The sequence below is a fragment of the Falsiroseomonas stagni DSM 19981 genome (assembly GCF_900114315.1).
Taxonomy (GTDB): domain Bacteria; phylum Pseudomonadota; class Alphaproteobacteria; order Acetobacterales; family Acetobacteraceae; genus Falsiroseomonas; species Falsiroseomonas stagni.
On the sequence record NZ_FOSQ01000002.1, the window covers coordinates 675,589 to 732,566 of the forward strand.

Annotated in this window: 50 protein-coding genes (2 of these 50 only partly in view); 33 read left to right on the forward strand and 17 right to left on the reverse strand. The window is 70.0% G+C overall.

Annotated features, from left to right (window positions below; all coding sequences use genetic code 11):
* The 4 genes in view from tagH to BM041_RS09785 are tightly spaced (at most 7 nt apart) and all read right to left on the reverse strand, a layout consistent with a single transcriptional unit that may run on beyond the window.
* Positions 1-1,206: the 5' portion of a type VI secretion system-associated FHA domain protein TagH gene (gene tagH, locus BM041_RS09770; RefSeq protein ID WP_092958800.1), read on the reverse strand. 174 nt of this gene lie to the left of the window's left edge; the window shows 1,206 of its 1,380 coding nt (coding positions 1-1,206); the start codon lies at positions 1,204-1,206; the stop codon falls past the left edge of the window.
* A gap of 7 nt (positions 1,207-1,213) precedes the next feature.
* Positions 1,214-1,516, reverse strand: coding sequence for a PAAR domain-containing protein (locus tag BM041_RS09775; protein WP_092958802.1), 303 nt, complete (start codon positions 1,514-1,516; stop codon positions 1,214-1,216).
* Between the two features lies 1 nt (position 1,517).
* Entirely contained in the window at positions 1,518-2,108 is a 591-nt protein-coding gene (locus BM041_RS09780) for a DUF6931 family protein (RefSeq protein WP_092958804.1), read from the reverse strand.
* A gap of 2 nt (positions 2,109-2,110) precedes the next feature.
* Entirely contained in the window at positions 2,111-4,066 is a 1,956-nt protein-coding gene (locus BM041_RS09785) for a type VI secretion system Vgr family protein (RefSeq protein ID WP_092958806.1), read from the reverse strand.
* 206 nt (positions 4,067-4,272) lie between these two features.
* Between BM041_RS09785 and BM041_RS09790 the strand changes: the two genes are divergently transcribed.
* Positions 4,273-5,346, forward strand: coding sequence for a hypothetical protein (locus BM041_RS09790; RefSeq protein WP_092958808.1), 1,074 nt, complete (start codon positions 4,273-4,275; stop codon positions 5,344-5,346).
* A gap of 2 nt (positions 5,347-5,348) precedes the next feature.
* On the forward strand, positions 5,349-8,303 hold the full coding sequence (locus tag BM041_RS09795) for a caspase family protein (RefSeq protein WP_092958810.1): 2,955 nt from the start codon (positions 5,349-5,351) through the stop codon (positions 8,301-8,303).
* A gap of 78 nt (positions 8,304-8,381) precedes the next feature.
* On the opposite strand, the gene BM041_RS09800 is transcribed toward BM041_RS09795, so the two are convergent.
* Together BM041_RS09800 and tssH are read right to left on the reverse strand one after the other, a co-directional pair.
* The gene (locus BM041_RS09800) at positions 8,382-8,861 is read right to left on the reverse strand and encodes an Hcp family type VI secretion system effector (RefSeq protein WP_092958812.1); all 480 of its coding nucleotides are present in this window, start codon (positions 8,859-8,861) and stop codon (positions 8,382-8,384) included.
* A 65-nt stretch (positions 8,862-8,926) separates the two neighbouring features.
* Entirely contained in the window at positions 8,927-11,584 is a 2,658-nt protein-coding gene (gene tssH / locus BM041_RS09805; RefSeq protein WP_092958814.1) for a type VI secretion system ATPase TssH, read from the reverse strand.
* Between the two features lie 173 nt (positions 11,585-11,757).
* Between tssH and tssA the strand changes: the two genes are divergently transcribed.
* The 11 genes from tssA (at position 11,758) to BM041_RS09860 (ending at position 24,194) form a co-directional block, all read left to right on the forward strand.
* Positions 11,758-12,879, forward strand: coding sequence for a type VI secretion system protein TssA (tssA, locus tag BM041_RS09810; RefSeq protein ID WP_092958816.1), 1,122 nt, complete (start codon positions 11,758-11,760; stop codon positions 12,877-12,879).
* A gap of 212 nt (positions 12,880-13,091) precedes the next feature.
* A complete protein-coding gene (tssB, locus tag BM041_RS09815; RefSeq protein WP_092958817.1) occupies positions 13,092-13,598 on the forward strand; it encodes a type VI secretion system contractile sheath small subunit in 507 nt (168 codons plus the stop codon).
* 3 nt (positions 13,599-13,601) lie between these two features.
* The gene (gene tssC / locus BM041_RS09820) at positions 13,602-15,095 is read left to right on the forward strand and encodes a type VI secretion system contractile sheath large subunit (RefSeq protein ID WP_092958819.1); all 1,494 of its coding nucleotides are present in this window, start codon (positions 13,602-13,604) and stop codon (positions 15,093-15,095) included.
* 22 nt (positions 15,096-15,117) lie between these two features.
* Entirely contained in the window at positions 15,118-16,650 is a 1,533-nt protein-coding gene (gene tssC, locus BM041_RS09825) for a type VI secretion system contractile sheath large subunit (RefSeq protein ID WP_092958821.1), read from the forward strand.
* Between the two features lie 29 nt (positions 16,651-16,679).
* A complete protein-coding gene (locus BM041_RS09830) occupies positions 16,680-17,459 on the forward strand; it encodes a type VI secretion system accessory protein TagJ (RefSeq protein WP_092958823.1) in 780 nt (259 codons plus the stop codon).
* 35 nt (positions 17,460-17,494) lie between these two features.
* Positions 17,495-17,965 (forward strand): type VI secretion system baseplate subunit TssE, encoded by a 471-nt coding sequence (gene tssE, locus BM041_RS09835; protein WP_245761997.1) that lies wholly within the window; start codon positions 17,495-17,497, stop codon positions 17,963-17,965.
* A gap of 3 nt (positions 17,966-17,968) precedes the next feature.
* Entirely contained in the window at positions 17,969-19,798 is a 1,830-nt protein-coding gene (gene tssF, locus BM041_RS09840; RefSeq protein ID WP_092958827.1) for a type VI secretion system baseplate subunit TssF, read from the forward strand.
* A complete protein-coding gene (gene tssG / locus BM041_RS09845) occupies positions 19,795-20,775 on the forward strand; it encodes a type VI secretion system baseplate subunit TssG (RefSeq protein WP_175533846.1) in 981 nt (326 codons plus the stop codon). Before tssF ends, tssG begins: the two co-directional genes overlap by 4 nt.
* Positions 20,772-22,313 (forward strand): class I SAM-dependent methyltransferase, encoded by a 1,542-nt coding sequence (locus BM041_RS09850; protein ID WP_092958831.1) that lies wholly within the window; start codon positions 20,772-20,774, stop codon positions 22,311-22,313. The genes tssG and BM041_RS09850 overlap by 4 nt, the downstream gene beginning before the upstream one ends.
* A gap of 83 nt (positions 22,314-22,396) precedes the next feature.
* Positions 22,397-23,080 carry an OmpA family protein gene (locus BM041_RS09855; RefSeq protein WP_281244525.1) on the forward strand — a complete coding sequence of 228 codons (684 nt, stop codon included), beginning with the start codon at positions 22,397-22,399 and terminating at the stop codon, positions 23,078-23,080.
* Positions 23,081-23,240: 160 nt separating this feature from the next.
* On the forward strand, positions 23,241-24,194 hold the full coding sequence (locus tag BM041_RS09860) for a hypothetical protein (RefSeq protein WP_139226014.1): 954 nt from the start codon (positions 23,241-23,243) through the stop codon (positions 24,192-24,194).
* 216 nt (positions 24,195-24,410) lie between these two features.
* Here the strand turns inward: BM041_RS09860 and BM041_RS09865 are convergent, their stop codons facing one another.
* Positions 24,411-26,729, reverse strand: coding sequence for a serine/threonine-protein kinase (locus BM041_RS09865; protein ID WP_092958837.1), 2,319 nt, complete (start codon positions 26,727-26,729; stop codon positions 24,411-24,413).
* Positions 26,730-26,907: 178 nt separating this feature from the next.
* Between BM041_RS09865 and BM041_RS09870 the strand changes: the two genes are divergently transcribed.
* Positions 26,908-28,053 carry a Gfo/Idh/MocA family protein gene (locus BM041_RS09870; RefSeq protein WP_092958839.1) on the forward strand — a complete coding sequence of 382 codons (1,146 nt, stop codon included), beginning with the start codon at positions 26,908-26,910 and terminating at the stop codon, positions 28,051-28,053.
* A gap of 16 nt (positions 28,054-28,069) precedes the next feature.
* On the opposite strand, the gene BM041_RS09875 is transcribed toward BM041_RS09870, so the two are convergent.
* Genes BM041_RS09875 through BM041_RS09885 form a run of 3 tightly spaced genes read right to left on the reverse strand, consistent with a single transcriptional unit; the run spans position 28,070 to position 30,044 of the window.
* Entirely contained in the window at positions 28,070-28,936 is an 867-nt protein-coding gene (locus tag BM041_RS09875) for an HpcH/HpaI aldolase/citrate lyase family protein (protein WP_092958841.1), read from the reverse strand.
* 14 nt (positions 28,937-28,950) lie between these two features.
* Positions 28,951-29,340, reverse strand: a complete 390-nt coding sequence (locus tag BM041_RS09880) for a RidA family protein (protein WP_092958843.1) — start codon at positions 29,338-29,340, stop codon at positions 28,951-28,953.
* Positions 29,340-30,044, reverse strand: a complete 705-nt coding sequence (locus BM041_RS09885; protein ID WP_092958845.1) for a hypothetical protein — start codon at positions 30,042-30,044, stop codon at positions 29,340-29,342. Before BM041_RS09885 ends, BM041_RS09880 begins: the two co-directional genes overlap by 1 nt.
* Positions 30,045-30,144: 100 nt before the next feature.
* Here BM041_RS09885 and BM041_RS09890 point away from each other — a divergent pair, with 100 nt between their 5' ends.
* Positions 30,145-30,915: an HpcH/HpaI aldolase family protein gene (locus tag BM041_RS09890; RefSeq protein ID WP_092958847.1), complete on the forward strand. Its 771-nt coding sequence runs from the start codon at positions 30,145-30,147 to the stop codon at positions 30,913-30,915.
* Here the strand turns inward: BM041_RS09890 and BM041_RS09895 are convergent.
* A complete protein-coding gene (locus BM041_RS09895) occupies positions 30,912-31,868 on the reverse strand; it encodes a tripartite tricarboxylate transporter substrate binding protein (RefSeq protein ID WP_092958849.1) in 957 nt (318 codons plus the stop codon). The genes BM041_RS09890 and BM041_RS09895 overlap by 4 nt on opposite strands.
* A 219-nt stretch (positions 31,869-32,087) precedes the next feature.
* Here BM041_RS09895 and BM041_RS09900 point away from each other — a divergent pair, with 219 nt between their 5' ends.
* From BM041_RS09900 to BM041_RS09955, 12 genes are all read left to right on the forward strand, one after another.
* Positions 32,088-32,948 (forward strand): NHL repeat-containing protein, encoded by an 861-nt coding sequence (locus BM041_RS09900; protein ID WP_092959041.1) that lies wholly within the window; start codon positions 32,088-32,090, stop codon positions 32,946-32,948.
* A 4-nt stretch (positions 32,949-32,952) separates the two neighbouring features.
* The gene (gene hydA, locus BM041_RS09905) at positions 32,953-34,413 is read left to right on the forward strand and encodes a dihydropyrimidinase (RefSeq protein WP_092958851.1); all 1,461 of its coding nucleotides are present in this window, start codon (positions 32,953-32,955) and stop codon (positions 34,411-34,413) included.
* Between the two features lie 78 nt (positions 34,414-34,491).
* Complete coding sequence (locus BM041_RS09910; protein WP_092958852.1) at positions 34,492-35,055, forward strand: GbsR/MarR family transcriptional regulator; 564 nt, start codon at positions 34,492-34,494, stop codon at positions 35,053-35,055.
* Positions 35,056-35,059: 4 nt separating this feature from the next.
* Positions 35,060-36,415, forward strand: coding sequence for a cytochrome ubiquinol oxidase subunit I (locus BM041_RS09915; protein ID WP_092958854.1), 1,356 nt, complete (start codon positions 35,060-35,062; stop codon positions 36,413-36,415).
* On the forward strand, positions 36,412-37,425 hold the full coding sequence (locus BM041_RS09920; protein WP_092958855.1) for a cytochrome d ubiquinol oxidase subunit II: 1,014 nt from the start codon (positions 36,412-36,414) through the stop codon (positions 37,423-37,425). Before BM041_RS09915 ends, BM041_RS09920 begins: the two co-directional genes overlap by 4 nt.
* 62 nt (positions 37,426-37,487) lie before the next feature.
* The gene (locus tag BM041_RS09925; protein ID WP_092958857.1) at positions 37,488-38,639 is read left to right on the forward strand and encodes a Gfo/Idh/MocA family protein; all 1,152 of its coding nucleotides are present in this window, start codon (positions 37,488-37,490) and stop codon (positions 38,637-38,639) included.
* 54 nt (positions 38,640-38,693) lie between these two features.
* Positions 38,694-39,572, forward strand: coding sequence for an amidohydrolase family protein (locus BM041_RS09930; protein ID WP_092958859.1), 879 nt, complete (start codon positions 38,694-38,696; stop codon positions 39,570-39,572).
* Positions 39,569-40,354: an ABC transporter permease gene (locus BM041_RS09935; RefSeq protein WP_092958861.1), complete on the forward strand. Its 786-nt coding sequence runs from the start codon at positions 39,569-39,571 to the stop codon at positions 40,352-40,354. Before BM041_RS09930 ends, BM041_RS09935 begins: the two co-directional genes overlap by 4 nt.
* Positions 40,355-40,371: 17 nt before the next feature.
* Positions 40,372-41,412: an ABC transporter substrate-binding protein gene (locus tag BM041_RS09940; protein WP_175533847.1), complete on the forward strand. Its 1,041-nt coding sequence runs from the start codon at positions 40,372-40,374 to the stop codon at positions 41,410-41,412.
* 2 nt (positions 41,413-41,414) lie between these two features.
* Positions 41,415-42,251: an ABC transporter ATP-binding protein gene (locus tag BM041_RS09945; protein ID WP_092958865.1), complete on the forward strand. Its 837-nt coding sequence runs from the start codon at positions 41,415-41,417 to the stop codon at positions 42,249-42,251.
* Positions 42,248-42,916: a cysteine hydrolase gene (locus BM041_RS09950; protein ID WP_092958867.1), complete on the forward strand. Its 669-nt coding sequence runs from the start codon at positions 42,248-42,250 to the stop codon at positions 42,914-42,916. The genes BM041_RS09945 and BM041_RS09950 overlap by 4 nt, the downstream gene beginning before the upstream one ends.
* Positions 42,916-44,160: an amidohydrolase family protein gene (locus tag BM041_RS09955; RefSeq protein ID WP_092958869.1), complete on the forward strand. Its 1,245-nt coding sequence runs from the start codon at positions 42,916-42,918 to the stop codon at positions 44,158-44,160. Before BM041_RS09950 ends, BM041_RS09955 begins: the two co-directional genes overlap by 1 nt.
* On the opposite strand, the gene BM041_RS09960 is transcribed toward BM041_RS09955, so the two are convergent.
* Positions 44,161-45,141 (reverse strand): Bug family tripartite tricarboxylate transporter substrate binding protein, encoded by a 981-nt coding sequence (locus BM041_RS09960; protein ID WP_092958871.1) that lies wholly within the window; start codon positions 45,139-45,141, stop codon positions 44,161-44,163.
* A gap of 136 nt (positions 45,142-45,277) precedes the next feature.
* Here BM041_RS09960 and BM041_RS09965 point away from each other — a divergent pair, with 136 nt between their 5' ends.
* Entirely contained in the window at positions 45,278-46,603 is a 1,326-nt protein-coding gene (locus tag BM041_RS09965; RefSeq protein ID WP_245761998.1) for an LLM class flavin-dependent oxidoreductase, read from the forward strand.
* Here the strand turns inward: BM041_RS09965 and BM041_RS09970 are convergent.
* The 3 genes from BM041_RS09970 to BM041_RS09980 are packed head-to-tail and all read right to left on the reverse strand — an operon-like array spanning position 46,596 to position 49,944.
* On the reverse strand, positions 46,596-47,336 hold the full coding sequence (locus tag BM041_RS09970) for a sulfite exporter TauE/SafE family protein (protein ID WP_092959043.1): 741 nt from the start codon (positions 47,334-47,336) through the stop codon (positions 46,596-46,598). The two genes, BM041_RS09965 and BM041_RS09970, sit on opposite strands and share 8 nt — an antisense overlap.
* A complete protein-coding gene (locus BM041_RS09975; RefSeq protein WP_092958875.1) occupies positions 47,336-48,631 on the reverse strand; it encodes an amidase in 1,296 nt (431 codons plus the stop codon). The genes BM041_RS09970 and BM041_RS09975 overlap by 1 nt, the downstream gene beginning before the upstream one ends.
* Before the next feature lie 11 nt (positions 48,632-48,642).
* On the reverse strand, positions 48,643-49,944 hold the full coding sequence (locus BM041_RS09980) for an amidase (protein ID WP_092958877.1): 1,302 nt from the start codon (positions 49,942-49,944) through the stop codon (positions 48,643-48,645).
* 257 nt (positions 49,945-50,201) lie between these two features.
* Here BM041_RS09980 and BM041_RS09985 point away from each other — a divergent pair, with 257 nt between their 5' ends.
* The 5 genes from BM041_RS09985 to BM041_RS10005 are packed head-to-tail and all read left to right on the forward strand — an operon-like array spanning position 50,202 to position 55,682.
* Positions 50,202-51,812, forward strand: coding sequence for an ABC transporter substrate-binding protein (locus tag BM041_RS09985; RefSeq protein ID WP_092958879.1), 1,611 nt, complete (start codon positions 50,202-50,204; stop codon positions 51,810-51,812).
* 9 nt (positions 51,813-51,821) lie between these two features.
* Positions 51,822-52,775 (forward strand): ABC transporter permease, encoded by a 954-nt coding sequence (locus tag BM041_RS09990; protein WP_092958881.1) that lies wholly within the window; start codon positions 51,822-51,824, stop codon positions 52,773-52,775.
* The gene (locus BM041_RS09995; protein WP_092958883.1) at positions 52,772-53,647 is read left to right on the forward strand and encodes an ABC transporter permease; all 876 of its coding nucleotides are present in this window, start codon (positions 52,772-52,774) and stop codon (positions 53,645-53,647) included. The genes BM041_RS09990 and BM041_RS09995 overlap by 4 nt, the downstream gene beginning before the upstream one ends.
* Entirely contained in the window at positions 53,644-54,669 is a 1,026-nt protein-coding gene (locus tag BM041_RS10000; protein ID WP_092958885.1) for an ABC transporter ATP-binding protein, read from the forward strand. Before BM041_RS09995 ends, BM041_RS10000 begins: the two co-directional genes overlap by 4 nt.
* Positions 54,666-55,682 (forward strand): ABC transporter ATP-binding protein, encoded by a 1,017-nt coding sequence (locus BM041_RS10005; RefSeq protein WP_092958887.1) that lies wholly within the window; start codon positions 54,666-54,668, stop codon positions 55,680-55,682. Before BM041_RS10000 ends, BM041_RS10005 begins: the two co-directional genes overlap by 4 nt.
* Here the strand turns inward: BM041_RS10005 and BM041_RS10010 are convergent.
* Together BM041_RS10010 and dps are read right to left on the reverse strand one after the other, a co-directional pair.
* Positions 55,623-56,381: a DUF3750 domain-containing protein gene (locus BM041_RS10010; RefSeq protein WP_092958889.1), complete on the reverse strand. Its 759-nt coding sequence runs from the start codon at positions 56,379-56,381 to the stop codon at positions 55,623-55,625. The two genes, BM041_RS10005 and BM041_RS10010, sit on opposite strands and share 60 nt — an antisense overlap.
* A 184-nt stretch (positions 56,382-56,565) precedes the next feature.
* Positions 56,566-56,978, reverse strand: the 3' portion of a protein-coding gene (dps, locus tag BM041_RS10015) for a DNA starvation/stationary phase protection protein Dps (RefSeq protein WP_092958891.1). 94 nt of this gene lie beyond the right edge of the window; 413 of the gene's 507 nt are visible here — the last part of the coding sequence; its start codon lies beyond the right edge, outside the window; it ends in the stop codon at positions 56,566-56,568.

Consider the following 56,978-nt stretch of genomic DNA (forward strand, 5'->3'; position numbering starts at 1 on the left):
TTCCAGCGACGCGGGCGCCAGGCGTTCCAGCAGCGCACGCGCCGCGGCCTGCGTCGCCGCCAGGCCGGCCACCTGGTGCGCCGTCAGGTCATCCACCGTCTCCTGCACCGCGCGCAGCGCGGGGGAGCGGGGGTCGAGCAGCGCGGCGAGGGCCTGTTCCTCGGTCGCCGCGAATTTCAGCGGGTTGTTGTCGGTGGCGCGCAGCATCGTCTGCTCGATGCGGAATTCGCGCTTCACATCGGCCCTGGCGATCAGCAGGGCGCGCAGCCCCGCGACGGCGGCGCGCAGCATGGCGCCCGCGGCGCGCAGCGCGGCATCGGGATCCTGCAGCGCGCGTGCGGCCATGGCGGGGGGCAGTCCGGCGCCATCGAACAGCGCCGCCAGCGCGGCAGCGGAATCGCCTGGCATGGCCACGGGCGTGGCCGGGATGGGCGCCACCACCGGCGCAGGCGGGACGGGCACCGGCGCGGCGATGGGCGGCGGCGGCGGCGGCGGCGGGACCATCGGCGCTTCCGCGAAGGGATTCGCGACAGGCGGCACGGGCTTCGTCGCGACTGGCGTCAGGCCAAGGTCCCAGTCATCCGGGATCAGCGCCTTCCCGACCGGGCGCGACGGCGGGACCATGAAGGCCTCCGCCGTGGAGGGCGCGTGGTCCGGCATCGGCGCGGCGTTGTCGGCGAAGGGGTCGAAATCATCCGGCAGCAGCCCGGCCCGCGCCGGCGGCGCCATGCCGGGCAGCGGGGTCGGATCAAAGCGCGGCGTGGGCGATGCGAAGGGGTTCTGTGCATCCGCCGCATAGGAATCCCGCGGCGCCGCGGCATAGGAGTCGCGCGCCTGCGGCGCGAAGGGATCCGCCGCGCCGCCCCAGCCACCCGCGGCGGCCGGTGCATCCACGATCCGCACCTCGATCTCGTAGCTGCCGAGCCTGAGGCGGTCTCCCTCCATCAGCGGCTTGACCTGGTCCCGCCCCACCGGCGCTTGAGCGTGGTTGACGAAGGTGCCGTTGGTGGAGGTGTCGCGGATCTGCCAGCCGCCGCCGAAGAACTCCAGCACGCAATGCTTCTTGGACAGCACGCGGTCCGGGTCCGCCAGCACCCAGTCGCATTCCACGCCACGGCCGAGGCTCATCGACCCGCCGCTGGCGCGGCGCTGTTCGGGCACCACCGCGTCGGGGCAGCGCAGCACGGAAAGCGTGATCTCCGCCATGGTCGCCTCAGCCGCCGATCAGCACGGTGGGGAACCCCATCACGATGGCCCCGCCATGCGCGCAATTATCGCCGATGCGCGCGGCCGGCATCTTGCACACCAACACCGTGGCGCTGCCCTTGATGATGACATCGGGCGGGCCGACGCACATGCACATGTCGCTGATTCGCGCCTGCGGCATCTTGCCGGTGATGACGGTGGGCGCGCCGGTCAGGATCGGGCCACCGATATGCGGGATCGGCACGGGCGCGGGCGTCACCATCGGGCAGACATGCATGTCGGTGATGCGGGCGGCAGGCGGTCCGGGCATCTCAATTCTCCTCCGGCGCGATGCGCCCGGCACCGCCGGCCGCGATGTCGCGCGCCGCGGCCAGGAAGCGCGCCAGGCGGTCCTGCGCGCGTTCGGGCCGCAGCCGCACCGCGGCCAGCACCACGCCGCCGCTGACGGCGACGCCCGTAAGGTGATCCGGCGGCGGCACCACGGGCTGGCCCGCAGGGGCCATGCTGCCACCGGACCAGAAGGCGCCGACGGCCGCCCAGGCCTCCGGCGACCGGAAGGCGGTGCGCTGGGCAGCTTCCATGGCGGCGCGGCGCAGATTTTCCTCAGTCGGCTTGCGCACCCAGGCTTCCGCGGCGAGCAGCGCATCGGCGTCCACGGGCAGCAAAGCGGGGTCGGGCACGCCGCGGGCGCACATGCAGCCCCACCACACGGCTTCGCGCTTCGGCAGCGCATGGGCAGCCAGGCGCGCCGCCTCGTTCCGCAGCCCCGCGGATTCCAGCCTGATGATGCCCTCGGCCGCCGTCGCCAGGCCGGCGAGCATCGCGAGCGCCGGCGGTTCAAGCTCCAGCCGCGGCAGCAGCGGCGGAAGCGGAGAGGCCAGCTTGGGAAGGGTCTCGGCCATGGTCAGTTGATCATCACGATGCCGCCCTCAAGCTGCACCAGGGCATCCGCCTTTTCCTGGAGCATGAGGGTCTTGAGCTTGTGGAGGAGCTGGGCCTCCGTCTGGATCATCATTCCCTTGATGGTGACGCCGGTCTGGTCCACCACGATGGTGGATTGGCCGACCTTCAGCGTGATGCTCTGCATCGCCTCGATGGTGACGGCGCCGAGATCGCATTTGATGGACAGATTGCCCATCTTCAGCGTGGTGGATCGATTGCCCGTGTCGATCGAGAGCGTGTCGTTGCCCATCTTGATCGTGTCGCTGCGGTTGCCCTTTTCCAGCGTCAGCGTGTCGTCGCTGTTCTTGATGGTGACGGTACGGGCATTCTGGACCGTCTCCGTCTGGTCATGGCCGACGGTACGCGCCTCATCATTCTCGACCTCGACCGTCAGGTCCTTCTGCGCATGGAGCAGAACCTCCTCGGAGCCCTTCTTGTCCTCGAAGCGCAGCATGTTGGCATCCGCCGCGCTGTCCGACTTGTAGCTGCGCGTGACGTAGCCCGTCTGGGTCTTGTTGGCCGGCAGCTTGAAGGGCGGCGGCGAATCCTTGCCGTAGACGGAGCCGACGACGACGGGCCGGTCCGGATCACCATCCAGGAAGGCCACCAGCACCTCATCCCCCACGCGCGGCAGGGTCCAGGCGCCGCCCCAGCTGCCCGCGACGGATTGCATGACGCGCACCCAGCAGGAGGAGGTGTCGTCATCCTTCCCCCAGCGGTCCCAGCGGAACTTCACCTTGATGCGGCCGAACTCGTCCACATGGATCTTCTCGCCCGCCGGGCCCGTCACCTTGGCGGAGTGCATGCCCGGCATGGCGGGGCGCGGATGCCGCGGCGGCGGGGCCCAGGGACGCCCGGCGAAGACGAGGGAGAGCGCCGAGCGGTAGCTTTCCTCCCCACCGGCACCGGCGACGAGGCCGGAGGTATCCACCGCCTCGTGCCGCACGCCGGTGATGACGTATTGGCGGCTGCGGACGCTGCCCTCCTCCAGCCGCACGGCGATGGCGACGCGGCTGCCGGCGGCGTTGCGGGGGTCGATCGAGGTCGCGCCGTATTCCTCGCTCCGCGCCTCCTGGTCCGTCATCGACACCTCGGCGGGGTTGAGGCCGGGGCGCGTGCTCATGCCGCCGGGCCAGAAGAAATTCTCCCCCGCCGCCGGCATGGTGGGTTCCTCGAAATAGGTGCGGGTGGGGCGGGACTTGGTCAGCACCTCCGACGGCTTGCTGCGTTCCTGATCCATGTCGTCGAGCCGCGTCATGACGCCGCGGACGCGGTTCATCCGCCGCCAGCCGCCATAGGCGTCAAGGCTGCCGTCGCCGTGATGGGCGATGATGTCGCCACGCTCATCCTGCGGGAAGGCGGTTGCGGCGCCCGCGACGCACAGCTCGTGCCGGCCCTCGGCCTGCTTGAAGTAGTAGGTGAGGCCGTGCTCCTCCAGCACTCGGGAGACGAAGGCGAGGTCGGTTTCGTTGAACTGGGTGCAGTAGGGGATCGGCTCCACCTCTACCATGTTCCAGGTCGGCGCCGGCAGGCCGTGGTCCTTCAATACGGCCGTCACGATGTCCCGCGCCGACTGGTCCTGCCAGATGCGGCAGTTGCGCCGCAGGCCGAGGCGCCAGAGATGCGGCACCGCCACAAGCCGATAGGTCATCCGCCCCGCCGCACCGGGCGCCAGCTTGCGGAACTCCGCTACCGCGCCATGGAAATGGCGCACCCGGGGGCTGGGCCCCTGCTGGGTGACGGTGATGGTGACGTCCTGGTTCAGCAGCTTCTCCGGCGGCATCACCGCGCCAGCGGCAAGTACCTCGGCCTCGATCGCGTAGGGCAGCCCCAGCTCCTCGGTCACGCTGAGCTTGATCACGGTCAGCGCACCGTCCCCGAGGGGTGTCTTGATGGTCAGTAGTCGGGGAGGCTGCATGCCGGCCTGGCCCTCCGTTGCGTTCCCCGTGGCGCCGAGGACCGGATCGCGTCGCGAACAAGGATAGACACGCCGCCGCGGTTACGAAAGCAAGGGCTGCTTCATGTCGTGTGTTGCGCCGTGCTGCGCCGGGCGCATTCCGGGATGGCAGGGCGACGGGAGGGCTGTTAGCCTCCACGAAACAGTCGGCTACCGAAGGCAGCGCCATGTCCTCCAACCCCGCTTCGCTTTCCCTCCCGCTGATTTCGAAGGCGGACACGCCGCGGCGCGGGCGGTTGCAGCGCGGCATCGCCATGATCACCGCCGCGGCGATGCTGACCGCCTGCGTCAGCACGCGGGAAGGCCGGATCGGCGCCGATGACGGGACGGATGCCTGCCGCGCGCAGGTCGTCGCCCTTGACAGCACCGGCAATTTCTTCGGCGAGGAGATGATCCGTGGCGCCGCGATCGGCGCGGTGGGTGGCGCGGCACTCGGGGCGCTGCTGGCCGCCGCATCCGGCGGACGCGGGCGCAACATCGCGGCCGGCGCCGCCATTGGCGCCGTCGGCGGCGCGGTGGTCGGCGGCACAGCCGGCTACTTCTCCGCCCGCCAGCAGCAGGCGCAGGACCAGGCCTCGCTGAGCATGGCGGTGGCCAACGACCTGGCGGCGGAGAATGCGCAGCTCGACCGCACCTGGATCGCCTACACCCAGCTGATGGATTGCCGGTTCGGCACCGCGCAGCGCATCCGCCAGGCCTTCCGCGCCGGCCAGTTGCAGCGCCCTCAGGCGGAAGCGCAGCTGGCCGATGTGCGGGCGCGCACGCAGCGGGACCTGGCCCTGGCCCGCAGCATCAACGACAAGATCGGCGAGCGCGGCCAGCAATTCGACGTGGCGATCGAGAACATCGCCCCCGGCACGAAGGACCAGGTGATGTCCGGCGCCCGCGTATCCCGCGCCGTGCCGGTGCAGGCCCGTAGCACCGTCGCGCTGAAGCTTCGCCCGGACCCGAATGCGCCGGACGTGACGCAGATCTCGGCGCGGGAAGCGGTGACGCTCCGCCCTTCCTACAACGGCTTCACCATGGTGGAGACGGCGTCCGGCGTGCGCGGCTATGCGCCGGCCAGCGCCTTCCCGGAAGCGCGCAACCTCGGTGCCGCGCCGCCGCCGCCTTCCGCCAGCACGGGCGGCGATTTCCGCTCGCTCGCCGCCAGCAACATCGCGCGGCGCGACAATTTCTCCCAGAGCCTCGACAACACCGAACGCCTCGCGCAGGGCGCCGGCTTCGAACTGGCGAGCTGACCATGCGCGGTCTGGCGGCCGCGGCCCTTCTCCTGCTGGCCGGCATCGGCGGCGCCTTCGCCCAGGCGCCGCCGGAACCGCCGCAGCAGCCCTTCCTTCGCGTCGAGGCCGCGGCCCATACCGCGCCCGTCGCGCGACTGGCGACGGATGCGGAAGGCCGCATCCTCGCCAGCGTCTCGGACGACAAGACGCTGCGGCTGTGGGACCTGCCCGATGGCACGCTGCGCGCCGTGCTGCGCCCGCCGATCGGGACGGAGGCGGAGGGCGAGCTCTATGCCGTCGCCCTCTCGCCCGATGGGCGCCGCGCCTTCGCCGCGGGCTGGACCGGTGCCGCCTGGGACCGCAGCTTCGCCATCTACCTGTTCGACACCACCAATGGCCGCCTGGTGGCACGGCTGCCGGGCCTGCCGGCGCCGGTGCAGCACCTCGCCATCTCCGCCGATGGAACACGCGTGGCGGCGGCGCTGGGCGGGCGGGCTGGCATCCGCGTGTGGGATGCCCGGAGCGGCGCGCCGCTGTGGGAGGATACGGGCTTCACCGCCCCCGCCCGCATGGTGGCCTTCGACCCCGCCGGCGAACGCCTCGCGGCAAGCGGTGCCGATGGCCGGCTGCGCGTTTATGACCGTGCCGGCCGGAAGACGGCGGATCGCGCCCCGGTGCAGGGCGCGCGGCCCTTCGGCCTCGCCTGGTCGCCCGATGGCGCCCTGCTGGCACTGGGCTTCGAGGATCGGCTGCGGGTCGAGGTGATGGCGGCGAGCGACCTGCGCAGCGTCTTCGTGCCCGACGTCGCCGGCCTGGCCGGGGAGGGCCTGCCCGCCGTGACCTGGGCGCATGATGGCCGCGGCGGCGTGCAGCTTCATGCGGCGGGCTATGCGCGGCGCAGCGCGCCGGGGGCTGGCGCGCGCGGCATCGCGGCGCCGGGCTCCTCCGCCGGCGCCGCGGAGGCGCGGCGCGACTTCGTCATCCGCCGATGGACCGATTTCGGCCTCGGCCCGGCCAGCGACATCGCCGCGGCGCGCGATGCCATCGCGCAACTCATCCCGCTGCCTACCGGGGGCGTGGCCTATGCCGCCGCCGATCCGGGATGGGGGCGCGTCGCGCCCGATGGCACGCTGGCGATCGCGCCCAGGCCGCCTGGCGCCGACTTCCGCAACACCGGCGCAGCGCTGGCGGTTTCCGCCGATGGCACAAGGCTGCGCATCGCGCTGCGGCCGGGCGATGCGCCGGTGACGTTCGATTCTCTCGCAGGCGCGCTGGTGCGGGATGCGGGGGACGGCGCCGGCTTCGCGCCCGCCCGCACCGCAAGCCCCCGCCTGCCCCTGGCGGATTGGCGCAACGCCAACCGGCCGCGACTCGGCCAGATGCCGCTTCGGCTCGGCGATGGCGAATTCTCCCGCAGCGCGGCGCTGCTGGCGGATGATGCGGGCGTGCTGATCGGCACCGACAACAGCCTGCGCCTGTTCGATGCGGGCGGCCGCGCCATCGCGTCCCTCCCCGTTCCCGGCGCCGTGTGGGGGCTGGCCATCGCCGGTGACGTGGCGGTCGGCGCCCTGGGCGACGGCACCTTGCGCTGGTGGCGGATCGGCGCCGGCCGGATCATCGAACAGGCCGCGCTGTTCATCCACGCGCAGTCGCTGCGCTGGGTGCTCTGGACGCCGGAGGGGCTGTTCGACCACGCGCCCAATGGCGGGCAGGAACTGGTCGGCCTGCACCTGAATGGCGGCCGCGCCCAGACGCCGGAATGGGCCAGCTTCCAGCAGGCCTATCGCGCGCTCTATGCCCCCGCCGCCGTGCGTGCGCGGATCGCGGGCGATGGCGCGCCGGCGCACGAACGCCTGGCGCAACTCGGTGAATTGCGCGCCCGCGTCGGGCGCCTGCCGGTGCTGGCGCCACGCAGCGCCTGCGCCGTGACGCCGGAGGGCTGCACGCCCGTGGCCTGGGATGCGCGCAGCCTGCCGGCGGGCGCCACCGCCTTGCGGCTTGGCTTCACCATCACCGATCGCGGCCTCGGCCTAGGTCCGCTCGACGTGCTGGTCAATGATCGCATCGCGGTGCGGGCGGAGGCGACGGCGGGCCAGTTGCAGGCGGAGGTGCCGCTCGATGCCGGCGCCAACCGCGTGACCACCCGGCTCTACGCGGAGGATCGCGCGCTGTTCGCGGAGGGCCCCACGCTTGACGTCCGCCGGGCCGGAGAGCCGGAGCCCGCGGCGGATGCGGGGCGCCTCATCGTCCTCGCGATCGGGGTCAATGAATACGCCAATGCGGCGCTGAACCTGAACTACGCCGTGCCCGATGCGCAGGTGGTGGCCGATACGCTCCGCGCCCGCGCCGGCACGCTGTTCCGCGAGGTGCGCGTGACCGTGCTGCGGGACCGCCAGGCGACGCGCCGCGGCGTGATGGACGCGCTGGAGGAGGTGGCCCGGACGACGCTGCCCACCGATACCTTCGTCCTCTACATCGCCGGCCATGGCGTGCGCACCGAACCGGACCAGCGCTTCCTGTTCCTGCCGCATGACGTCACGGACACCAGCAACTGGTCCACCCTGCGGCGCCAGGGAATCGAGGATTCACAGCTGGTGGCTGCCATCGCCCGCATCCGCGCGCGGGACGGGCTGCTGCTGCTGGACACCTGCCATGCCGGCCAGCTGACCATGGATCAGCTCTCCGCGCTGGGGAACGAGACGGGGCGCTTCCTGCTGGCGGCATCGACATCCGTGCAGGAGGCGCTGGACAGCTACGACGACCGCAACGGCGTCTTCGCCTATGCGGTGCGGGAAGCGCTGCAGGGGCGGGCCGCGACGGATGGCGAAGGCCGCGTCAGCGCACTCGCGCTGGGCGAATGGGTGATGCGCCGCGTGCCGCAGCTGGCGCGGGAGAAGCAGCACAGCCAGGACGCCGTCTTCCGCACCGCAAGCCGCGAATTGCGCAGCTTCCCCATCGCGATGGTTCCCCGCTGAACGCAACAACGCCGCGCCTGATGGCGCGGCGTCGCGGAGGCGGTGGAAGCGCCAGGGTCGCCCCTGGCGCGGCGGCGTTCAGCCAGACTTCGCCATCGACAGGTCGTAGATCACGTGGCCCGTGGTCTCCGACTTGAACTTGTCATCGATCTTCAGATACTCGCTGTCGAACTTGGCGAAGTTCAACGAGATCGACTCGCTCGGGCGGTCGCCACCGGCGCTGATGCTGTAGCCGCTGACCAGCGTGTTCTCCAGGATATACTTCTGATAGGCGATGTGCTTCCCGCTCTCGTCGGTCTGCGTCATGTGGATCTCCACCTTCGACGCCTTGCCGCCGATCGCTTCCTTCAGGATGAGCGGGGAGAAGGCGTCCATCGTCTTGGTGACGACGATCTCGCTGACGCTCGGCGCGGTGGCTTCGCGCTTCGAGCCGCCACCGACGCCGGAGGAGATGCCGCGGCCGACACCCCACTGGAAGCTGTGCACCTCCGCCCAATCCTTGTAGCCCACCGCCGTCGCCTCGCCCTTGAGGGCGCCGTATTTCACAAAAACAGCCATGGTCCGTTCCTTCGCTGCTGCATTGTTGGCCGTCCCCGCCTCGGTCTGCCTCGGCCGCGGGGCGCTTAACCGAGGTCGTACCGGAAGCCGCCAGCGTCATCGACGCCGACCTGCACCCGGGTGATCTCCTGCCCCTCCGCCAGGCGCGCCAGGATGCCCGAGGACAGTTCGGGCAGCAGGGTCCGGCTGAGGATGTTGTCGATGTTGCGCGCGCCGCTTTCGACTTCCTTGCAGCGGGAGACGATGGTCTCCGGCACACTGTCGTCGAACACCAGCGGCACGCCGTAATTCTCCATCACCCGCTTGCCGATGCTGCGGAGCTTGAGGATGCAGATCTTCTTCAGGATCTCATCCGCCAGCGGGTAGTAGATGACGGTGTTGCAGCGGCCGAGGAAGGCCGGCTTGAACACCTTCAGCAGGTCCGGCTGCAGCGCTTCGCGCAGCGGCTCCGGGTCCGGCGCCGTGTCAGGGTCCGCGCAGAGCTTCGCGATGGTGTCGGTGCCGGCGTTGGACGTCATGATGATCACGCAGTTGCGGAAATCGATGTCCCGCCCCTCGCCATCCTTCATCTGGCCCTTGTCGAAGACCTGGTAGAACACGTCCTGCACGCCGGGATGGGCCTTCTCCATCTCATCCAGCAGCACGACGGAATAGGGACGGCGGCGCACGGCCTCCGTCAGCACGCCGCCTTCGCCGTAGCCGACATAGCCGGGGGGCGAGCCCATGAGGAGCGAAACCTTATGCTCCTCCTTGAACTCGCTCATGTTGATGACTGTAAGATTTTGTTCGCCACCGTAGAGAAGGTCCGCAACGGCGAGTGCCGTTTCCGTCTTGCCGACGCCGGAGGTGCCCGCCATCAGGAAGACACCGATCGGCTTGCGCGGATCCGTCAGGCCTGCACGGCTGGTGCGGATCGCCTGCGCGATGGCGTCCAGCGCATGGTCCTGGCCGACGACGCGCTCCATCAGCTTCTGCTTCAGGTTCAGCACCGTCCTGATCTCATCGGAGACCATGCGCCCGACGGGGATGCCCGTCCAGGTGGCGACCACCTCGGCCACGGCCTGGCCATCCACCACGGGATGCACCAGCGGTTCCTCGCCCTGCAGCGCCTTCAGCGCCGCGCCGGCCTCGGCGAGTTCGGCGCGAATCGCGGCGGGGTCTTCCGGCGGTGCGGCGGGGGTCAACTCCAGCGCCGCGCTTTCGGCACGCGCGCGCAAGTCGCGCATGCGGGCGACCAGCGCCTTCTCCTGCTCCCACCGCGCATTCAGGGCATCGAGTTCCGCCTGCGCCTTGTCGCGATCCGCCTCCAGCGCCGCGATCCGCGCCGCATGGTCGGCGCCGGTCGCGAGTTCGCGGCCGATCGCGCCGAGTTCCGTCGCCACCAGCTCGATCCGCCGGATGCGGTCCTCGACCGGCGCAGGTACGGAAGCCTGGCTCATCGCCACGCGGGCGCAGGCGGTGTCGAGCAGGGAGACGCCCTTGTCCGGCAGTTGGCGGGAGGGGATGAAGCGCGCGGAGAGCTTCACCGCATCCTCGATCGCCTCGTCCAGGATACGGACTCCGTGGTGCTTCTCCAGCGTCTTCACCAGGCCGCGGAGCATCGCCATCGCCAGTGGCTCCGATGGCTCCTCCACCTTCACCACCTGGAAGCGGCGGGTGAGCGCGGCGTCCTTCTCGAAGTACTTCTTGTATTCGGCCCAGGTGGTGGCGGCGACGCAGCGCAATTCGCCGCGGGCGAGAGCGGGCTTCAGCAGGTTGGCGGCGTCGTTCTGGCCGGCCTGGCCGCCGGCGCCGATCAGCGTATGCGCCTCATCGATGAACATGACGATCGGCGTCGGCGATGCCTTCACCGTGTCGATCACGCCCTTAAGGCGATTCTCGAACTCGCCCTTCACGCCGGCGCCGGCCTGCAGGAGGCCGAGGTCGAGCGACATCAGCTTCACGTTCTTCAGCGCGGCAGGCACGTCGCCCGAGGCGATCCGCAGCGCCAGGCCTTCCACCACCGCCGTCTTGCCGACTCCGGGCTCCCCGGTGAGGATCGGGTTGTTCTGGCGGCGGCGCGTCAGGATGTCGACCATCTGCCGGATCTCGGCATCGCGGCCGAGGATGGGGTCGATCTTCCCGGCCTTCGCCTGCGCCGTCAGGTCGGTGCAGAACTGCTCCAGCGGGCCGCCACCGCGCGGCGCGTCGCCGGCGGGCGCGGCGCCGCTGGGTGCCGCGGCGGAAGCGGCTTCGGCCTGCGCTCCCTCCTCGCTGCCCGCGGCCAGCTCCGCCAGGTTGCGGCGGATGGCATCGGCTGGCAGTGCCGACAGGGTCGGGCTGCTGTCCTTCAGGGCACGCGCCAGCGCATCATCCGACAGCAGCGCCGCCAGAAGGTGTCCACTGCGGATGCGGGAGGCATTGGCTTCGAGGGAGGCGATCAGCCAGGCTTCGCGCAGCCAGGTGACGATGTCCGGCGACAGGGCGGGCGCGCGTGCATTGCCGGTGCGCAGCCGGTCCAGGGCGCGGGTCAGCTCTGCGCCGACACGGCCGGCATCGACCTCCCGCTTGCGCAGGATGGCGGCAATGTCGCTGCCCGCGGCCTCCACCAGCTTCAGCAGGACGTGCTCGATCTCGACATTGTAGTGGCTGCGGGACAGCGTGAGCCCAGCCGCGGCTTCGAGCTGCCGGCGGCCAACCTCGCTCAGCCGGCCGACAACGGATTTGAGATCGACTGCGACCATGCGATTATCATCCTCAGCCGTGCCGGCGAAATACCTGCTGGTCCGCGTCGCCGGCCGATGGCAGGCTGAACACGGACAGCATCCACAACGGGCAGTTGCGGGTCCAGAGCGAAACCAGGCGCGCGAAACATCGCAACACAAAACTCACGCCGGGGCGAGGCTATAAGGGCGACATGACGGCGTATCCCATCGACATCGATGCATTGCTCGCGCCGCTGGACCACGGCGATGGTGGGGCTGGCGAGGATCTGCGCGCGGATTATTCGCCGTCGTCGCCCTACCAGCGCCTGCGCGACGCGCGGGCGGCGGCGCGTGCGGAGGAACGGGCGCGCGATGCCGACGGCGATGCCGAAGCGCCCGTCGCCGATGGCTGGCGCGACGTCATCCGCATCGGCAGCGATGCCCTGTCCTCTCGCAGCAAGGATCTTGAGGTTGCGTCCTGGCTGGCGGAAGCGCTGGTTCGCCAGCATGGGCTGGATGGCCTGGCTGCCGCCGCGGCGCTGATCCGCGGGCTGTGCGACAGCTACTGGGACTGGGCCTTCCCGCTGCCGGATGACGAGGGGCTGGATGGTAGGTCCGCGCCGATCGGCGGCCTCGCCGGCGCGGGCGTGGACGGCACGGTGATGCAGCCGCTGCGTCGCCTGCCGCTGTTCCGGCGCGCCGATGGATCGCCGCTCGGCCTCTACCAGTGGGACCAGGCGGAAGAGACGGACGGCATCGCGAATGAGGAGCGGCGCCAGGCGCGCCGCGATGCGGGCGTGCCGGAGTTGGCGACGCTGGAAGCGGAGGCGCGGCTCGACCGCGGTTTCCTTGCTGGCACCGCGGCATCCGCCACGGCCGCACTCGATGAGTGGCGCGCGATGGAGGCGGTGACCGAGAACCGATTCGGCGCCGAATCACCCTCCACCCGCAACGTCGCAACGATCCTCGAACGCATCATCGCGGTAACGCGCCGCCTGCTGGGACCGGAAGCCGCCGGCACGTCGCCCGCGGATGAGGTGGCAATGCCCACTCCAGGCTCCGGCAGCGCGCCCGCCACGACGGCAGCGGCCGCGACAGGCGGCGGCAGCGCCGGCCCGATCCGCACGCGGGAGGATGCGCTGCGCGAGTTGGGCCGCATCGCCGATTTCTTCCGCACGACGGAGCCGCATTCCCCGCTGGCCTACACACTCGAGGAGGCGGTGCGGCGCGGGCGGATGTCACTGCCGGAGTTGCTGGCGGAGATCATGCCGGATGAGGAAGCACGCCATGCCGTGCTCTCCCGCCTCGGCATCCGGCCGGACGCGGCGGAATGACGATCCGATGGGCCCCATCGTGAAACACGCGAAACGCGTATCACGCGAACGGCGCCATCGCGGCGCCCGGCATGGTTGACGCCCCCGTCAGCCGCTGGGCTAAGGTGGTTGGACAGAATGCGCCCGACCGCGACAGCGCCTGCGCATCCGGCGCGGCGTGGCGTGGCGTGGCGTGGACCTGGGCAGGAACGGACAAGGGGCGGCAAGAAGCCATGACGAGCGTTCATGACAAGCTGGCGCGGGTGCGCAAGCCGCGCGTCCACATCACCTATGAGGTCGAGACGGAAGGCGCCGCCATCGTGCGGGAACTGCCCTTCGTCGTCGGCGTGATGGGCGACTATGCCGGTGATCCGGCGGAGCCGCTGAAGCCGTTGGCGGAGCGGAAATTCGTCCAGATCGACCGCGACAACTTCAACGACGTGATGGCGCGCATCGCGCCCGGCCTGAACCTGAAGGTGGACAACACCCTGGCCGGCGATGGCAGCCAGATGGCGGTGAACCTCAAGTTCAAGTCGATGGATGATTTCGACCCCGCCAAGGTCGCCGAACAGGTGCCGGCGCTGAAGGCGCTGCTCGAGACGCGCGCGAAGCTCCGCGACCTGATGAGCAAGGTCGATCGCTCCGAGGAGCTGGAAGGCCTGCTGGAGCAGGTGCTGAACGACAAGTCGAAGCTGGATGCGCTGTCGGCCGAACTCGGCCTCGACAAGAAGGAGGGCTGAGCCATGAGCTCGACCCAGTCACAGCCTGGCGCCGCCGGCACGACGACCGAGGAGACGGGCCTCGGCCTGCTCGACCAGGTCATCGGCGCGACCAAGCAGACGGAACGCGACCGCGCGCAGGAACTCATCAAGGCGCTGACCGAGGAAGCGCTGAAGGGCACCGTCACCTTCAGCCGCAACCTGTCCCAGACATTCGACCGCGCGATCGCCGCCATCGATGCCAAGGTCAGCGAACAGCTGAACGCGGTGATGCACCACGCCCGCTTCACGCAGTTGGAGGGCAGTTGGCGCGGGTTGCACTACCTCGTCTCCAACAGCGAGACCGGGACCAGCCTCAAGATCCGGATGCTGCAGGCCAGCAAGAAGGATATCAGCCGCGACCTGCAGCGCGCGGTGGAATTCGACCAGAGCCAGCTGTTCAAGAAGCTCTACGAGAACGAGTTCGGCACGCCGGGTGGCGAGCCCTACGGCGCCATCGTCGGCGACTATGAATGGACCGCCCATCCGGATGATGTGGAGACGCTGCGGCTGATCTCCAACGTCGCCGCCGGCGCCTTCGCGCCCTTCATCTCCGGCGTCGGCGCCGGCATGTTCGGCATGCAGGACTGGCGGGAGTTGTCGAAGCCCCGCGACCTGTCCAAGATCTTCGAGACGCAGGAATACGCGAAGTGGCGTGCGTTCCGGGAGACGGAGGATGCACGCTTCGTGGCGCTGGTCATGCCGCGCGTCATCGCCCGCCTGCCCTACGGCGCCGCCACCAAGCCGGTGGAGGAGTTCGCCTATGAGGAAGCGCCGCGCAACGCCGATGGCAGCGCGCAGGCGATGGGCCACAACGACTATTGCTGGATGAACGCGGCCTATGTGAAGGCCGCGCGCCTCACGGATGCTTTCGCGCAGTACGGCTTCTGCACCGCGATCCGCGGCGCGGAGGGTGGCGGCAAGGTGGCGAACCTGCCGAACCACGTCTTCACCTCCGACGACGGCGACAGCGACGCCAAGTGCCCGACCGAGATCGGCATCACCGACCGGCGGGAGGCGGAGCTCAGCGCCCTCGGCTTCCTGCCGCTCTGCCACTACAAGAATACGGATTTCGCGGTGTTCTTCGGGTCGCAATCCGTGCAGAAGCCGAAGAAGTACGACCGGCCGGAAGCGACGGCGAATGCCGCCATCTCCGCCCGCCTGCCCTACATGATGGCGACCAGCCGTTTCGCGCACTACATGAAGGTGATGGCGCGGGACAAGATCGGGTCCTTCATGGAAGCGTCGGATTGCGAGACCTGGCTGAACCGCTGGATCCAGAACTACGTCAACCCGATGGAAGGCGCGGGCCAGGAATCGCGGGCGAAGTATCCGCTGCGGGAGGCGATGATCGAGGTGAAGGAGGTGCCGGGCAAGCCCGGCGTCTACAACGCCGTCGCGCATCTCCGGCCCTGGCTGCAGATGGAGGAACTCTCCACCTCCATGCGCATGGTCGCGCGGATTCCGCAGAAGTCCTGACCCCGGAACAGGACCGCCGATCATGCCCGCGGAGGCCGCGCCGCCGCCGCTACGAGAGGCGGTCCTCACCGGACGGTTCTTCGGCCGCGCCGATGGCGCGGCCGGGGGCGCGCTGGCCGCGCTGATCGCATCGCCGGATGCGGGGTGCGTGCTGCGCGACTGGTTCGGCGAAGCGCGCCTCGCCCGCTTCGCGCGCGATGACCAGCCGGCGGAGGCGCTGCGCGGGGCCCTCGACCGCGATATCGCGAAGATCGACCAGTTGCTTTCCGCGCAGCTCGATGCCGTGCTGCACGCGCCACGGCTGCGGCGCCTGGAGGGTTCGTGGCGCGGCCTCGCCTGGCTGGTGGAGCGCATGGCGGGTGGCGGCGGACGCATCCGCGTGAAAATGCTGACGGCGCGATGGACGGAAATCTGCCGCGACCTGGAACGCGCGGTCGAATTCGACCAGAGCCAGATGTTCCGCAAGATCTATGAGGAGGAGTTCGGCACCGCCGGCGGCGAGCCGTTCGGGCTGATCGCGGCGGATTACGAGATCCGCCACCTCCCCTCCCCCACCCATCCCACCGATGATGTCGGCGCGCTGACGGCGCTGGCCGGCGTGGCCGCCGCGGCCTTCTCGCCCATCGTCTTCGCAGCCTCCCCGGAACTCGTCGGCCTGGACGGCTTCGCCGAGGCAGGGCCCGCCTTCGATATCGCCAGCGTGCTGCAGGGGTCGGAACATGCGCGCTGGCGCAATGCAGCGGCGCAGGAGGATATGCGCTTCCTCTGCGTCGCGCTGCCGCGCGTGCTGGCACGCCCGCCCTGGGCGGATGACGGCGCGCGGGCCGATCGCTTCCGCTATCGCGGCCATGCCGCGGGGGCGGCGCAGCGGGTCTGGACCACACCCGTCTATGCGCTGGCAGCCGTCGCCATCCGGGCTTTCGAACGCTTCGGCTGGCCTGGCGAAGTGCGGGGCGCGGAGCCGCAGGAGGATGCCATCGGGGGCGTTGTCGATGGCCTCGCCTGGGAACGCTTCGCTTCCGACCCGCCGCATGGGCCACCGCCGCGCCCGCCGCTCGACCTCGCGCTCACGGATGAACAGGAACGGCAGGTCAGCGACGGGCGCCTGGTGCCGCTTTCGGCGCTGGAAGCGCAGGCGGAGGCCAGCTTCGGCGCGCTGCCTTCCCTCCATCGCCCGCCCCGCATGAACACCGCGATCGCGGAGGCGAACCAGCGCCTGTCGACGCAGGTGAACACGCTGCTCTGCGTCAGCCGCTTCGCCCACTGCATCAAGCTGATGGGACGTGACATGGTGGGATCGGGGCGGGAGGCGGAGGATGTGGAACGCCAGTTGCAGAACTGGCTGAACCGCTTCGTCAGCGGCCTCGGCACCGGTGGTGCTGAGGTGACGGCGAAGTATCCGCTGCTGGAGGCGAAGGTCGAGGTGCGGGAGCGCCGCGGCAAGCCCGGCGTCTATGGCTGCACCGTCCACCTGCAGCCGCACCACCAGCTGGACGAGGTCGGCGCGGCCTTCCGCCTCGTCACCGAATTCGCGCCCCGCCGCGTGGCGGCGTAACCGATGACAGCCGCAGGGAAGACAGGACGATGACCACCGCAGGGGATGCCTTCCGCGCCGGGGACCTGGCCGGGGCGCTGGCCGCCGCGACCGCCGCGGTGAAGGCCGCGCCGACCGACGCCGATGCGCGCTGGCTGCTGGCCGAGCTTCTGCTGTTCAGCGGGGAGGCCGAGCGTGCCGACCGCATGCTGGACGCCGCGGCACTGCATGAACCCAATCCCGCCGTCCTCGAATTCCGGCGGCTGCTGCGGGCGGAAGTGGTGCGCGGGCAGGTGCTGCGCGAAGGCCGCGCCCCGAAATACCAGGGCGATGATGCGACGCCGGCGCAGCAGGCGGCGCTGCGCGCCCGCATCGCGCTGCGCGCGGGTGACCTCACCGCGGCGGCGGAAGCAGCGGCGGAGGTCGAGGCGCTGCGCGCCCGCACGCCGGGCAAGGCCGGCGACACGCCCTTCGACGACCTTCGCGATGCGGATGACCTGATGGCCGCGGAGTTCGAGGTCCTGACAACGGCAGGCGAGCACATGCTGGTGCCGGTGGAGCGGGTGCGATCCCTCTCCTTCGACCCGCCGCGGCGCCCGCGTGACCTCTATTGGCGGCGCACGACGATCGAACTCAAGGACGGGACGGAAGGCGTGGTCTTCATGCCCGCGCTCTATGCGGGGCCGGAGGCCGATACCGGGCTCAAGCTCGGCCGTGCCACGGACTGGACGGAGGATGCCGGGCCGGTGCGGGGCCGCGGCCAGCGCGTGCTGCTGGCGGGGGAGGAAGCGCTGCCGATCGCCAGCGCCACATCGCTGGTGTTCGATTGAGTGGATCGCGCCCTGGCGGAGGCCCGCGCAACCCGGTGCAACGGGCGCGGCTGCCGCTGCTTGATCGCCTGCTGGATGCCGATCCGGCCACGCCGGAACCGCCGCCGCCCAGCGCCGCCGTGGCGCTCGACCTGCTGCGCAACGCCGTGCGGCGGGACCTGGAGGCGGTGCTGAATGCGCGCCGCCGCCGTCGCCCGCTGCCCCCGGCGCTGGAGGAATTGCCCGCATCGCCGCTGGGCTACGGGATCCCTGACGCGACCTCCGGCGCCTATGCCGTGCCGGAACGCCGCCAGGCCCTGGCGCGAGAGGTGGAGGCAACGATCCGGCGCTTCGAGCCGCGGCTGATGGCGGTTCAGGTGACGCTGATCGAGGAGGAGGAGAATCTCGGCCGGGCGCTACGCCTGAAGGTGGAAGCGGTGCTGCGCGCCGACCCGGTGCCGGAACCCGTGAGCTTCGAGACGCTGCTGGAGCCTGTGTCGCGCGACGTGACGGTGCGGGAGGGATAGGCCGTGTCGGACGACCTTCTTCCCTTCTACAACAGGGAACTCGCCGCGATCCGCCGCCTGGCGGGGGAGTTCGCGGAGGCGAACCCGAAGGTCGCCGGGCGCCTGCGCATGACGCCGGATGCGGTGGATGACCCGCATGTGGAGCGCCTGCTGGAAGGCGTCGCCTTCCTGGCCGCGCGGGTGCAGCACCGGCTGGATGACGAACTGCCGGAACTGACTGATGCGCTGCTGGAACTGCTCTGCCCGCATCTGCTGGCGCCGGTGCCGTCCCTGACCACCTTGCGGCTGCTGGCCAAGCCCGAAGCGACCGGCGCGTCGCGCGTGCCGCGCGGCACGACGGTGGAGACGGAGCCGGTTCGCGGCGAACGCCTGACCTATCGCACCTGCCATGACGTGACGCTGTGGCCCATCGCGGTGGAGGCCGCGCGGCTGTCGGGCCTGCCGCTGCCGGCGCCGGCCAATCCGCAGGCGGCGGGGGCGGTCGCGGTGCTGCGGCTGACGCTGGCGACCACCATCCCGGACCTGCCGATCGCGGCGACGGGGCTCGACCGGCTGCGGCTGCATCTGCGCGGCCCGGCGCCGCTACCGACTCAGTTGCTGGAACTGCTCTGCACCTCCACCATCGGGATCGCGCTGGCGGATGGGCCGGGCGATCCGCGCCCCACCCTGCTGCCGCGCGAATGCCTGCGCCATGCGGGGTTCGAGCCGGAGGAGGCGGCGCTGCCCTGGCCGCCCCGCGCCTTCACCGGACACCGCCTGCTGACCGAGTATTTCGCCTTCCCCGAGAAGTTCCTCTACCTGGAGCTGGAGGGGCTGGAGGCGCGCAGCCTGGTGCAGCGCAGCGGGCGGATGGAGATCTTCATCTACCTCTCCCGCGCCGTGGCGGAGCTGGAGCGCAGCGTCTCCGCCGAGCACATCGCGCTGGGCTGCACGCCGGCGGTGAACCTGTTCCGCCAGCCCTGCGAGCCGATCGCGCTGGACGGGACGCAGAGCGACTGGCTGGTGGTGCCCGACGCCCGCCGCCCGGCGGCGCTGGAGGTCTATGCGGTGGAGACGGTGCGGCTGAGCCGGCCGGAGGATCCCCGCCCGAAGCGCGTCCCCGCCTTCCACCGCCTGCGGCATGAGGAAGGCGCGGACCAGGTGGCGCCAGGTGTCCACTGGATCGCGGCGCGCCGCCCCGCGCCCGGCGTGCTGGGCGGCAGCGAGACGCGGCTGATGCTGCGCGATCCGCATTTCGACCCCGCCCTGCCGGCCGATGGCGTGCTGGGCGTGGATGCGCTGTGCTGCAACCGGGACCTGCCATCCCTGCTGCCCTTCGGCGGTGGCCAGCCGCGGCTGCGGATCACCGATCCCACCGCGCCGGCGGCGGGCGCCGAATGCCTGTCCCCGCCCACGCCGACGCTGCGGCCGCCATTGCGGGAACGCAGCGGCTGGCGGCTCGTCTCGCATCTCGCGCTCAATCACCTCGGCGTCACGGGCGGCGCGGAAGCGGCGATGGCGCTGCGGGAGATGATGCGCCTGCACGATCTGCGGGATACGGCGGAATCGCGCCTCGCGCTGGATGGGCTGGTGTCGGTCCAGGCGAGGCCCGGCGTGGCGCGGCTGCCGGGGGTGCGGCCGGGCAGCTTCGCGCGCGGGCTCGACATCACGATGACCTTCGAACCCCAGGCCTGGACGGCGGGCGGGCTGTTCCTGCTGGCCGGGGTGCTGGAGCGCTTCCTCGCGCTGCAGGTCTCGGTCAACGCCTTCGTCCGCTCCGGCGTGGTGCTGCGCGGGCGCAGCGGCAGCGTGGCGGCCTGGCCGGCGCGCAGCGGGACGCGGGTGCTGCTGTGACCGAACCCTCGCCCCTCGACCGGCTGAAGCGCGAACCGGCGCGGTTCAGCCTGGACCAGGCGGCGGCCATCGTCGCGCCCGGGCGGGACCCGACGGAGATCGACTTCCGCACCAGCCCCCGGCTCGGCGCGCCGGGGGGCGAGGTTTCGTCGGCGCTGCCGGAGGAGCGGCAGATCACCTCCCCGACCTTCGGGCTGATCGGCGCCGGCGGCGTGCTGCCGCGGCACTACACGGCGCTGGTGGCGGCGGAAGCCCGGCGGCGTTCGACCGCGCTGCACCGCTTCCTCGACCTTCTGGCCAGGCGCTTCACCGGGCTGTTCGTGAAGGCCGGCGCCAAGTACCGGCCCGCGCGCAACCCCGTGCCGGCGGAGACGGTGCTGGCGGCGGCGGCCGGGCTCGGCACGCCGCATCTGGTCGCGCGCCTGGCGACACCGCTGCCGGCGCTGCTCTACCACGCCGGCGCCCTCGCCTCCCGCAGCCGGAGCGCGGAGCGCCTGCGCGGCCTGCTGGCGGAGGAAGCGGGCGTGCCGGTGCGGATCGTCGAATTCGCCGGCGGCTGGGTAAGGCTGCCGGCCACGGAACAGTCGCGGCTGCCGCGCCTCGGCAGGTTGGGCGGCGGCGGGCAGCTTGGCGTGGATGCCGTGGCCGGCGCGCAGATCTGGGACCCGAGCGCACGGTTCCTGGTGGAGTTCGGGCCGCTGAACCTGGCGCAGTTCCAGGCCCTTCTGCCCGGGTCGCCTTTGCATGGGCGTCTGGTGGAGCTGGTGCGGCTGCAACTGGGCCTGGAGCAGGATTTCGCCTTCAACCCGATCCTGGCCGCCGGGGCGGTGCCGCCGCTGGCGCTGGGCGGCGAAGCGGGCGCGCGCCTCGGCTGGACCAGCTGGATGACCAGCCCCCACCCCCGCCGGCGCGATGCGGCGGATGCGATGCTGGGCCCGGCGACGCCCGCGCCCGAGACGGAGAGCATGTCCCGATGAGCACCCCGGCCGCCTGGTCCCGCGGCTATCCCGTGGCGGAACCCTACCCGCCGGCCTGGCATGGTTTCCAATCCCCGGCCCATCTGCGCGCGACGCTCGCGATGATGGGCGTGGCCTGGGAAGTCGGGCCGGAGACGCCGTTGCGCATCGCGGAGATCGGCTGCGGCAGCGGCTACAGCGCCAATGTGCTGGCGGCCGGCTGCCCGGCGGCGGAGGTGATCGGCTTCGACTACAACCCCGCCCATATCGCGGAGGCGCGGTCCTTCGCCGCTGAAGCGGGCCTTGCCAATGTGCGCTTCGAGGAAGCGGACCTGGCGGAGCTGGACGGGCCGGCGCTGGAGGCGCTGCCGGCCTTCGACCTGGTGCTGGTCCACGGCTTCTGGTCCTGGGTGGATGACCGGGTTCGGGATGGCGTGCTGCGCCTGCTGCGCCGCCGCCTCCAGCCCGGGGGCGTGGTGCTGATGACCTACAATGCCATGCCCGGCGCCGCCCCGGGGCTGGCGCTGTGGCGCCTGGTGCGGGGCATGATCGCCGGCGCTCCCCCGGGCAGCGACGCCTTCGCCGCGGCGAAGCAGCAGGTGGAGCGGCTGGTGGCGGCGGAGGCGCGGAACCTGCTGCCCTCCGTGTGGCGGAGCCTGCTGCTGGGCGAGATGGGCGATGCCCGCCCCGGCTACATGCTGCATGAATTCGCCACCGAGCACTGGCGCCCGGCCTTCTTCGCCGACGTGGCCGCGGCGATGGGTAGCGCGCGCTGCGAATACGCCGGCAGCGCCACGCTGTCCGAGAACTTCCCCTCCATGACGCTGTCCGCCGCGCAACAGGCGCTTTGGCGGGAGGCGCCGGACCAGGCGGCGCGGGAACTCGTCACCGATCTCTGCGTGCCGCGCGCCTTCCGGCGGGACGTCTATGTCCGCGGCATCCGGCGCGTGAGTGCCGAGGCGGCGACGGATGCGATCATGCTGGTGCCGACCAGCCTTTCGCAGCGCGAGGTGAAGCTGGTGACCCAAGCCGGCGAGGCCGCGCTGCCCCCGCACATCATCGGCCCGATGCGCGAAGCCCTGCTGCAGGGGCCGCAGAGCATCGCCGCGCTGCGGGCCCTGCCGGGCTGTGGCGGCGCCACGCCGCAGGAGACGCTGACGATGCTGGTCGGCAGCCACGTGGCCATGCCGATGTGGCAGCACCCCGGCGCGGTGGCGGCGGACAGCGTGGCGACGGCGCGGCGGGTGAACGCGGCCTCCATGCGCCGCCTGGCGCCGCATGGCGTCAGCCCGCTGGCCGGCGAAGGCGCGCGCCTGGCCCTGGCGACTCCGGTCCTGGGCGGCGGGCTGCCCGCGGACCCGCTGGAGATCGCGGTGGCCACCCTGATGGCGCAGGAGCCGCCCGGGCCCGATGGCGGGGTCGACGTGCCGGCGCTGATGGGCCGCCTGGTGCCACCCGGTCCGCCACCGCCGGCGGAGGCCCTGGCCGGCGTGCAGGAATCGGTCCTGGCCGTGTTGCGGCAACGCTGGCCGCTGTGGCGGGCGCTGGGCATCGCATGACCGCCAATTCGCCATCGGGCCGCCACGGCGCGCCCCCCAGACTTCACGGCGCCGCGGCGCCGCCCCCCTTGAGGAGACGATCGATGCGATACGCTTCCCTTCCCCTGGCCGGGGTGCTGCTGGCCACCGGCCTCGGCATCGGCGTGCCGGCGCCGGCGATGGCGCAGAACGATCCGGCGGCGCTGCAACTGATCGAGCAGCTGCGTCCCCGTACGCGGGGCATCCGCCTGCCCGCGCCTGCCGATGCCACGGCGCCGGCCAGCCCGGTGGCGCCGGCGGCCGTTGCGCCCGGCGGGCCGTCGGCGCAGCCGGCGGAGGCGCCCGCCCCCGATCCGGCGAAGCCGCCGGTTGCCGCGGCGCCGGTCGCCCCGCCGCCCCTGGCCGCGGTGGCGCCCGGCACCACGGCGCCGGCCGGCGTCGCGGCCGTGTCCATCACCGTGACCTTCCCGAGCGGCTCCGCCAGCCTGACGCCGCAGGCGGAGGCGACGCTCGCGCCACTCGGCCGCGCGCTGTCATCCCCGGACCTCGCGCCCTTCCGCTTCAGGATCGAGGGCCATACCGACAGCGTCGGCGATGCCGCCAGCAACCAGCGCCTGTCCGAACGCCGGGCGGAGGCGGTGCGGGGGTACCTGGTCGCCAAGCACGGCGTCGCGCCGGGGCGGCTGGAGGCGGTGGGCCTCGGCGAGACCAGGCTGCTCGTACCGACCCCCGATGGCTGGGACGAGCCGCGGAACCGCCGCGTGCAGGTGATCAACCTGGACGACTGAGGCAGCGGGAGCGTCACCCGGGCGGAGGGGTGCAATGAGCGGGCCTGCCGATGATGAGACTGTCCGCCTGCCGCCCCGGCGCCCGGCGCCCCCGGCCCCGTCTGCGGTCACCTGGGGAAGCCCGGCGCCCTTGCCGCGGCGCGCGCCCCGGCGCTGGCCAATGGCCCTGGCGGTGGCCGGCCTGCTGGCGGCGGGCGGCGTGGCGGGGGGCGTCTGGTGGAGCTGGGTAGCGCCGGCGACGGAGCCACCGGCCGCGGCGCTTCCGCCCCCCCCACCCGTGACGGCCACCCTGCCCCCACCTGTCGCGGCCACCCCGCCGCCGGCGGTCGCGGCCCAGCCGGCGGAGCAAGCTCCCTCGCGCCTCGCCCGCATGCCGGTGCTGATGGACCTGCCCGGCATCCTCGCGCACCGGTCCTCCGCGCCCACCATGCTGCGCCTGGCGGAGGAGACGGCGGTCTTCGTGCTGGACTTCCCGAGCCTCGACCAGCAGGGCGCGGCGCTGAACCGGGTGGCGGCGCTGGTGGAGAAGGCCGGGCTGCCGCGCGACCGCGTGCTGACACCGGCCGAGATGGCGGCAGCCATCGCCCGCGCGGGAGACACGCCCGCCACCTACTACTACGGCCACAATTACCGGGGCGCGGAGCTGGAGCGCTTCTTCGCCCTGGCCGCGCGGGACGGGCTGGCGCTGTCCCCCGACGAGGCCTGGGTGGAAGCCCAGCTCCGCCTGGCCCGCGGCCTGCTGCCGCGGGAGCGGGAGATCGCGCTGGTCTCCATCGCCGCGCCCGGGCCGCTGATGGACGAAGCAGCGCGGGCGAGCGTTCTGCGGCATGAGTTGAGCCATGGCTATTTCGCCACCCGCCCCGCCTATGCCGAGCATATCCGCCGGGTCTGGCGGGAAGGCTTCACGGAGGCGGAGCGCGAGGCGTTCCGGCAGTTCCTGGCGCGGGAGCATTATGATCGCAGCAACGAGGAGGTGATGCTGGACGAGGCGCAGGCCTATCTGCTGCACACCCCGGACCCGCGCTTCTTCAGCGCTGCCCATCTCGGTCTGCCGGCGGCGCAGGTGGAGCGGATGCGGGCCCTGATGCGCCGGGGGGCGCCCGGGCTGGAGTGAGCTTCTGTGGCCTTTAGGTCACTAACCCCTTTTAGCCGTTTATGCCGATTAGACGCATTTAGCACCGATTTCGCGGCCCCGATGATCAACATCATCCGATGTCATCTATACAATTATCTCAGTCATTGGCATATGGCATGCACCAAGCCGTAGCTGACCACCGAGGCGGAAAGAACATAGCAAGAACATCGACGAAAGGCCAGCAATTCCGCGGCCTCAGCGGCGCTGCACCGTCTCCACCACCACCGCCCGCGCCGCCACGGCGCTGTTCTGCATCCGGGCGTCGCGCAGCGCGGCGCCGAGGGCAGCCAGGTAGTCGTCCAGCGATTCGATCACCGGGCGCGGCTGGGGAAAGAGCGGCCGTTCGGAGGCGAAGACGACGATGAGGTCCGTGCCATAGGGCTCATCCACCTCCCACCCCGGAAAGCCGGGACGGGGATCGCCGAGCCGCACCCTCGCCCCGGCGCCCTGGGGCTGGGAGGGGACGAGGTGTACGATCTCGTTCGATTTCATGATGTAGCTGACATAGAGGTAGCTGGCGCGGTCCGGCATCTGCACGTCCAGCCGCAGCAATTCCGCATGCTGGAGGGGCTGGGTGCCGGCGATCTGCACGCGGGGGGCCGCAGCGGCAGGGGCCGCGACCTGGCGCAGCACGTCGAGCGCGCCGCAATAGGGACCGTCGAAGGGTTGCAGGCTCAGCGTGGCGGCGGTGGCCGGCACGCCGCGATCGGCGAGCACACGCCGGATCTGTGCCTCCCCTCCCCGCCGCAGCACGCCGGATACGCTGACCGCCTGGTCAGTGAATGTGCCGTCCAGCAGGCTGCAAGGTGCGGCGGAGGCGGCAGCCTGGGCCGCGGCGCGGAAATCGATCCGGGGGGCCACGGGCGCCGCAGCCGGTTGGGGCGCGGGTTGCGGGGGCGGCGGTGCGGGGGTGGGCAGGGCCGCGATGACGGGGCCGGGCGCGCTCTCCGGCGCGGGCTTGGCAGGGGCCGGCTGCGCGGCCGCCTGGGGGGCGGGCTGCGGTGCGACGGCGACGGGCGCGGGCTGCGGCGCGGGTTGGGGCGCCACGGCCACGGGCGCGGGCTGAGGCGCCGGTTGGGGGGCCGGTTGGGGCGCCACGGCGACGGGCGCGGGTTGCGGAGCCACCGCGACCGGGGCGGGTTGCGCGGTGCCGGGCGTAGGGGCGCTGGGCGGCGGGGCGGCAGGGGGTGGGGCGATGGCCACCGGCGGGGCCAGGGGTGCCGGGCTGGCGACAGGCGGCGGGGCAGCCTGGGGGGCCAGAACACCCAGGCCGGTGGGCGGGGCTGTCACCGCCGGCGGCGCGGCAGCCTGGCTGGGGAGGGAGGGCGGCGGCAAAGGCGGCGTGGCGGGCTGGGCCGGAGTCGGGCCCGCCGCCGGGCCCGGTGGGGCCGGCGGCGTGACGGCGGGCGGCGGGGTCGGCGTGGCGGGATCGCTGGCAGCGGGCGGCAGGCTGGCGACGGGCGCCGGGGCGGGGTCCTTGCCCATCAGGAAGAAAGCCGCGGCGCCGGCCGCAACCAGCGCCGCCAGGCCACCGCCGATCAGCGCCGGTGACGGGCCGGCCGGGCGCGCCGGTGGCGGTGGCGCCGCGGGCGGTGCGGCTGGCGGCGCGGGCGCGCGGGATGGGGCGGCGACCATGGTCGCGTCATCGAGGCCCGGCAGCTTGCCGGCCCCGGCAAAACCGAAGCCGGTGGCCTCCGCGCTGCCGGCGGTGCGGATCGCCTCCGCGAAGGCGGTGGCGCTGGGGAAGCGATCATCAGGGCGCTTGGCCAAGGCGCGGGCCAGCACGGAATCGAAGCCGCGCGGCGCGCTGACGGCAAGCTGGCTCGGCGGCGGCGGTTCCGTGTTCAGCACGCGGTGCATGAGGGCGGTGTAGTTGCCCTCGAAGGGCTTCTCCCCCGTCAGCAGCTGGTAGAGCACGACGCCCGCGGCCCAGATATCGGCGCGGGCATCGACGGCTTCGCCGCGCAGCTGTTCGGGCGCCATGTAGGCGGGCGTGCCCATCACGGTGCCGACCTGCGTCATCGAGGAATTCTCGATCCGCGCGATGCCGAAATCGGCGATCTTCACCGACCGGTCGCCCGCCAGCATGATGTTGGCGGGCTTGATGTCCCGGTGCACCACGCCGCGGCCATGGGAATAGGCCAGCGCCGAGAGGATCTCCTCCATCAGGCGCACCACCTCGGCCACCGGCATGCGGTCGCCGCGGTCGATGATGGATTTGAGGGAGCCGCCCTCCACCATCTCCATCACGATCCAGGCGGTATCGGCATTCTCCCCGTAGTCATAGACGCCGACGATGTTGGGATGGCTGAGCCGGCCGGCGGCCTGGGCTTCGCGGCGGAAGCGGGCGTGGGCTTCCTCGGCCTCCGCATCGCCACCGCCGGGAAGCTTGACGAGCTTCACGGCGACGCGGCGCTCGATCATGCGGTCGAAACCCTCGACCACCGTGCCCATGGCGCCGGCGCCGAGCGTGCCGCGTGCCTCGTATTTGCCTGACAGCTCCCTCGGCAGCATGGACCCCGCCTGCGGCCCTGGCCGCGATCAATGCGTGAAGGCGGTGATCCCCGCCGGTATCGGTGGTTGCGACAATAGGGGCACGCGACGGCGGCGGGAAGCGTGATGCGAGCGGGTGGCGGAGCGGGATTGCTTCGCCTAGCGTCGCGGGCGGGGATTCTTCCAGGGACGAACGGTCATGGCAGTGCGCAGGCTCGGCATCATCTTCAATGGCGCCACGGGCGAGTTGGCTCGGCGGCAGCACCTGCCGGCGCTGGTGGCGATGCGGGAGGAAGGCGGGCTGCCGCTGTCGAACGGCGACCGCGTGATGCCGGATGTGATCCTGGTGGGGCGTTCCGCGGAACGCCTGGCGCCGGTGGCGAAGGCGACGGGTTTCGCGCGCTACACCGATGACATGGCCGCAGCACTGGCGAATGGCGATGACACGCTGTTCTTCGATGTCGGCGCCACGGGCGGGCGCGTCGATGTCCTGAAGCGCGCGATCGCGGCGGGCAAACACATCTACACGGACAAGCCGATCGCCCCTGATGTGCCGACGGCGATGGCGCTGGCGGCCGCCGCCGACGCGGCCGGCGTGAAGCACGGGACGGTGCAGGACAAGCTGTTCCTGCCGGGCTTCGCCACGCTGCAATCCATCATCCGCTCCGGCGTGCTCGGCCGGCTGCTGGAGGTGCGGCTGGAGATGGGGCGCTGGATCTGGGACGGGGAGGACCATCCCGGACAGCGGCCGAGCTGGAACTACCGGAGGAAGGATGGGGGCGGGCTCATCCTCGATATGTTCCCGCACTGGCGCTACATGCTGGATCACCTGGTCGGTGAGGTGCAGTCGGTCTCCGCCGTGGCGCGCACGCAGATTCCGCGGCGCCGGGACGAGCAGGGCGCGCCCTATGACGTGGATGTGGAGGACGCGGTCTTCGCCAAGCTGGAACTGGCAGGCGGCGTGATGGCGTCGGTGAACTGCTCCTGGGCCACCCGCGTCCGCCGCGATGCGGGCATCCAGGTGCAGGTGGATGGCACCAGGGGATCCGCGGTCGGTGGCCCCTATGAATGCTGGATCCAGGATGAGGCGCAGACGCCGGTGGAAGGCATCTCCGCCGCCATCAAGATGACGCGCAGCTTCTTCGATGACTGGACGCCGGTGCCGGTGCCGACAGGCATGGTGAACAGCTACCGCGCGGGGTGGGAGAAGTTCATCCGCCATGTGATGGAGGACGCGCCCTTTCCCTATCCGCTGGTGGAAGGCGCGAAGGGCGTGCAGCTGGCGGAGGCGGCGTATCGCAGCGCCGCCGAACGGCGCTGGGTGGATCTGCCGAAGCTGGGCTGAGGTGGCCGCGGGCGCGTCAGCCCGCGCCCGCCATGGCGATCAGGTCGCGGGCGCGCTTCGCGACGGGTTCGTCCACCAGCTTGCCGCGCACGATGATGGCGCCGCTGCCGCTGGCCTGGGCGGCGGCATAGGCGGCGTCCACCTCCCTCGCCCATTCCAGTTCCGCGGCGGGGGGGATGAGGCCCGCGCGGAGCGGCGGGATCTGGGCGGGGTGGATGGCGAGCTTGCCGCCGAAGCCGATGGCGAGGCTGGCGCGCATCGCAGCTTCCGCGCCTGCCGCATCCTTCACATCGAGATGCACGCCATCGATGGGGGCGGCGAGGCCAGCAGCGCGGGAGCCGGCGACGCAGAGGCGCTGGGCATGGAGGATGGCGGCGTCCGCATCCGCGGCGCCCGTGCCGAGATCAGCCAGCAGATCGACCGTGCCGAGGGCGACGCGCGTGATGCCGCAGGCGCGCCACGGCAGTTGCGCGATGTTCACCAGGCCACGGGCGGTCTCGACGATCGGCAGGATCTCGATGGAAGCGGGATCGCGGCCGAGCGTGCCGCAGAGCTGGCGGAAGGACCAGGCGAAGGCGGAAAGCTCCTCGGCACTGTCGGCCTTGGGAAGGACGATGCCCTCCGCCCCCGCGGCCAGCGCCGCGTGCAGGTCAGCCAGGCAGAGCGGCGTGGTGGCGGCGTTGACGCGGACATAGCGGCGGGCGGCACCGACGCGCGGCGTGGCGAGCAGCGCGGCCAGCGCATCGCGCGCAGCCGACTTCTCGTGCGGGGGAACGGCATCCTCCAGGTCCAGGATCGCCGCATCGGCGGCGGCGGCCATGGCGCCTTCCGCGCGGCGCGCGACATTGGCGGGGGCGAAGAGGAAGAGGCGGGGCGTGGTCATGGGGCGCGTCCTGTTCAGGCCACCGGCAGGCGGGCGGTCGCCTTGATTTCGACCAGCAGGCCGGGGCGGGAGAGTTCGACGATGCCGATCGCGGTCCAGGGCGGCTGGTGGCCCTGCATGAAGCGATCCCTCACCTGCTTGAACAGCCCGATATGGGACTGGAGGCCGACATGGAAGGTGGTGAGGTCCACGATGTCCCGCACCGCGCAGCCGGCTTCGGTCAGGATTCGGCCGACATTCTCGAAGGCGCGGGCGAATTGCGCCTCCGGGTCGGCGATGACATTCATCTGCGCGTCGCGGCCGAGCTGGCCAGCCATGAAGAGGAAGCCGTTGCAGATCATGCCGGGGGAGTAGCCGGACTGGGCCGGAAAATTCTCCATGCCGGGGGGGACGATCGCGCGCATCAGCCGAACCCCTTCTGGCGAGAGGCCTCGGCGCCCCACAGGCGGAACCCTTCGGAGGCCTGGACCTCGTCCCGCTCGATCATCCCCTGCCAGACGCCGCAGGCATCGACGAAGTTGGGGATGCTGCCGGGGAACATGGCGTAGGAGATGCCCTCCGCCAGTTCGAGTTCCGGCACGCCCTCGGCATAGGCGCCGCGGATGTGGACGGCGAGTTCCCACCAGGCGCGGCGCGTTGTCTGCACGGCGGCGAGGGTGACCTCCACCAGGCCGCGGGAGACGGTGCTGCCGGCCTGCGCGGCATCGAGCGCGGCGCGGTAGGCGGCTTCCCGGTTGTAGGCGGGCAGGTGGTGGCCCCATTTCTCCCCGGCGAAGGCGAAGCAGCGCGCGCCCTCCGCGAAGCCCGCCAGGCGGACGGCAAGTTCGATCTCAGCATCGGTGCCGCCGCCGTTGCGGAACTTGGCGATGTGGTGCGTGGCGAGGGCTTCATCCGTGGAGACGAGGACGGCGAGCCAGACGAATTCCTTCGACCGCTCGTCCATGAAGCGCGGCGTCAGCGTCAGCGCGGTATAGGCGGCATCATAGCCCGCGAGGAGGGCGGGGGCCGCGATGGCGAGAAGGCCGTGATGGGGCAGCAGGTAGCCGCGCTTGGCGCGGACCTCGGCCAGGCGACGATCGATTTCCGCGGCGTCAGGCATGCCGGTCATGGCGGTGGCTTCTCCCGTGTTTGCGTGACCATGACCATGCAAGGCGGGCGGCGGCAAGACGGGGTGGACGAAGCGGCGCGCGGGCGGCAGGCTTCGTGCCATGGCGATCAACGGGTTGAAGGCGCGCCTCGCGCAGGGCGGATCAGCGGTGGTGGTGACGCTGCAGTTGGCGCGGACGGGCGATGTGGCGCGGATCATGGCGCAGGCGGGGTACGATGCGCTGGTGCTGGACCGCGAGCACAATTTGATCGGCGGCGACGCGGCCAGCGAGATCATGCTGGCCGCGCTGGAATCGGGGATCGCGCCGCTGATGCGGCTGCCGGATGCGCAGCCGGGCCCGATCGGCCAGGCGCTGTCGGCGGGGGCGCTGGGCGTGATGATCCCGCGGATCGAGGATGCGGCGCAGGCCGGGGAGGTGGCGCGGGCAGCGCGCTTCGCGCCGGAGGGACGGCGCCCCCTGCCCCCGATGTTCCCACATTTCCGCCGGCGACCGATCAGCCAGGGCGATGCCGTCGCGGCATTGGCGGCGGAAACGCTGGTGGTGGTGATCATCGAGACGCGGCTGGCGGTGGAGAATGCGGCGGCGATCGCGGCGGTGCCGGGAATCGACGTGCTGTTCCTCGGCGCGTCCGATCTGAGTGCCGATCTCGGGCGGCCGGGGATGAAGGAGGACCCGGTGCTGTGGGAGGCCGCCGCGCGGGTCGCGACGGCATGCCGCGATGCGGGCAAGGTGCCCGGCATCGGCGGCATCACGGAGGAGGCGCATTTCGCCCGCGCGAAGGAGTTGGGCTTCCGCTGGATCTCCGCGGGGCATGACGCGGCGCTGCTGCAAGCCGCGGCCGCCGCGAAGGTGAAGGCGATCCGCGCCTAGACGTTCCAGGGCCGCACACGCCATAGGGCACGGTGCGTGGCATCGGAGGCGCGGAGATAGGCGATGTAGTCGGCGGAGTTGAGGTAGCGGAGCGGCTGGAAAGCGCGCTCGCTGGTGGTGATGAACTCCGGGTTGGCGACGACCTTGGCGATGGCGGCGGAAAGGCGCGCGACGACATCGGGCGCCATGCCACGCGGGCCACCGACGCCGCGCAGGCTGCCGCCGAGGATGTCCATGCCCATCTCCCGCAGCGTCGGCACAGCCGGCGCCATGGCGTTGCGCTGATCGGCCATGACGCCAAGCGTGCGCCAGGGCTGGTTGCGCGCGAAGGTCAGGGCCTCGCCCAGATTGGCGGTGGCGACGACGACTTCCTTGCGCAGCAGCGCCAGCGCGGCAGGGGCCGCGCCCTGGTAGACCACGGGTTCGAGTTGCGCGCCGGTGGTCTGTTCCAGCAGCAGCGTGTTGATATGGCCGGCGGAGCCGACGCCCTGCGTCGCTACGGTGATGCGGCCAGGCTCCCGCTTCGCCGCCTCCACCAGATCCGTCATGGTGCGGATGGGGCTGTCGGGATGGACGGAGAAGGTGCCGGGATCATCGACCACGCCGGCGATGAAGGTGAAGCTGTCCATCGTCCAGCCGGCGTTGCGCTCGATGGGGATCGTCACGATGCCGGGGGTGTTGATGATGGCGAGGGTGTAGCCATCCGGCGCGGCGGCGGCGAGCGCGCCGAGGCCGATGGCGCCCCCGGCCCCGGGACGGTTCTGCACGACGAAGGGCTGGCCGAGTTCGCGTTCAAGATACTGCGCCATGACGCGGGCGGAGATGTCCGTGCCGCCACCGGCCGCGAAGGGAACGATGAGCGTGACGGGACGCTCCGGCCAGGCCGCCTGCGCCAGGCGCGGCGCGGCGAGGACCAGGGGCGCGGCGAGCGCGGCGCGGCGGGTGAGCTTCATCGGGACCAGTCCTCACTTCAACGGTGCGGCGACCGTGCGATCACAGACTGTGCGTTCCTGCGCGCGACCCGATCTGGCGTCGGGATGGGCGATGCGGAAAATCCCCGTATCGTCGCGGCGTGAAGCTGGCATATCACTGGCCGAACAAGCCTGTCCATGCGGCGACGCATTTGCTGAATCGGCGTGGGCGCGATGCTGGAATGCGAAGGGGGTCGCGGGATGCGCGAGGAGAAGCTCGTCGTCGGGCTGGGCGATGATCTGTACGAGGTGGAGCGGCCCTGGGCGCTGGATGGCGCGGCCTTCAAGGGCGGGCGCATCACGGATGTCGCGGTGGATGCGGATGACAATGCGCATGTGCTGGTGCGCTACGACCGCTACTGCGATCCGGTCGGCCTGCCGGTGATCGTGGTGGTGGCGCCGGATGGCAGCGTGCTGCGCAGCCTGGAACTGCCGGGCGTGACGGATGGGCACGGCATCACCATCGGGCCCGCGGGGCAGGTGCTGGTCGCGGATCGGGACCGGCATGAGATCCAGGTGCTGAACGCGGCAGGCGACGTCGTGCTGCGGCTGGGGGAGCGGAGCCGGCCGGGGCGGCCCTTCAGCCATCCCGCGAATGCGGCGGTGCATCCGAATGGCGACATCTACGTGGCCGATGGCTACGGCAATTCCGTGGTGCACCGCTTCTCCGCGGGCGGGACGCTGCTGAGGACATGGGGAACGCCCGGCGCGGGCGCGGGGGAATTCACCACACCGCATGATCTGGCCTTCGGGTTGCAGGGCGAGGTGATCGTCTGCGACCGGGAGAACAACCGCATCCAGTTCTTCGACCCCGACGGCGCCTTCATCCGGGAGGCGACCGACCTGTTCCACCCCATGGGCATCGTGGTCGAACCCGATGGGTGCATCCTGGTGAGCGACCAGATCCCGCGCCTGACGCGGCTATCGCCGGATGGTGTGCTGCTCGGGCGGTGCAGGCCGGTGCTGAATGCGGGGCACGGGCTGGCGCAGGACAGCAAGGGCAACATCCTGCTGGCAGAAATCCGGGACAACCGCGTCACGCGCCTGGCGCGGAAGGGCTGACGCCATGCATGACCTCGTCATCCGCAACGGCGTCATCGTGACGGCAAGCGACGTGTTCCGCGCCGAGATCGGGGTCTCGGGCGGCGTGATCGCGGCGCTCGGCCATGGCCTGCAGGGGCGGGAGAGCCTGGATGCCGGGGGCAAGTTCGTGATTCCGGGTGGCGTCGACAGCCATTGTCATGCGGAACAGCGGATGAGCGGCGGCGTCGTCAATGCCGATGACCTGTTCACCGCGACGCGCAGCGCCGCCTGTGGCGGCACGACGACCATCATCGCCTTCGCGTTGCAGCCGCGGGACGGCACGCTGGCGGATATCGTGCCGGCCTATACCGAACGCGCGACGCGCTGCGCGGTCGACTATGCCTTCCATCTGTGGGTGACGAACCCGACGGAGACGGTCTTGCGCGATGAATTGCCGGCGCTGATCGCGGCGGGGCATCGGTCCGTGAAGGTCTTCATGACAGGGAAGACCAACTGGCTCGACGACCTGGCGCTGCTGCGGGTGATGGAGGTGGCGCGTGAGCATGGGGCGCTGCTGACGGTGCATGCGGAGAATTGGGGCATCCACCAGTACCTCGGCGAGAAGTTGGCCGCCGGCGGATTCCGGCACCCGAAATACCAGGCCGTGCTGAAGCCCGCGATCGGGGAGCGCGAGGCTGTGCACCGCATCGCCAGCCTGGCGGAACTGATCGACACGCCGATCCAGATCTTCCATGTCAGCGCACCGGAAGCGGCGGCGGAGATCGAGGCGGCGCAGCGCCGCGGCGTGCGGGTGCATGCGGAAACCTGCACGCAGTACCTCGCGCTCTCGGCCGCCGACCTGAACCGGCCGGGGTTCGAGGCGGCCAAGTACGTGTTCGGCCCCGCGCCGCGCAGCAACGCGGAACGTGGATCGCTGTGGGACTACCTGAAGCGCGGGGTGATCGATGTCGTCACCTCCGACCACGCGCCGGTGAATTTCGATGCGGCAGATGGAAAGAAGCGCTGGGGGACGGAGCCCAATGTCGACCAGATCCCCAACGGGATCCCCGGCGTGGAGACACGGCTTTCGATCCTCTGGTCCGAAGGCGTGGCGAGGGGGCGGATCTCCCCCAGCGAGTTCGTCGCACTGTCCTCCACCAATGCCGCCAGGGCCTTCGGGCTGTATCCGCGGAAGGGGACCATCGCCATTGGCGCCGATGCCGACCTGGTGGTGTGGGATGGGAACCGGACGGCGCGGGTGACGAATGCCGATCTGCACCACGCCGTGGACTACACGCCCTATGAGGGCATGGAACTGACGGGCTGGGCGGAGACGACGCTGCTGCGCGGGCAGGTGGTGCATGACCGCGGCCGCTATCTGGGCCATGAGGGCCAAGGGCGCTGGCTGAAGCGGGAGGCCTATGACTGGCTGAAGCCCGCCGGACACTTCCCCTCCGGCTATGACCCCTTCCGCCAGGTGGTGACGCACCCCGACCTGCAATAGCCGAGGCCAGGCGTCAGGAAAGCTTGACATTTCAGGCATGATTCTCCATTTCAGAAATTCCTGAAATGACGGTCAGCCATGAAGCTCCCTCCACTCGTCCAGTCCTTTGTGCTCCATTTCGGCGAAATGGGCAGTCGCTGGGGCATCAACCGCACGGTGGGGCAGATATACGCGCTGCTCTACGTGTCACCCGGCCCGCTGAACGCAGAACAGATCGTCGATGCTCTGGGGGTCTCACGCTCCAACGTCTCCATGGGTCTGAAGGAATTGCAAGCCTGGAACCTGGTGCTGCTGAAGCATATTCCGGATGATCGGCGCGACTACTTCACCACCCCCGACGATGTCTGGCTGATCCTCCGCACCCTGGCGGAGGAGCGGAAGAAACGGGAGGTGGACCCGACGCTCTCCGTCCTGCGCGAACTGCTCATGCAGACGCCGGGCAGCGAGGATGAGCGGCACGCCCAGGCCCGGATGGCGGAAATGCACGGGCTGATCGAGCGCCTGACCAATTGGTACGAGGACGTGAAGCGGTTGGAAACCGAACGTCTGGCAGCCTTGCTGGCGCTCGGCGCCAAGGTCACGCGGCTGCTGGAGGCGAAGGACAAGGTCGTCGGCCTGGTGCGGCCGCGCAAGGGAGGTTGAGCCTATGGACCCCATCCTGCTGGCGCGCATCCAGTTCGCCGCCAACATCTCATTCCATATCCTGTTCCCGACCATCACCATCGCGCTGGGCTGGGTGCTGCTGTTCTTCAAGCTGCGCTTCAACGCCACGCGGAACGAGGCGTGGATGGATGCCTACCGCTTCTGGGTGAAGATCTTCGCGCTTTCCTTCGCGCTGGGCGTCGTATCCGGCATCACCATGTCCTTCCAGTTCGGCACGAACTGGCCGGGCTTCATGGAGCGCGTCGGCAACATCGCGGGACCGCTGCTGGCCTATGAGGTTCTGACGGCCTTCTTCCTGGAAGCGACCTTCCTGGCGATCATGCTGTTCGGCTTCCGCCGGGTCCCGGGCTGGGTGCACACCGGCGCCACCTTCCTGGTGGCCTTCGGTACGACGATGAGCGCCTTCTGGATCATCGTCCTCAATTCCTGGATGCACACGCCGCAGGGGCATAAGATGCGCGATGGCATCGCGCATGCCGTGGACTGGGCGGCCATCGTGTTCAATCCCTCCATGCCCTATCGCCTGACGCATATGCTGATTGCGAGTGCGTTGACGGTGGCCTTCCTGCTGGCCGGCATTTCGGCGTGGCGCTGGCTGAAGGGCGATCGCGCGCCGGCGGTGATGGCGGCCCTGCGGACCGGCGTGGTGATGGGCGCGGTGCTGGCGCCGGTGCAGGCCGTCGTCGGCGATCTGCACGGCCTGAACACGCTGGAACACCAGCCCGCCAAGGTGGCGGCGATGGAAGGAAACTGGGAAACGCGCGGGCATGTGCCGCTGGTCCTGTTCGCCATCCCGGATGAGGCCAACCGCACCAACCGCTTCGAGATCGCGATCCCCTCCGGCGCGAGCCTGATCCTGAAGCATGATCCCGCCGGGGTGGTACCGGGGCTCAACGACTTCGAAGGCAAGCACCCGCCGGTGGCGCCCGTCTTCTACGCCTTCCGCGTGATGGTCGGCATGGGGCTGCTGATGATCGCCATGTCCTGGGCGGGCGCCTGGTACCTGTGGAAGCGCGGGACGCTGCCGGTGCTGATGCTGCGCGGCTTTGCGGTGATGGCCTTTGCGGGCTGGGTGGCGACGCTGGCTGGCTGGTACGTGACCGAGATCGGCCGCCAGCCCTGGCTGGTGACGGGCGTGCTGACCACGGCGCAGGCTGCGGGACCGGTGCCGGCGATGGCAATCGCCTCCACGCTCATCACCTATCTCGTGCTCTATGTCCTGCTGCTCGGCGCCTACATCACAACGATCTATCGCCTGGCCAAGAAGGGCCGCATGGCGGAGGCAACCGACAGTTCCATGATGAAGCCCGGCAGCGCGCCGGGGGAGATGGTGGCATGACCCCCTTCGTTCCGGCGGAATGGCTGCCCGTGATCTTCGCGGGGCTGATGGCGGCCGCGATCCTCGCCTATGTCGTACTGGACGGCTTCGACCTGGGCGTCGGCATCCTGCTGGAGACGCGAGCGGCGGAGCCAGACCGGGACCGCATGATCGCCGCCATCGGTCCCTTCTGGGACGCGAATGAAACCTGGCTGGTGCTCGGCGTGGGATTGCTGCTGGTGGCCTTCCCCGTGGCGCACGGGATCATCCTGACGGCGCTTTACCTGCCCGTCGCGGTGATGCTGGTGGCGCTGACCCTGCGTGGTGTGGCCTTCGAGTTCCGTGCCAAGGCCACGGACGAACACGGCAAGCGGCGCTGGGACCGGTGGTTCTTCGTGGGATCGCTGGGTGCGGCGCTGGCGCAGGGCTGGATGCTGGGACGCTATGTGCTGGGTTTCGCGGAAGGCTGGGCGGCGATGGGCTTCGCCGCGATGGCGGCGATCGGCTTGGCCATCGCCTATGCCTTCATCGGCGCCTGCTGGATGATCTGGCGCTGCGAGGGCGAGTTGCAGCGGCACGCCATCCTCTGGGCCCGTCGCGCGATCTGGCCTCTGGGGCTCGGCATCCTGCTGGTCTCCGCCGTGACGCCGCTGGTGAGCGAGCGCATCGCGACCCGGTGGTTCGAGATGCCGGTGGTATTCGTGCTGGCGCTGCTGCCGGCAGCGACAGCGGCGTTGCTGTTGGGCCTGGCGCAATTGCTGCGGCATATGCCGCTGCCGAACGACGTGCTGCGCCGCCTGCCCTTCTGGGGCGCCGTCGGCCTGTTCCTGCTGTTCTTTGCCGGACTGGCCTGGTCGTTCTTCCCCTATGTCGTGCCGGAGCGCCTGACGATCTGGGATGCGGCGAGCGCGCCGGAGAGCCTGTCCATCATCCTGGCCGGCGCGGCCTTCGTGCTGCCGGTGATCCTGGCCTACACGGTCTTCGCCTGGCGCATCTTTGGCGGCAAGGCGCAGGCGCTCAGCTACGACTGAGCCTGCTTTGACAGGACGCGCCGGCCGTTCCTACCGTGTCCCCCATCAACGGGGGACACGGCATGGCCACGCGCAGCATCCGCATCATCATGGACGGCGTCACGGGACGGCTGGGGACGAACCAGCATCTCGGGCGGTCGGTGATGGCGATCAGGCGCGATGGCGGGATCGCGCTGGCTGATGGCTCCCGGCTGATGCCGGAACCCGTGCTGCTGGGGCGCAATGCGGAGAAGCTGGCGGCACTGGCCGCTGCCAATGGCGGGCTGGCCTGGAGTACGGATCGCGATGCCTGCCTGGCCGATCCGGGCAACGCGATCTACTTCGATGTCAGCGCGACAGGCGGGCGCCATGCACGCGCGCTGGCGGCGATCGGCGCGGGCAAGCATGTGTATCTGGAGAAGCCCATCGCCTCCACGGTCGAGGAGGCGATGGAGATCGCTCACGCCGCCTCGGCCGCCGGGGTGAAGCACGGGGTTGTGCAGGACAAGATCCACCTGCCGGGCTTCCTCAAGCTGAAAAGCGTGATGGAGACGGGGGTGCTGGGGCGCGTCCTATCGGCGCGGCTCGACTTCGGATGGTGGATCTTCGACGGCGTGCTGCATCCGGCGCAGCGTTCGAGCTGGAACTACAAGCGGGCAGAAGGCGGGGGGCTTGTCCTCGATATGTTTCCGCACTGGCGCTACATCGTGGAAAGCCTGCTCGGCCCGGTGCGCGGCGTGTCCTGCCGCATCGCGACGCGCATCCCGGAGCGGCGGGATGAGAAGGGGCGCCCCTACAAGGTGGATGTGGAAGACGAGGCCTTCGGCAGCTTCGAACTGGAGGGCGGCGTGCTGGTGCAGGTCAGCGCATCCTGGGCGACGCGCGTGAAGGGGGAGGATATGCTGACGGTGAAGGTGGACGGCACCATGGGCTCCGCCACCTGTTCGCTGCATCGCGCGCATGTGCAGCCCCTGGCGACGACGCCGAAGCCGCGCTGGGATGTGGATGCGCTGGTGGACAACCGCCATGGCGACCACTGGCAGGAAGTGCCCGACATGGGCCCCTACACGAACAGCTATCGACGCGGCTGGGAGATGTTCCTGCGCCATGTCGCGGAGGATGCGCCCTTCCCTTCCCCGCTGGTCGCCGGCGCGAAGGGGCTGCAATTGATCGACGCCTGCTATCGCAGCGATCGCGAAAGGCGCTGGATCGATTTGCCCGAATTGAGCGCGTGATCCTGCATTGACGGTGGGGGTGGGCGGCTTACGATCCAGGACAACGGAGGCACAATGAAGCTGGGCGCCCTGATCGACCACCACGGCCACCTGGCGCCGCGCGATGCGCTGGCGGAGGCGATGGGCCGCCACTTCATGCCGTTCCCGAAGGATCCTCCACCGCTGCTGTTCGATGTGGACGGCAATCATGCGCAGATGGAGGCGCAGGGGATCGCGCGTCGGATCGTCTCGGTGCCGCCGATCCTCTACCTCTACGAATTGCCGGCGGATGAGCAGGCGCGGCGCATCGCGGCCATGAATGACTGGCTGGCGGAAACCGTGGCCGGCACGCGGATGACGGCGATGATGGTGCTGCCGCTTGGCGATGCGGCGGCCACGGTGACGGAGATCGCGCGCTGCCACGGCGTGCATGGCACGGCGGATTTCGCCATCGGGTCGCATGTGCATGGCGTCGACCTGGACAAGGCTGTGCATCCGGAGGTCTGGGCGGCGCTGGCCGAGCGCAGCGGACTGGTGATGATCCATCCCTGGCAGGTGCGGGATGGCGGTCGGCTGAACGACCTCAAGCTCGGCAATCCGCTGGGGAATCCCTTCGAGACGACGGTGGCGGCGGGGCGGTTGATCGAGGCCGGAACGCTGATGAAGCATCCCGGCCTGCGGGTCATGCTGGCGCATGGCGGGGGCACGCTGCCCTTCATCCTGGGCCGCATGGACCGGGCGTGGGAGGCGGCTGCTCATGGGCGCGCGCCGGAGCGGCCATCCCTGGCGGCGAAGCGGTTCCTTTATGACACGGTGCTGTTCGAGGCCGCGCCGCTGCGCTTCCTGGCTGAGATGGTGGGCGCCGACCGCATCATCTTCGGCACCGACAGCCCCTTCGACATGAGCATTCAGGACCCGGCGAAGCTGCTGGCCAAAGCGGGGCTGGCGGCATGAGCGCGCTGCGGCGCTGGGCGGCGGGCCAGGGCGCGGCGGTGCTGACGCTGCTGGCGCTACTGCTGCTGTGGGAAGCGGCGGTGGTCGGGCTCGACATCCAGCGCTTCCTGCTGCCGGCGCCGAGCGACGTGGTCGCGGAGTTCATCAAGGACTACCGCATGATCTTTGGCCACGCCGTGCAGACGGTGTGGGGCATCCTGGCGGGCTATATCGCGGCCGTGGTCTTCGCCCTGGCGGCGAGCATGGCGATGATCCGCTGGCCGCTGGTGGAGCGGATGGTCATGCCGATCTTCGTTGCCAGCCAATCCGTCCCGAAGATCGCGATCGCGCCGCTGATCCTGCTGTGGATTGGCGCGGGGGCCGGGTCGAAGATCCTGGTCGTCGCCTCCATCGCCTTCTTCCCGGTGGTGATCAACACCATGGCGGGGTTCAAGCAGGTCGATCAGGGGTTGATGGACGTGTTCCGCAGCGTGGATGCGACTAGCCGCCAGACCTTCCTGCGACTGCGCCTTCCCTATGCCGTGCCCTACATCTTTGCGGGGCTCCGCATCGCCACGACGCTCGCGGTGCTGGGCGCCATCGTGGCGGAATGGTTGGCGGCGACCGATGGCATCGGATACCTGGTGCTGTCCGGCAGCTTCAATTTCAACACGGCGCGCAGCTTCGCCGCCATCATCCTGCTCGCCGTCATCGGCATGAGCTTCTTCGGCGCCATGGGCGCGGTGGAACGCGCGCTGTCCTGGCGCCGCCCCTCCGAGGAAGCAACACGGGTCCAGGCTTGAACATGGGAGAGAACACGATGAGCGGTATCGGACGACGCAGCTTCGTGGCCCTCGGCGCGCTGGCCGGGCCCGTTCCCATCGGGCTGCGGCCCGCCCGCGCCCAGGGGCGGCTCCAGGACGCGATCCTGCGGCTGAACTTCACGCCCTGGGGGATGCATGCGCAGTACTATGCGGGGCTGAAGCAGAACATCTATCGCAGCGAGGGCATCAACCTCGAGATCCGACCCGCCGCGGCCGGGCAGCAGAACGAGGTCTTCATCGCGGCGGGGCGGGAGCAGTTCCTGGTCGCGAATGCGGATGGCTACATCAAGTCCCGAGCGGCGAACCTGCCAGTGATCGCGGTGATGGCGGACCAGCCGGACAATCCCTTCTCCGTCTTCTCGCTGAAGACCAGCAACATCACCAAGCCCGCCGACATGCGCGGCAAGAAGATCACCTGGTTCCAGAGCCAGGTGCGCGGGCTGCTGGACCCGCTGCTGGCCTCCGGCGGGCTGACGCGGAACGACATCACCTTCCTGACTGTCAGCCGCGGTGCGGAGGTGCAGATCGTGGCCGCGGGTCAGGCCGAATGCGGCTTCGGCTTCAGCTACGGGCAGCCCTTGACGCTGGAGGATCGCGGCTTCCCGTGCAACGTGATGGCGCTGAAGGATTTCGGCGTGAAGTTTGCGGGCACGCAGATCGTGGCGAATGAGCGGGAGGCACAGCGCGGCGACCTGACGGAGCGCTTCATCCGCGCGACGATGAAATCCCTGATCTGGACGCGGGACAACATGGATACCGCGATGAACTACGTCATCGAGGTGGCGCCGGATCGCAGCCATGCGCTGGAAGTGCGCAAGCTGCGCATCATCTATGACCTCTACCGCAGCCCGGACTTCGGGCAGCGCTTCGGACGGTTCGATGAGAGCAAGTGGGAGAGCTCCATCAACTACCTGATGGAGGGCGGCGACCTGCAGCGGCGGCCGACGGCGCGGGAGCTCTACACGAATGATTTCGTGGACCGCATCCCGGAAGCGCTGCGCCTCTCCGCCCTCGTGCATGGCAGGGCGGCCAGCTGAGCGTGACGGCAGAGACGAGCCCGCGGGGCTTCGCGGGCCCGCCGGGCAGCGAGGGTGCGGCGCCCTTCATCGCGGTGGAGGGCGTGCAGGTGGTGTATGGCGCCGGCGGCACGGAATCCGTGCAGGCGCTGAGCGACATCAATCTGATGGTGCCGGACGGGGCCTTCGTGTCGCTCGTCGGGCCATCGGGCTGCGGGAAATCGACGCTGCTGAAGGCGGTCGGGGACCTGTTGGCGCCCACAGCGGGGCGGATCACCATCGGCGGCACGCCCGCCGCGGAGTTGCGGCGGCAGGGGCGGATCGGGACGGTGTTCCAGGCACCCAACCTGATGCCGTGGCTGCGAATCGAGGATAATGTCCGGCTGCTCTACAAGATCGTCGCGGAGAAGGCGCCGCGGCCGGGGCTCACGGAGCCGGATGTCCCTGCCCTGCTGAAGCTGGTGGGACTCGATGGCTTCGGGGCCAAGCGGCCGGCGCAGCTTTCGGGCGGCATGCAGTCCCGTGCCGCGCTGGCCCGGGCGCTGGCGCTGGATCCGACCGTGCTGCTGATGGATGAGCCTTTCGCGGCGCTGGATGAGATCACGCGCGACCGCATGGGGATCGAGCTGATGCGCATCCATGCGCAGTTCCGCAAGACGGTGCTCTTCGTAACCCACTCACTGACGGAAGCGGCCTTCCTGTCCGACGCCATCGTCCTCATGACACCACGGCCGGGCCGCATCGCGCGCATCATCCCCGTGCCATTGCCACGGCCAAGGGTGCCGGAGATGCGGCTGACCGATGAATTCGCGGCACTGGTCGCGGAGCTGAACCGGGATCTGTATCGGATGATGGCATGACGCATCCCGTCTTGACGCCGGAGGTCATGGCGCGCGCCGCGCTGCTGCTGGTGGACATGAACCGCAGCCACCTCGACCACGAGATGGGGCACCTCCTGGTGGCGAGGCCGGATGCGGATCGCATCATCGACGCGGCAGTCAAGGTACGGGCGGCCTGGGCGGCGGCGAGGCGGCCGGTGATCTTCGTCCGCACGCATCATCGCTGGAACAGCGACACGGGCGAGGTGATCGACAACCGCAATCCCTTCTGGATGGCACAGCACAGGGCGCCCATCCCGGGCCTGGCCAAGCCGCGCAAGACGCTGGCGGTGGAAGGTGCGGTGGTGACGGAGGTGGTGCCGCAGCTGGCGCCCCGACCCGGCGAACATACCGTGTTCAAGCATCGCTACAGCCCGTTCCACAACACCGATCTTGAATTGCTGCTGAAGAACCTCGGCACGGAGACGCTGGTGATCGGCGGCGTGAACACCAACAACTGCGTGCTCTGTACCTGCTTCGAAGCGTTCAATCGTGACTTCCGCGTGGTGCTGATGCCCGATGTCTGCGCCAGCATGAACGGGGCGGACTACCACGATGCGTCGCTGAAGCTGATCGAGGCGGCATTGGGCTGGCTGGTGCCCTCCGCCGATGTGATTGCTGCCTGCAGCGACCAAGGAACACGCTGATGGATTTCGACCTGCTACTGCGGCATGCGCGCCTGCCGGGAATGGCGAAGGATGCGCCGGCCGTCGATGTTGGCGTGGTGGGCGGCCGCATCGCGGCCATCGCACCGGCGCTGCCGGGCGTGGCGAAGGACAGCGCCGATGCGGGCGGGCGGCTGGTCTGCGCGGGCTTCGTCGAAACCCATATCCACCTCGACAAATCCTGCATCCTGGAACGCTGCCGCTGCGAGACCAGGCGCTTCCCGCATGAGGCCATGCAGATGGTCTCCGAGGTCAAGCATACCTTCAGCGTGGAGGACGTGACGCAGCGCGCCAGCGGGACGCTGGAGAAGTGCATCAGCCACGGTACGATGCGCATGCGCACCCATGCGGAGGTCGATCCCAAGGTCGGGCTGCGCGGCTTCCAGGGCGTGAAGGCGCTGGTGGATGCCTATGCCTGGGCGATGGACATCGAGATCTGCGTGATGCCGCAGGAAGGGATGCTCAACAATCCCGGCACCGAGGAGCTGATGATCGAGGCGCTGAAGACAGGCGCACGCGTCATCGGCGCGGCACCGAACTTCGACAGCGACCGCCACGGGCAGATCCGGCGCGTCTTCGAGATCGCGCGGGAGTTCGATGTCGACATCGACATGCATCTCGACAGCGGCCATGTGCCGGATGACCTGGATACTCGGCTCGTCTGCGAGTTGGCCGACCAGTATGGGTGGGGTGGGCGCGTCGCGGTGGGGCATGTGACGAAGCTCGCGCACCTTGCGCTGCCGGCTTTCGACGATATCGCGAAGCGGATGGCGGATTCGGGCGTGGCGTTGACGGTGCTGCCCGCGACGGATCTCTATCTGATGGCGCGCGCCTTCGACCATGCCGTGCCGCGCGGCGTGGTGGATGCGACCAGGCTGGTGGCGCAGGGTGTCACCTGTTCACTCGCCTCCAACAACATCCTCAATCCGTTCACACCCTTCGGCGATGGGCAGTTGCTGCGGCAGGCGAACATGTTTGCCAATGTGGTGCAACAGGGCGCGGACCGGGAAGTCGCGGCGGCCTGGGGCATGATCACCGACGGCGCTGCGAAGCTGATCCGCAAGCAGGACTATGGCGTCGCCATCGGCAATCCCGCCGACCTCGTCGTCGTCGACGCGCCGGACGAGATTGCTGCGCTGCGCCAGCTATCGCCGACGCTGATGGGCTTCAAGCGCGGGCGGCGGACCTTCACCCGCCAACCCGTCGCGTTGCACAAGCCGCACTGATCATCCAGCGGCGGCGCCGGAGACCTCCACCGCGCGCCGCCACTTCAGCAATTCCTGTCGGTGGATCGTCGCGGCCTCCTCCGGCGTCGTTCCCGTGACCGTCGCGCCGAGTTCCGCGAGGCGCGCGCGGATGGCGGGCTTGGCGAGGGAGATGCGCGTTTCCGCCGACAGCTTCTCGATGATCGCGGGCGGCGTGCCTGCCGGCGCAAAGAACATCACCCAGGCGCCGGCATCGAAACCGGGGACGGTCTCCGCCACCGCGGGCACGTCGGGCAGCAGGTGGGAGCGCGTGGCGCCGGTGACGGCGATGGCACGGACTCTGTTGTCCGCCAGGAAGGGCGGCAGCGTCAGGATTCCCTCCACGCACATCTGCACATCGTTGGAGAGGATGGCCTGCACGGTGACGAGGCCGCCGCGATAGGGGACGTGAGTCGCCTCCAGACCCGTGGCGGCCCGGAGCATTTCCATCGCCAGATGATTGGTCGCCCCGACGCCGGAGGAGGCGTAGTTGAGACGCCCAGGGTTCGCCTTCGAATAGGCGACCAGTTCGGGCAGCGTCCGGACCGGGAGGCTCGGCGCGATGACGAGCACCTGCGGGAAGGTGACGAGGTGCGTGACGGCGGCAAAGTCGCGCGACACGTCGAAGGTGAGGTTGGGCATCATGGCGGGGTTGATCGCCATGTTGCCGGGGGAGCCGACCAGGAAGGTGTCGCCATCCGGCCGCGCGCGGGCCGCGGCCTCCGTCCCGATGCTGCCGCCGGCGCCGGTGCGGCTCTCCACGATGAAGGGCTGGCCCAGGCGCTCGGCAAGGTCCTGCGCGATCAGGCGTGCGACGACATCGACGGCGGAGCCCGGCGTGAAGGGGAAGATGAAGCGGACGGGGCCGCGCGGCCAGGCGGGCTGGGCTGCGGCAGTGCCGGCGATGCCGAATGTGGCGGCAAGACTTGCCAGGGCGCGGCGGCCCAGGGTGATGCTGGTCATGTGACGTTTCCTCCTGTTGCCGCCAGCGTGGATCACCGAGCGGCACCGCGGCAAGGGGCCTTCCGTGCGACGCGATATGGCGGGAGACTGCGGCGCCTCCGGTCAGGGACATCCGCCTTCCATGCCACCACGCCAGTTGAAGCTCGCCGCCTTCTTCAACCCGCCCGGGTCGCATGTGGCGGGGTGGCGCATGCCGGATGCGGTGCCGACCGATCTCGAGTTCGACGAGTATCTCGACGTGGTGCGGGAAGCCGAGCGCGGGCTGTTCGACATGGTCTTCTTCCAGGACAGCGCCGCCGTGCCGCCTGCCATCACGCTGGCCGGAAAGGATACGGAGGCAGCGGCCGGCGCGGCGCGCACGGTGCGGATCGAGCCGATGACACTGCTCGCGGCGCTCGCGGTGACAACCACGCATATCGGCCTCGTGGCGACAGGCACGACGTCCTACAACGAGCCGTATCATATCGCGCGGCGCTTCGCGTCCATCGACCACCTCAGCAAGGGGCGGGCGGGGTGGAACCTGGTGACGTCACAGAACGAGGACGAGGCGCAGAATTTCGGGCGCGATGCGCATCTCGACCACGCGCTGCGATATGAACGTGCGGCAGAATTCCACGATGTGGTGGTTGGCCTCTGGGAGGGCTGGGATCACGACGCCTTCATCCGGGACAAGGCAAGCGGACGGTATTTCGATCCGTCCAAGCTGCGAATCCTGAATCACGTCGGTAAGCACTTCCGGGTCCGCGGGCCGCTGAACGTTGCTCGGTCGCCGCAGGGACGACCCATCATCGCCCAGGCGGGATCATCCGAGCCGGGCAAGGAACTGGCGGCGCGCACCGCCGATGTCACCTTCACGGCGCAGACATCGTTGGCCGAAGCGCAGGCGTTCCGAGCGGATGTGCGAGAGCGCGCGATGCGGTACGGGCGGTCGCCGGACGACATCAAGATCATGCCCGGCCTCAACTATGTTCTGGCGGAGACCGAGAGCGACGCCCGCGCCCTTTATGAACACCTGCTGTCGATGATGACGGATGAGGTGGTGATGCCGTCGATCATGCGTCTGTCGGGTGGGCTCGATCTGCGGCAGTTTCCGCTGGACGGGCCACTGCCGGAATTGCCGCAGAGCAACGCAGCGCATGCGCGGCAGAAGATGCTGGTGGAGTTGGCGCGACGGGAAAACCTCTCCATCCGGCAACTGGCGCGCCGCTACGCGACATCGAACGGGCACAACGTCTTCGTCGGTACGCCGAAAGGCCTGGCCGACATGATGGAGGCGTGGTTCCAGGCCGGCGCGGCAGATGGCTTCGTGATGCTGTCGCCCTACTACCCCACGCCGATGCGGAATTTCGTTCGCTGGGTGGTGCCGGAATTGCAACGTCGGGGGATCTACCGCACCGCCTATGAGGGGCGGACACTGCGGGAGAATCTCGGGCTGGTAAGCCCCGCGCCGCCGCTCAGGTGAAGGCGCTCCAGAGGAAGGAGAGGCCGGAGAAGGCCACCATCGCCTCGATCAGCGCGGTATGGATGCGCAGGTGGATGCGGGCGATGAGCCAGCGTGCGGCATAGGCGCCGGGGATCATGCAGAGGCCGACGAGCACACCACCGATGAGCAGCGTCTCGTCCAGCAGGTCGAGGCGCCCATAGAGCAGCGTCTTGGCGATATTGACGGCGGCCCCGATCGCCGCATCCGTCCCGACCAGCGCACCACCCGCAAGGCCAAGGCCCAGCAAAAGCGGCACGACAATCACGCCGCCGCCCGGCAGCGCACCGGCCACCAGCCCGAAAAGGAAGCTGATGCCGATGACGGCAGCAGGCGTCGGCACGACCTTGCGCTTGTCCAGCCATCGCCGCAGCGGGATGGAAGCGAGCAGGAAGAGCCCGATGAGGACCGCGAGTGGCGTCCGCGGCAGGATATCGTAGATCAACCCGCCGGCGAGGACGCCGGGCAGCGTAGGCAACAGGACCCGCAGGATGAGGTCGGGGCGAATCTGGTCGCGATAGACCCAGGCACGGGAGAGATTGCCGAAGGTCATGGCGATGGCCATGACCGGCACCACGCCCTTGACCCCGACCACCGGCACGAGGAAGGGCGTGACGATCAGACCTGCGCCGAAACCGCTGAGCCCGCCGAGCACGGCACCGCCGAAGGCGATGAGGCCGAGGGCGAGGAAGCCCATCCAGCCGAGGTCGTCCATCAGTCGGCCAGCGCCGCCGCGACCCATCCGGCGGTGGCGAAGAGCCGTTCATCCTCATGCCGCGGAGAGACCAGTTGCAGACCAAGGGGCATACCGGCAGGGCCCCTGCCGAAGGGCATGGTCAGGCAGGGGGTGTAGAGGAGCGTCCAGAGGGAGTTGAAGGTGGCGCTGCCTGTGCCGGAGAGGCCGACAGGGGCTTCTCCCGCCGCGGCGAGGGTGAGGACGGCGTCGAAGGCCGGGAGGGTGTCCTCCGCCCACAGGCGCATCGCCTCCGCCCGCCGTTGCGCGTCCACATAGGCGGAGACGGGCGTGGTCTCACCGTCGCGGATGCGGCCCTCCCCGAGTGCCTTGCTGATGAGGTGGCGGTGACCGTGGCGTTCAAAGCCGAAGTTGCGGGCACCTTCGAAATTCGCGACGCGCTTGTGGACCTTCAGCCAGCCATCGAAGATAGGGGATGGTAGCAACAGGTCGGTGATGGTGGCGCCGGCGGCTTCGCAGCGCCTGGCGGCTTCCTCCAGCACCTGCTGTGCGGCGGGCGTGGCCTCATCCCATTCGGGGGTGCGGCAGAGAGCGAGCCGTGGGGCGCGGTCCAGCGGTGCCACATTTTCGTAGGGGATACGGGTGAGGACGGCGCGGAGGCGCTGCACATCCTCCAGCGCGCGAGCGCAGAGGCCGACGGTGTCGAGCGTGCCCGATTGCTGGAAGACACCGACGCGGCTGACCTCGCCGAAACTCGGCTTGTAGCCCCAGAGGCCACAGAAGGCGGCGGGGCGGATCATGGAGCCGGAGGTCTGCGTACCCAGCGCCAGGGGCACCTGGAAGTCGGCGACGGCCGCGGCGGAGCCGGAGGATGAACCGCCCGGGGTGCGCGTGGGGTCGAGCGGATTGCGCGTGGGGCCGGGGTGGCGGTTGGCGAATTCCGTGGTGACGGATTTGCCGAGGATGGTGCCGCCAGCGGCACGGATCAGCGCGGCGACGGCGCTGTCGGCATAGGTGCGACGCCCCGCATGGATCGGGGAATTGCACTGGGTCGGCATATCGAAGGTCTCGATAATGTCCTTCAACGCGACAGGCACGCCATGCAGCGGGCCACGCGGGGGGACGCGGTCCGCGGCGCGAGCCTGGGCCAAGGCGAGGTCAGGGTCGAGGAACGCCCAGGCGGCGACATCGGCGTCGCGGGCGGCGATGCGGTCAAGGCAGGCACGGGTCAGCGCTTCCGCCGTCAAGGCGCCGGCGACGATGGCGTCGGCCGCAGAGCTGGCGGTGAGGGTCGCCGGATCGGCGGTGATGGTCATGGGCGTGATCCTCAGCCGGCCAGCACACGTTCGGCCCAGGCGGCGACGGCCAGCAGGCGGTCATCGTCATGCCTGCGAGAAACAAGTTGCACGCCGATCGGCATGGAGTTCGGCCCCGTACCGAAGGGCAATGTGATGCAGGGCATGTGCAAATTGGTCCAGAGGTAGTTGAAGATCGGATTGCCGGTATGGGCAAGACCCGATGGCGCCTCATCCGGGGCGCTCGGCGTCAGCAGCGCATCGAATTCGTGCTGCGCCATCAGCGCATCCATCATGGCGCGACAGCGGTCACCCTGGCGGATGGCGGCGCGGAACTCCGCGAGGGTGGAGGCCTCTCCGACGTTCACGCGTTCCTCGAGCCAATCCTGGCTCACCAGATGGCGAGAGCGCGCGAGTTCATCGGCGTAGTTGCGCACGGCCTCGAACCCGCACACCACGCGATGGGCATCGCGGAGCGTGGCGAGTTCCTCGGGGACCTCGAACTCCGTCACGGTGGCGCCGTCGGCTGCGAAGGCGCGGGCTGCGTCCTCGATCGCCTGGCGCGTCGCGGGCGATGCCATGTCCCAATGCGCGGTGCGGGCGATGGCGATGCGCGGCGCGGTGATGAACGCCGGAGACTCATAGGGGATTTCCATGATCGCCGCACGGAACAGGGCGATATCCTCTACGGCGCGCGCCATGACGCCGACCGTGTCGTAGGCTTCCGTATTAGTCCGCACGCCGCTGTTGCCGAAGTGCTGGAAGGACGGCTTGAAGCCGACGACGCCACAATAGGCGGCGGGCCGCAGGACGGAGCCGCCGGTCTGCGTGCCGATGGCCAGCGGCACCTGGAAATCGGCGACGGCGGCGGCGGAACCGGAGGAGGAACCGCCGGGCGTCCGCGTGACGTCATGCGGGTTGCGCGTGGCACCAGGCTTGCGGTTGGCGAATTCGGTCGTGACGGTCTTGCCGAGCAGGACGGCACCGGCGGCGCGGGGCCCGGCAACCGTTGCGCCATCACGGTTCGGGCGGTGGCCGACATAGATGGAGGAGCCATAGCCCGCGGGCATGTCGGCCGTATCAATGATGTCCTTCACGCCGAAGGGGATGCCGTGAAGCAGGCCCTGATCCGGCCCTGCATCAAGGGCTCGGGCGCGGGCGCGAGAGGCCTCGGGGTCCAGGAAGGCCCAGGCGGCGACGGTGCCGTTGCGGGCTGCAATCCGTTCCAGACAGGCCTCCAGCAGGGCGGAGGCAGTCAGGGTACCGGCGGCGATGGCGCGGCGGGCTGCTGCGGCGGTCAGGCGCTCCGGCACGGTGACGAGGGCGGCGTCCATCGATTCACTCCGCAATTCGGCATGGCGGGATCAGCAATTCCGATGCCAGCGCAGCATCGTGACGAAAGCCCGTCAAACGCCGCGCGGCACCGGCATCACCGCGATGCCGAGGCGGGATGCTGCCTGGATCGGACGCCTCTGCCGATGCGTGAGGCACTCGATGCACCACAGCAACGGCATCAGGGCGGCCGGGGACCACGCGGCAGCGTGGCCCGATGCTTGCAACGCCCGGTGCGGTTCGAGCGTCAGGAGGCTGCATGACCTGCTTCACCCCACTGCGCCGCATCGCAGCGGCGCTGCTGCTGCCGGCACTGATCGGGCTTTCGGCGCCGGCGGCGGCGCAGGGCACGCTGCGCGTGGCGATGACGCTGGCCGATATTCCGCTAACCGATGGTGCGCCGGACCAGGGCACGGAAGGCGTGCGCTTCAGCGGCATCACCATCTATGACGGGCTGACGAACTGGGACCTGACGCAGGCGGAGCGGCCGGCGGAGCTGCGATCGGGCCTCGCCACCGAATGGGCGCCAAGGCCGGATGATCCGACGCGCTGGATCTTCAAGCTGCGCCAGGGCGTGCGCTTCCATGACGGGTCGGTGATGAATGCCGATGCGGTCATCTTCAGCTTCGAACGCGCCCTGAACAGCAACCATCCCGCCTATGACGTCTCCGCACGCCGGCAGTTGCAGGCCTTCATCCCGGCGGTGAAGGCATGGGCGAAGATCGACGACTACACGATTGAGATCGAGACCAACGGCATCGACAGCCAGTTGCCCTTCCAGATGACGCGGCTGTTCGTGGTGTCGCCCACGCATTGGGAGGCCGTCGGGCGTGACTGGAATGCGTATCGCCGCAATCCAAGCGGCACGGGGCCGTGGCGGATGGATGCGCTGGTGCCACGGCAGCGGATGGAACTCGTGCCGAACCGCGAGTATTGGGACGCGGCGCGGCGGCCCCGGCTCGACCGGTTGATCCTGCTGCCGATCCCGGAGGTTTCCGCGCGCACGGCGGCGTTGCTGTCGAACCGGGTGGAGTGGGCGGAGAGCCCTTCCCCGGACAGCGTGCCTCGGCTGCGGCAGGCGGGGTTCACCATCTCCACCAACGCCATTCCGCATATGTGGCCCTACACCGTCAGTGTCCTGCCGGACAGCCCGTTCCACGACATCAGGGTGCGCCAGGCGGTGAACCTGGCGATCGACCGGGACGGGCTGGTGCAGGTCCTGAACGGGCTGGCTGTCCCGTCCATCGGCAACCTCACGCCCGATCACCCTTGGTTCGGCACGCCGAGCTTCCGGCCACGCTTCGACCAGGCGGAGGCAAGGCGGCTGCTGGCGGCGGCGGGGTACGGGCCGAACCGGCGGCTGCCGCTGAAGTTCATCATCTCCGCCAGCGGATCGGGCCAGATGTATCCGCTGCTGATGAACGAGTATGTGCAGGAGAACCTCCGTCAGGTCGGCATCGACCTGGAGTTGCAGGTCTTCGAGTGGGAGGCGCTGCGCGGGCGGCGGCGGGATGGCGCACAGGGTGCGAGCAATCGCGGCGTACACGCCCTGAACAATTCCTGGAACTCGATGGACCCCTATAACGGGCTGCTGCGCTTCTTCGGGCCGAACGAGTTGCCGCCGAATGGCACCAATTGGGGCAACATCCGCGACGAGGTGCTGGAAGGCCTGGCGGAGCGGGTGAAGGGGGAATTCAATCCTCAGCGCCAGGCCGCGCTGCTGGCGCAGATCCATACGCGCTTCGTGGACCAGGCCTACTTCATCTGGGTTGTGCATGATGTCGGCCCGCGCGCCTTGTCCCGCCGCGTGCAGGGGCATGTGCACGCGAAATCCTGGTACGTCGATTTCTCGCCGCTGTTCCTGCGCTGAGGGCGCGGCGTGCTGCGATACCTGTTGCGGCGGCTGGCCTATGTCGCGCCCATCGCTGTCGGGGTGACGCTGATCGTCTTCCTGCTGGTGCATATCGCGCCGGGGGATCCGATCAGTGCCATCCTGCCGGATGACGCGAGTGCCGAGATGGTTGCGGAGGCGCGGCGCGAATATGGGCTGGATAAGCCGCTGCCGGTGCAATACGGCATATGGCTGTGGCGGGCCGCGCAGGGGGAGTTGGGGACCTCCATTCGGTCCGGACGCACGGTGGCGTCGGAGCTTTCGATGGCGGTGGGGAACACCTTCATCCTCGCCGTGGCCTCCGGCCTCCTTGCCTGCGTGTTCGGTGTGGCGCTCGGGCTGGTGGCAGGGCTGGCGCGTGACAGGATCGCGGATCATGTCACCAGCCTCGTGACGCTGGCGGGCGTCAGTCTGCCGCACTACTGGGTGGCGATCCTGCTGGTGATCGTCTTCGCGGTCGAGAATCCCTGGCTGCCGCCGCTCGGCATCGGGCCGGATACCAGCGATGGATGGCGGCCGGATTGGGCGCATCTCCAACACCTGATCCTGCCCGCCATCGCGACGGCCCTCATCCCCATGGCGGTGATTGCGCGGACGATGCGGGCCTCGGTCATCGAGGCGCTGGACCAGGATTTCGTCACCACGCTGCATGCAAAGGGGCTGCTGCCGGGTCGGCGACTCTGGCATGTGCTGCGGAATGCCCTGCCCACGACACTGGCGGTAACGGGCCTGCAGCTGGGCAACATGCTGGGCGGTTCGGTGCTCGTGGAAACGGTGTTCGCCTGGCCGGGGACTGGGTTCCTGCTGGCCAATGCCATCTTCCAGCGCGACTTGCCCGTCCTGCAGGGGACCATGCTGGTGCTCTCCCTGTTCTTCGTCGTGCTCAACCTGGCGGTGGATCTTCTCCAGTCCTGGGCTGATCCGCGGATCCGGCGGGCATGAGTGCGACGGTCGCGATGCCGGCCAAGGCGCCAGGCACGGGGTATTGGCGCGGCGTCGGGCGGCGCTTCGCGCGACAGCCCCTGGCGATGGCAGCGGCGATGGTGCTGCTGGTGGTGGTGCTGTCAGCGATCGGCGCGGATTGGATCGCGCCAGCCGATCCCTTCCAGACCAGCGTCTCGCGACGCCTCGCCGCGATCGGCACGCCGGGGCGATGGCTCGGCGGCGATGAGTTGGGGCGGGACATGCTCTCCCGCTTGATCCATGGGGGCCGGGTGTCGCTGGCCATGGCCATCGTACCGGTCGCGGTCGCGCTGGTGATCGGGGGGTTCCTCGGTGTGCTGGCGGGCTACGCCGGCGGCGCGGTGAACATGGCCATCATGCGGGTGATGGATGTGTTCTACGCCTATCCCTCCATCCTGCTGGCCGTCGCCATCGCCGGCGCGCTCGGGCCGGGAATGGTGAACGGGATGGTGGCGCTGACGCTGGTGTTCGTCGCGCCCATCGCGCGCGTCGCGGAGAGCGTCACCACCCAGGTCCGGGCGAATGACTATGTGGTGGCGGCACGGCTTTCGGGGGCGCCGACCTCGATGATCCTGCGCCGCCATGTGCTGAACAATGTGGCGGGGCCGGTGCTGGTCTTCGCGGCCAGCCAGGTGAGCGTCTCCATCATCGCGGCGTCCGGGCTCAGCTTCCTCGGGCTGGGCGTGTCGCCACCGCAGGCGGATTGGGGGCTGATGCTCTCCGCCTTGCGGCAGGCGCTGTATGTCAATCCGTGGGTGGCGGCTCTGCCGGGGGCGGCGATCTTCCTGTGCTCCATGGCCGTGAACATCGTGAGCGATGGCATCCGCCGAGCGATGGAGTTGCGGCGATGAAGGCGCCCCTTCCCGCCCTGCCCGACCGCGGCGGGCCGGCGCAGCCGATGCTGACGGTCAACGGGCTGCGGCGGTGGTTCCGGCTGGATGGCAAGCGCGTGATCCGCGCGGTGGATGGGCTGGATTTCAGCGTGGCGAAGGGCACGACTCTCGGCATCGTTGGCGAAAGCGGCTGCGGAAAATCCACAGCGGCGAAGCTGGTGGCAGGGATAGAGCCCGCCGATGCCGGCGAAGTGGTGCTGGATGGAGAGGTGTTCTGGGCGCGCGGCGCGCGGATCGGGCCGGAGGCCCGGCGCGCGGTGCAGATGGTGTTCCAGGACAGCCATTCCTCACTGAACCCGCGCATGACCGCCGCGGAGAGCATCGCCTTCGGACCGGAGGCGCATGGGGTGAAGCCGGGCGCCGCGCGGGATTACGCGCGGGCGTTGCTGGAGGCGGTGGGCCTGCCGCCTGATCGCTTCGCGGATCGCCCGCCCATGGCGCTGTCCGGCGGGCAGAGGCAGCGCGTGAACATCGCGCGCGCCCTGGCGCTGCGGCCGCGGGTGCTGCTGTTGGACGAGCCGGTCTCGGCGCTGGACAAGTCGGTCGAGGCGCAGGTGCTGAACCTGCTGGTGCGGCTCAGGGCGCAGCTCGACCTGACCTATGTCTTCATCTCCCACGACCTGTCCGTGGTGCGCTACGTCGCGGATGAGGTGGCGGTGATGTATCTCGGCCAGGTGGTGGAGCAGGCGCCGGCCAGCGTCATCTTCGCGCGGCCATCGCATCCCTATACGCGGGCGCTCTTCGCCTCCAAGCCATCGGTCGATCCGCGCCGTCGGATCGCGGCGCCACCGATCCAGGGGGACCCGCCGGACCCGGTCGATCCGCCGTCGGGCTGCCGGTTCAGGACGCGCTGCGGGTTTGCCGAAGCCTTGTGCGCGACCGGCACGCCGCCGCTGGGCACCGTGGCGCCGGCGCATCGCGTGGCGTGCTGGATGACGGTGCCGCGCAGCGGGCACAGCCAGGCTGGGGTCGCGGCATGACAGCGGCACTGGAGGTGAATGGGCTGGAAGTGGCGTACCGCGCCGGGCGGGGCTTCGTGCCGGTGGTGCGCGGCGTGGACCTGACACTGGCGCGCGGGAAGGTCCTCGCGCTGCTGGGGGAGTCGGGGTCGGGGAAATCCGTGACGCTGCGCAGCATGGTGGGACTGACGGCGCGGGAGGGGGCGAGGGTCGCGGGCAGCGTGCGGGTCCTCGGGCAGGATGTGCCCGGGATGACGGCGCGGCAGCAACTGGACCTGCGTGGCAGCCAGGTGGGCTTCGTGTTCCAGGAACCGATGACGGCGCTTGACCCGGTTTTCCGCGTCGGCGACCAGATCGCGGAGGTACTGGTCCGGCACCGCGGCGCGACATGGGCGGAGGGCTTGGCACGGGCGCGCGCCTTGTTCGATCTGGTGCAGATCCCGGCAGCGGCGCAGCGGCTGCGCGCCTATCCCTCGGAGTTGTCCGGCGGACTCAGGCAGCGGGCGATGATCGCCATCGCGCTGGCTTGCGAACCCCCTCTGCTGCTGGCGGATGAGCCGACCACGGCGCTGGACGCGACGGTGCAGATCCAGGTGCTGCTTCTGCTGCGGGATCTGCAGAAGCAGCTGGGCACGGCGGTGGTATTCGTCACGCACGACCTGGGCGTCGCGGCGGAAATCGCCGATGAGGTGGCTGTGATGTATGCCGGCCGTATCGTGGAACGCGGCAGCGCCGAACAGGTGCTGCTGGCGCCGGCGCATCCCTACACGCGGGCGCTGCTCGGCTGCGTGGTACGGGGGGGCTATGCGGAGGCGCCGCTGGTGGAACTGGCGGGCAGCCCGCCTGACCTTGCGCGGCTGCCACCGGGTTGCAGCTTCGCGCCGCGGTGCGGGTCGGCCTTCGGACCATGCGGGGTCACGGAGCCGGCGGAGGTCGCGCGCCCGAGTGGGCATCGCGCACGGTGCCACCTGCCGCTACCGCTCGACGACCGGGGCGACGGGCATGCCGGTGCCGAGACGACCGAGGCCCGGTAGCTTGAGGGCGGGCCGGAGGACATCGATGCCGGCGACGGCGCCCAGGATGTTGATCTCGATCCCTTCGACAAGGCCGATTGTCAGGCCGAGATAGCCGCCGATGGTGGCGCGGAAGCCGGTTGCCGTCCGGCGCAGCCAACGTCCGTCATGCGGGAAATCCTTGCCGATGGCGGTCGGTGGAAGGGGGGCGCGGACCTCCGGCACCGCATCCATGATGGCGGCGACGAAGGTGTTGGAATTGGGGCCGGGCCAGGCGCGGTAGTCACCGCGGGCCTGATGGGGATAGGCATGGATGGCGGCCTGCATGCGGGGGATCAGCGCCTCCGCCGCCGGACCATCGGCGGCGAAGACGACCTCCGGCAGGCGGCCGAACCAGCGACCATCGGGCTCGAAGCCGTTGACGCGGATCGGGTCGCCCCAGGCGGTGTAGTCGTAGCGCGTGTAGGTGCGGGCGCCGCGCGGCTTGATAACGATCCAGCAATGGCTGGCGAAGATGCCGCGCCACCGGACGGTGGGCGCGGCCAGCACGCGGACAACAGCGGCATCGGGATCGGGCGGCGGCAGCAGGCCGGCGCTGGACCGGTCCGCCGCCCACCACCCATCACCGATGCCGTTGCGCAGGTGCAGCAGCCCGGAGATGCCGAGCGGCAGCAGCCAGAACAGCAGGAACAGGAGCAGCCCGATGCGCAGCGGCGACATCAGGCGTCCCTGGTAAGGCTCAGAGACCGTTTGAGAACACCGGACGGGTCGGCTCCGCGGGTCTTTTCCGCCCCTGCGGCGTTGCCGGACTTGCCGATGCAACCAGCATCCGCCGCGTCCGGCGCCTGGCAGGGACGCAAAATCCCCTGCGGACCCTCAACCGCCGGCATTCTCAAACGGTCTGTCAGCGTTCGCCGGTCGGCGTGGCGGTGGCTTCCATCATCCATACGGCCTTGTCGATGTTGCGGGACACCGCGGTCAAGAGATCGGCGGTATCGGCGTCGCCGGCCTCGTCCGCCTCATCGATGCCTTCGCGGACCGCCTTGGCGACGGCGCTGTAGCGATCCAGCAGCGCGTTCAGGTGGTCCATGCCGGCCTTGATGTCGGCGGGATAGGGCGGCAGGCGCGTGGAACCGGCAACGGACTGCGACGTGCCCATGGCGGTGCCGCCGAGTTGGACGAGGCGTTCCGCTACCTCATCGATATCTTTCTCCAGCGTGCCATAGAATTCCTCGAACATGATGTGCAGGGCGTGGAAGTGGGGCCCCTTCACGTTCCAATGCGCGTGGCGCGTGGTGTTGTAGAGATCGATGCTGT

Excerpts from the sequence above, each read along its gene's own strand:
- tssC (WP_092958819.1), top strand. The coding sequence starts at position 13,602 with ATGAGCTCGACCCAGTCACAGCCTGGCGCCGCCGGCACGACGACCGAG.
- BM041_RS09865 (WP_092958837.1), bottom strand. The coding sequence starts at position 26,729 with ATGCTGCCGAGGGAGCTGTCAGGCAAATACGAGGCACGCGGCACGCTC.
- BM041_RS09860 (WP_139226014.1), top strand. The coding sequence starts at position 23,241 with ATGGCCCTGGCGGTGGCCGGCCTGCTGGCGGCGGGCGGCGTGGCGGGG.
- BM041_RS09930 (WP_092958859.1), top strand. The coding sequence starts at position 38,694 with ATGAAGCTGGGCGCCCTGATCGACCACCACGGCCACCTGGCGCCGCGC.
- tssA (WP_092958816.1), top strand. The coding sequence starts at position 11,758 with ATGACGGCGTATCCCATCGACATCGATGCATTGCTCGCGCCGCTGGAC.
- BM041_RS09775 (WP_092958802.1), bottom strand. The coding sequence starts at position 1,516 with ATGCCCGGACCGCCTGCCGCCCGCATCACCGACATGCATGTCTGCCCG.
- BM041_RS09980 (WP_092958877.1), bottom strand. The coding sequence starts at position 49,944 with ATGGACGCCGCCCTCGTCACCGTGCCGGAGCGCCTGACCGCCGCAGCA.
- BM041_RS09830 (WP_092958823.1), top strand. The coding sequence starts at position 16,680 with ATGACCACCGCAGGGGATGCCTTCCGCGCCGGGGACCTGGCCGGGGCG.
- BM041_RS09985 (WP_092958879.1), top strand. The coding sequence starts at position 50,202 with ATGACCTGCTTCACCCCACTGCGCCGCATCGCAGCGGCGCTGCTGCTG.
- BM041_RS09950 (WP_092958867.1), top strand. The coding sequence starts at position 42,248 with ATGACGCATCCCGTCTTGACGCCGGAGGTCATGGCGCGCGCCGCGCTG.
- BM041_RS09855 (WP_281244525.1), top strand. The coding sequence starts at position 22,397 with ATGCGATACGCTTCCCTTCCCCTGGCCGGGGTGCTGCTGGCCACCGGC.
- BM041_RS09895 (WP_092958849.1), bottom strand. The coding sequence starts at position 31,868 with ATGAAGCTCACCCGCCGCGCCGCGCTCGCCGCGCCCCTGGTCCTCGCC.
- BM041_RS09875 (WP_092958841.1), bottom strand. The coding sequence starts at position 28,936 with ATGACCACGCCCCGCCTCTTCCTCTTCGCCCCCGCCAATGTCGCGCGC.
- BM041_RS09880 (WP_092958843.1), bottom strand. The coding sequence starts at position 29,340 with ATGCGCGCGATCGTCCCCCCCGGCATGGAGAATTTTCCGGCCCAGTCC.
- BM041_RS09780 (WP_092958804.1), bottom strand. The coding sequence starts at position 2,108 with ATGGCCGAGACCCTTCCCAAGCTGGCCTCTCCGCTTCCGCCGCTGCTG.
- BM041_RS09800 (WP_092958812.1), bottom strand. The coding sequence starts at position 8,861 with ATGGCTGTTTTTGTGAAATACGGCGCCCTCAAGGGCGAGGCGACGGCG.
- hydA (WP_092958851.1), top strand. The coding sequence starts at position 32,953 with ATGCATGACCTCGTCATCCGCAACGGCGTCATCGTGACGGCAAGCGAC.
- BM041_RS09915 (WP_092958854.1), top strand. The coding sequence starts at position 35,060 with ATGGACCCCATCCTGCTGGCGCGCATCCAGTTCGCCGCCAACATCTCA.
- BM041_RS09785 (WP_092958806.1), bottom strand. The coding sequence starts at position 4,066 with ATGCAGCCTCCCCGACTACTGACCATCAAGACACCCCTCGGGGACGGT.
- BM041_RS09960 (WP_092958871.1), bottom strand. The coding sequence starts at position 45,141 with ATGACCAGCATCACCCTGGGCCGCCGCGCCCTGGCAAGTCTTGCCGCC.
- BM041_RS09975 (WP_092958875.1), bottom strand. The coding sequence starts at position 48,631 with ATGACCATCACCGCCGATCCGGCGACCCTCACCGCCAGCTCTGCGGCC.
- BM041_RS09920 (WP_092958855.1), top strand. The coding sequence starts at position 36,412 with ATGACCCCCTTCGTTCCGGCGGAATGGCTGCCCGTGATCTTCGCGGGG.
- BM041_RS09885 (WP_092958845.1), bottom strand. The coding sequence starts at position 30,044 with ATGACCGGCATGCCTGACGCCGCGGAAATCGATCGTCGCCTGGCCGAG.
- BM041_RS09970 (WP_092959043.1), bottom strand. The coding sequence starts at position 47,336 with ATGGACGACCTCGGCTGGATGGGCTTCCTCGCCCTCGGCCTCATCGCC.
- BM041_RS09900 (WP_092959041.1), top strand. The coding sequence starts at position 32,088 with ATGCGCGAGGAGAAGCTCGTCGTCGGGCTGGGCGATGATCTGTACGAG.
- BM041_RS09955 (WP_092958869.1), top strand. The coding sequence starts at position 42,916 with ATGGATTTCGACCTGCTACTGCGGCATGCGCGCCTGCCGGGAATGGCG.
- BM041_RS09940 (WP_175533847.1), top strand. The coding sequence starts at position 40,372 with ATGAGCGGTATCGGACGACGCAGCTTCGTGGCCCTCGGCGCGCTGGCC.
- BM041_RS09870 (WP_092958839.1), top strand. The coding sequence starts at position 26,908 with ATGGCAGTGCGCAGGCTCGGCATCATCTTCAATGGCGCCACGGGCGAG.
- tssC (WP_092958821.1), top strand. The coding sequence starts at position 15,118 with ATGCCCGCGGAGGCCGCGCCGCCGCCGCTACGAGAGGCGGTCCTCACC.
- BM041_RS10005 (WP_092958887.1), top strand. The coding sequence starts at position 54,666 with ATGACAGCGGCACTGGAGGTGAATGGGCTGGAAGTGGCGTACCGCGCC.
- BM041_RS09795 (WP_092958810.1), top strand. The coding sequence starts at position 5,349 with ATGCGCGGTCTGGCGGCCGCGGCCCTTCTCCTGCTGGCCGGCATCGGC.
- BM041_RS09790 (WP_092958808.1), top strand. The coding sequence starts at position 4,273 with ATGTCCTCCAACCCCGCTTCGCTTTCCCTCCCGCTGATTTCGAAGGCG.
- BM041_RS09995 (WP_092958883.1), top strand. The coding sequence starts at position 52,772 with ATGAGTGCGACGGTCGCGATGCCGGCCAAGGCGCCAGGCACGGGGTAT.
- BM041_RS09935 (WP_092958861.1), top strand. The coding sequence starts at position 39,569 with ATGAGCGCGCTGCGGCGCTGGGCGGCGGGCCAGGGCGCGGCGGTGCTG.
- BM041_RS09925 (WP_092958857.1), top strand. The coding sequence starts at position 37,488 with ATGGCCACGCGCAGCATCCGCATCATCATGGACGGCGTCACGGGACGG.
- BM041_RS10010 (WP_092958889.1), bottom strand. The coding sequence starts at position 56,381 with ATGTCGCCGCTGCGCATCGGGCTGCTCCTGTTCCTGCTGTTCTGGCTG.
- BM041_RS09910 (WP_092958852.1), top strand. The coding sequence starts at position 34,492 with ATGAAGCTCCCTCCACTCGTCCAGTCCTTTGTGCTCCATTTCGGCGAA.
- tssH (WP_092958814.1), bottom strand. The coding sequence starts at position 11,584 with ATGGTCGCAGTCGATCTCAAATCCGTTGTCGGCCGGCTGAGCGAGGTT.
- tssB (WP_092958817.1), top strand. The coding sequence starts at position 13,092 with ATGACGAGCGTTCATGACAAGCTGGCGCGGGTGCGCAAGCCGCGCGTC.
- BM041_RS09890 (WP_092958847.1), top strand. The coding sequence starts at position 30,145 with ATGGCGATCAACGGGTTGAAGGCGCGCCTCGCGCAGGGCGGATCAGCG.
- BM041_RS09850 (WP_092958831.1), top strand. The coding sequence starts at position 20,772 with ATGAGCACCCCGGCCGCCTGGTCCCGCGGCTATCCCGTGGCGGAACCC.
- BM041_RS10000 (WP_092958885.1), top strand. The coding sequence starts at position 53,644 with ATGAAGGCGCCCCTTCCCGCCCTGCCCGACCGCGGCGGGCCGGCGCAG.